The 57,553-nt window shown below is 70.2% G+C and carries 41 protein-coding genes and 5 pseudogenes (2 of these 46 cut by a window edge); 17 read left to right on the top strand and 29 right to left on the bottom strand.

The features are described from left to right. The 3 genes from gltB to D5S19_RS07550 all read left to right on the top strand — a co-directional run. On the top strand, positions 1-1,527 hold the 3' portion of the coding sequence (gene gltB / locus D5S19_RS07540; RefSeq protein ID WP_120022595.1) for a glutamate synthase large subunit. The gene continues 3,009 nt to the left of window position 1, outside the view; the window shows 1,527 of its 4,536 coding nt (coding positions 3,010-4,536); the start codon falls outside the window, past its left edge; it ends in the stop codon at positions 1,525-1,527. Positions 1,528-1,625: 98 nt separating this feature from the next. Next, positions 1,626-3,134, top strand: coding sequence for a glutamate synthase subunit beta (locus D5S19_RS07545; RefSeq protein ID WP_120022596.1), 1,509 nt, complete (start codon positions 1,626-1,628; stop codon positions 3,132-3,134). Positions 3,135-3,724: 590 nt separating this feature from the next. Further along, positions 3,725-5,512 carry a hypothetical protein gene (locus D5S19_RS07550; protein ID WP_199730389.1) on the top strand — a complete coding sequence of 596 codons (1,788 nt, stop codon included), beginning with the start codon at positions 3,725-3,727 and terminating at the stop codon, positions 5,510-5,512. Here the strand turns inward: D5S19_RS07550 and D5S19_RS07555 are convergent. From D5S19_RS07555 to D5S19_RS31610, 3 genes are all read right to left on the bottom strand, one after another. After that, positions 5,486-6,484 (bottom strand): MerR family transcriptional regulator, encoded by a 999-nt coding sequence (locus D5S19_RS07555; protein WP_120022597.1) that lies wholly within the window; start codon positions 6,482-6,484, stop codon positions 5,486-5,488. The two genes, D5S19_RS07550 and D5S19_RS07555, sit on opposite strands and share 27 nt — an antisense overlap. Next, positions 6,478-7,143 (bottom strand): HEAT repeat domain-containing protein, encoded by a 666-nt coding sequence (locus D5S19_RS07560; RefSeq protein WP_120022724.1) that lies wholly within the window; start codon positions 7,141-7,143, stop codon positions 6,478-6,480. Before D5S19_RS07560 ends, D5S19_RS07555 begins: the two co-directional genes overlap by 7 nt. Positions 7,144-7,213: 70 nt before the next feature. Continuing rightward, the gene (locus tag D5S19_RS31610; RefSeq protein WP_147397350.1) at positions 7,214-8,290 is read right to left on the bottom strand and encodes a right-handed parallel beta-helix repeat-containing protein; all 1,077 of its coding nucleotides are present in this window, start codon (positions 8,288-8,290) and stop codon (positions 7,214-7,216) included. Positions 8,291-8,565: 275 nt separating this feature from the next. Here D5S19_RS31610 and D5S19_RS07580 point away from each other — a divergent pair, with 275 nt between their 5' ends. Then, positions 8,566-8,829 (top strand): PLDc N-terminal domain-containing protein, encoded by a 264-nt coding sequence (locus D5S19_RS07580; RefSeq protein WP_158605505.1) that lies wholly within the window; start codon positions 8,566-8,568, stop codon positions 8,827-8,829. 40 nt (positions 8,830-8,869) lie between these two features. Here the strand turns inward: D5S19_RS07580 and D5S19_RS07585 are convergent, their stop codons facing one another. From D5S19_RS07585 to D5S19_RS07595, 3 genes and pseudogenes are all read right to left on the bottom strand, one after another. Then, positions 8,870-9,388 carry a lytic polysaccharide monooxygenase auxiliary activity family 9 protein gene (locus tag D5S19_RS07585; RefSeq protein WP_120022601.1) on the bottom strand — a complete coding sequence of 173 codons (519 nt, stop codon included), beginning with the start codon at positions 9,386-9,388 and terminating at the stop codon, positions 8,870-8,872. A 203-nt stretch (positions 9,389-9,591) separates the two neighbouring features. Continuing rightward, positions 9,592-9,729 (bottom strand): annotated as a pseudogene (locus D5S19_RS33530) (TetR/AcrR family transcriptional regulator); the annotation flags it as partial. Positions 9,730-9,750: 21 nt separating this feature from the next. Beyond that, positions 9,751-10,137: a Fur family transcriptional regulator gene (locus D5S19_RS07595; protein ID WP_120022602.1), complete on the bottom strand. Its 387-nt coding sequence runs from the start codon at positions 10,135-10,137 to the stop codon at positions 9,751-9,753. Positions 10,138-10,255: 118 nt separating this feature from the next. Here D5S19_RS07595 and D5S19_RS07600 point away from each other — a divergent pair, with 118 nt between their 5' ends. Next, positions 10,256-10,681, top strand: a complete 426-nt coding sequence (locus tag D5S19_RS07600) for a Fur family transcriptional regulator (protein WP_120022603.1) — start codon at positions 10,256-10,258, stop codon at positions 10,679-10,681. A gap of 112 nt (positions 10,682-10,793) precedes the next feature. Then, entirely contained in the window at positions 10,794-11,009 is a 216-nt protein-coding gene (locus D5S19_RS07605) for a hypothetical protein (RefSeq protein WP_147397351.1), read from the top strand. A 416-nt stretch (positions 11,010-11,425) separates the two neighbouring features. On the opposite strand, the gene argG is transcribed toward D5S19_RS07605, so the two are convergent. From argG to D5S19_RS07620, 3 genes are all read right to left on the bottom strand, one after another. Then, entirely contained in the window at positions 11,426-12,871 is a 1,446-nt protein-coding gene (argG, locus tag D5S19_RS07610; protein WP_120022605.1) for an argininosuccinate synthase, read from the bottom strand. A 360-nt stretch (positions 12,872-13,231) separates the two neighbouring features. Beyond that, positions 13,232-13,579: a hypothetical protein gene (locus tag D5S19_RS07615; protein ID WP_120022606.1), complete on the bottom strand. Its 348-nt coding sequence runs from the start codon at positions 13,577-13,579 to the stop codon at positions 13,232-13,234. Between the two features lie 22 nt (positions 13,580-13,601). Continuing rightward, a complete protein-coding gene (locus D5S19_RS07620; RefSeq protein WP_120022607.1) occupies positions 13,602-14,636 on the bottom strand; it encodes a hypothetical protein in 1,035 nt (344 codons plus the stop codon). Positions 14,637-15,063: 427 nt separating this feature from the next. Here D5S19_RS07620 and D5S19_RS07625 point away from each other — a divergent pair, with 427 nt between their 5' ends. From D5S19_RS07625 to D5S19_RS34065, 3 genes and pseudogenes are all read left to right on the top strand, one after another. After that, positions 15,064-16,998, top strand: coding sequence for a beta-N-acetylhexosaminidase family protein (locus D5S19_RS07625; protein WP_233573762.1), 1,935 nt, complete (start codon positions 15,064-15,066; stop codon positions 16,996-16,998). Beyond that, positions 16,999-18,519: pseudogene (locus D5S19_RS33735) on the top strand (glycoside hydrolase family 35 protein); the annotation flags it as partial. Continuing rightward, positions 18,493-18,846 (top strand): hypothetical protein, encoded by a 354-nt coding sequence (locus D5S19_RS34065; RefSeq protein WP_407641731.1) that lies wholly within the window; start codon positions 18,493-18,495, stop codon positions 18,844-18,846. The pseudogene D5S19_RS33735 and the gene D5S19_RS34065, both read left to right, overlap by 27 nt. An 806-nt stretch (positions 18,847-19,652) precedes the next feature. Here D5S19_RS34065 and D5S19_RS07635 read toward each other — a convergent pair. Beyond that, positions 19,653-22,649: an AfsR/SARP family transcriptional regulator gene (locus D5S19_RS07635; RefSeq protein ID WP_120022609.1), complete on the bottom strand. Its 2,997-nt coding sequence runs from the start codon at positions 22,647-22,649 to the stop codon at positions 19,653-19,655. A 197-nt stretch (positions 22,650-22,846) separates the two neighbouring features. Between D5S19_RS07635 and D5S19_RS07640 the strand changes: the two genes are divergently transcribed. Beyond that, positions 22,847-24,070, top strand: a complete 1,224-nt coding sequence (locus tag D5S19_RS07640; protein WP_120022610.1) for a hypothetical protein — start codon at positions 22,847-22,849, stop codon at positions 24,068-24,070. 230 nt (positions 24,071-24,300) lie between these two features. Here the strand turns inward: D5S19_RS07640 and D5S19_RS07645 are convergent, their stop codons facing one another. Next, positions 24,301-26,253: an NB-ARC domain-containing protein gene (locus D5S19_RS07645; protein WP_120022611.1), complete on the bottom strand. Its 1,953-nt coding sequence runs from the start codon at positions 26,251-26,253 to the stop codon at positions 24,301-24,303. Between the two features lie 74 nt (positions 26,254-26,327). Further along, entirely contained in the window at positions 26,328-26,633 is a 306-nt protein-coding gene (locus tag D5S19_RS07650) for a helix-turn-helix domain-containing protein (protein ID WP_233573763.1), read from the bottom strand. A gap of 317 nt (positions 26,634-26,950) precedes the next feature. Here D5S19_RS07650 and D5S19_RS33745 point away from each other — a divergent pair, with 317 nt between their 5' ends. Further along, entirely contained in the window at positions 26,951-27,850 is a 900-nt protein-coding gene (locus tag D5S19_RS33745) for an LLM class flavin-dependent oxidoreductase (protein ID WP_456061901.1), read from the top strand. Here D5S19_RS33745 and D5S19_RS07660 read toward each other — a convergent pair. From D5S19_RS07660 to D5S19_RS33535, 3 genes and pseudogenes are all read right to left on the bottom strand, one after another. After that, positions 27,793-28,971: pseudogene (locus D5S19_RS07660) on the bottom strand (sensor histidine kinase); the annotation flags it as partial. The gene D5S19_RS33745 and the pseudogene D5S19_RS07660 sit on opposite strands and share 58 nt — an antisense overlap. Before the next feature lie 69 nt (positions 28,972-29,040). Then, on the bottom strand, positions 29,041-29,367 hold the full coding sequence (locus D5S19_RS07665; protein WP_120022614.1) for a putative quinol monooxygenase: 327 nt from the start codon (positions 29,365-29,367) through the stop codon (positions 29,041-29,043). After that, positions 29,364-29,498 carry a hypothetical protein gene (locus tag D5S19_RS33535; protein ID WP_267901084.1) on the bottom strand — a complete coding sequence of 45 codons (135 nt, stop codon included), beginning with the start codon at positions 29,496-29,498 and terminating at the stop codon, positions 29,364-29,366. The genes D5S19_RS07665 and D5S19_RS33535 overlap by 4 nt, the downstream gene beginning before the upstream one ends. Before the next feature lie 165 nt (positions 29,499-29,663). On the opposite strand from D5S19_RS33535, the gene D5S19_RS31615 reads away from it, so the two are divergent. Further along, a complete protein-coding gene (locus tag D5S19_RS31615; RefSeq protein WP_147397352.1) occupies positions 29,664-30,281 on the top strand; it encodes a DNA-binding transcriptional response regulator in 618 nt (205 codons plus the stop codon). On the opposite strand, the gene D5S19_RS07685 is transcribed toward D5S19_RS31615, so the two are convergent. From D5S19_RS07685 to D5S19_RS07705, 5 genes are all read right to left on the bottom strand, one after another. After that, a complete protein-coding gene (locus D5S19_RS07685) occupies positions 30,215-31,351 on the bottom strand; it encodes a hypothetical protein (protein WP_120022726.1) in 1,137 nt (378 codons plus the stop codon). The genes D5S19_RS31615 and D5S19_RS07685 overlap by 67 nt on opposite strands. 23 nt (positions 31,352-31,374) lie before the next feature. Continuing rightward, complete coding sequence (locus D5S19_RS07690; RefSeq protein ID WP_120022618.1) at positions 31,375-32,553, bottom strand: SPFH domain-containing protein; 1,179 nt, start codon at positions 32,551-32,553, stop codon at positions 31,375-31,377. Between the two features lie 74 nt (positions 32,554-32,627). Further along, on the bottom strand, positions 32,628-33,791 hold the full coding sequence (locus D5S19_RS07695; RefSeq protein WP_120022619.1) for a serine hydrolase domain-containing protein: 1,164 nt from the start codon (positions 33,789-33,791) through the stop codon (positions 32,628-32,630). A 58-nt stretch (positions 33,792-33,849) separates the two neighbouring features. Further along, the gene (locus tag D5S19_RS07700) at positions 33,850-35,460 is read right to left on the bottom strand and encodes an ABC-F family ATP-binding cassette domain-containing protein (protein ID WP_120022620.1); all 1,611 of its coding nucleotides are present in this window, start codon (positions 35,458-35,460) and stop codon (positions 33,850-33,852) included. A gap of 457 nt (positions 35,461-35,917) precedes the next feature. Continuing rightward, entirely contained in the window at positions 35,918-39,118 is a 3,201-nt protein-coding gene (locus tag D5S19_RS07705; RefSeq protein WP_120022621.1) for a TIM-barrel domain-containing protein, read from the bottom strand. A gap of 824 nt (positions 39,119-39,942) precedes the next feature. On the opposite strand from D5S19_RS07705, the gene D5S19_RS34070 reads away from it, so the two are divergent. Continuing rightward, on the top strand, positions 39,943-40,125 hold the full coding sequence (locus tag D5S19_RS34070; RefSeq protein ID WP_120022622.1) for a beta/gamma crystallin domain-containing protein: 183 nt from the start codon (positions 39,943-39,945) through the stop codon (positions 40,123-40,125). 234 nt (positions 40,126-40,359) lie between these two features. Here the strand turns inward: D5S19_RS34070 and D5S19_RS07715 are convergent, their stop codons facing one another. The 3 genes from D5S19_RS07715 to D5S19_RS07725 all read right to left on the bottom strand — a co-directional run bounded on the left by D5S19_RS07715 (position 40,360) and on the right by D5S19_RS07725 (position 43,247). Further along, a complete protein-coding gene (locus D5S19_RS07715; protein WP_120022623.1) occupies positions 40,360-41,604 on the bottom strand; it encodes a cytochrome P450 in 1,245 nt (414 codons plus the stop codon). A gap of 27 nt (positions 41,605-41,631) precedes the next feature. Further along, the gene (locus tag D5S19_RS07720; protein ID WP_233573765.1) at positions 41,632-42,618 is read right to left on the bottom strand and encodes a PDR/VanB family oxidoreductase; all 987 of its coding nucleotides are present in this window, start codon (positions 42,616-42,618) and stop codon (positions 41,632-41,634) included. 170 nt (positions 42,619-42,788) lie between these two features. Beyond that, positions 42,789-43,247 (bottom strand): Lrp/AsnC family transcriptional regulator, encoded by a 459-nt coding sequence (locus tag D5S19_RS07725; RefSeq protein WP_120022624.1) that lies wholly within the window; start codon positions 43,245-43,247, stop codon positions 42,789-42,791. 174 nt (positions 43,248-43,421) lie between these two features. Between D5S19_RS07725 and D5S19_RS07730 the strand changes: the two genes are divergently transcribed. Together D5S19_RS07730 and D5S19_RS07735 are read left to right on the top strand one after the other, a co-directional pair. Next, positions 43,422-46,880, top strand: coding sequence for an indolepyruvate ferredoxin oxidoreductase family protein (locus D5S19_RS07730; protein ID WP_120022625.1), 3,459 nt, complete (start codon positions 43,422-43,424; stop codon positions 46,878-46,880). Positions 46,881-47,209: 329 nt separating this feature from the next. Next, positions 47,210-48,565: an IniB N-terminal domain-containing protein gene (locus tag D5S19_RS07735; protein WP_120022626.1), complete on the top strand. Its 1,356-nt coding sequence runs from the start codon at positions 47,210-47,212 to the stop codon at positions 48,563-48,565. A gap of 339 nt (positions 48,566-48,904) precedes the next feature. On the opposite strand, the gene D5S19_RS07740 is transcribed toward D5S19_RS07735, so the two are convergent. Both D5S19_RS07740 and D5S19_RS07745 read right to left on the bottom strand, forming a co-directional pair. Continuing rightward, positions 48,905-49,690: a sigma-70 family RNA polymerase sigma factor gene (locus tag D5S19_RS07740; protein ID WP_233573766.1), complete on the bottom strand. Its 786-nt coding sequence runs from the start codon at positions 49,688-49,690 to the stop codon at positions 48,905-48,907. A 138-nt stretch (positions 49,691-49,828) separates the two neighbouring features. Beyond that, entirely contained in the window at positions 49,829-50,191 is a 363-nt protein-coding gene (locus D5S19_RS07745) for a DUF5313 family protein (protein ID WP_120022627.1), read from the bottom strand. A 372-nt stretch (positions 50,192-50,563) separates the two neighbouring features. Between D5S19_RS07745 and D5S19_RS07750 the strand changes: the two genes are divergently transcribed. Next, positions 50,564-51,955, top strand: coding sequence for a class II 3-deoxy-7-phosphoheptulonate synthase (locus tag D5S19_RS07750; protein ID WP_199730390.1), 1,392 nt, complete (start codon positions 50,564-50,566; stop codon positions 51,953-51,955). Positions 51,956-51,959: 4 nt separating this feature from the next. On the opposite strand, the pseudogene D5S19_RS34075 reads toward D5S19_RS07750, so the two are convergent. The 4 genes and pseudogenes from D5S19_RS34075 to pknB all read right to left on the bottom strand — a co-directional run. Continuing rightward, positions 51,960-52,745, bottom strand: a pseudogene (locus D5S19_RS34075) (WS/DGAT domain-containing protein); the annotation flags it as partial. Between the two features lie 840 nt (positions 52,746-53,585). Next, a pseudogene (locus D5S19_RS07760) lies at positions 53,586-54,218 on the bottom strand (wax ester/triacylglycerol synthase domain-containing protein); the annotation flags it as partial. A gap of 27 nt (positions 54,219-54,245) precedes the next feature. Continuing rightward, positions 54,246-54,893 (bottom strand): hypothetical protein, encoded by a 648-nt coding sequence (locus D5S19_RS07765; RefSeq protein ID WP_407641728.1) that lies wholly within the window; start codon positions 54,891-54,893, stop codon positions 54,246-54,248. 467 nt (positions 54,894-55,360) lie between these two features. Further along, a complete protein-coding gene (gene pknB, locus D5S19_RS07770) occupies positions 55,361-57,370 on the bottom strand; it encodes a Stk1 family PASTA domain-containing Ser/Thr kinase (RefSeq protein WP_120022629.1) in 2,010 nt (669 codons plus the stop codon). A gap of 91 nt (positions 57,371-57,461) precedes the next feature. On the opposite strand from pknB, the gene D5S19_RS07775 reads away from it, so the two are divergent. After that, positions 57,462-57,553 carry the 5' portion of an Rv2175c family DNA-binding protein gene (locus tag D5S19_RS07775; RefSeq protein ID WP_120022630.1) on the top strand. Its footprint extends 277 nt past the window's final position, so 92 of the gene's 369 nt are visible here — the first part of the coding sequence; its start codon is at positions 57,462-57,464; the stop codon falls past the right edge of the window.

Consider the following 57,553-nt stretch of genomic DNA (forward strand, 5'->3'; position numbering starts at 1 on the left):
GCCCAGCTGATCCACGATCTCAAGAACGCCAACGAGCGTGCCCGCGTGCACGTGAAGCTGGTGTCCTCGCTCGGCGTGGGCACGGTCGCGGCCGGGGTGTCCAAGGCGCACGCGGACGTGGTGCTCATCTCCGGCTACGACGGCGGCACCGGTGCGTCGCCGATGAACTCGCTCAAGCACGCGGGCACGCCCTGGGAGATCGGCCTCGCCGAGACCCAGCAGACGTTGCTGCTCAACGGTTTGCGCGACCGGATCACGGTGCAGGTGGACGGTGCCCTCAAGACCGGCCGCGACGTGGTGATCGCCGCGCTGCTCGGTGCCGAGGAGTACGGCTTCGCGACGGCCCCCCTCGTCGTCGCGGGCTGCGTGATGATGCGGGTGTGCCATCTGGACACCTGCCCGGTCGGCGTCGCGACGCAGAACCCCGAGCTGCGCAGCCGCTACACCGGACAGGCCGATCATGTCGTGCGGTACTTCGAGTTCATCGCCCAGGAAGTCCGGGAAACCTTGGCACAGCTGGGTTTCCGCACGCTCGACGAGGCCATCGGGCATGCGGAGGTGCTCGACACCGACGAGGCGGTCACGCACTGGAAGGCCGCGGGGCTGGACCTCGCGCCGATCTTCGACATGCCCGCCGAGACCCCGTACGGCGGGACGAAGCGGCGGGTGCGCGCGCAGGACCACGGGCTGGAGCACGCGCTGGACCGCACGCTGATCCAGCTCGCCGAAGCCGCGCTGGAGGACGCGCACCCGGTCCGGCTGGAGCTGCCGGTGCGCAACGTCAACCGCACCGTCGGCACGTTGCTCGGCTCGGAGATCACCCGCCGTTACGGTGGGGCGGGCCTGCCGGACGACACGATCCACGTGCGGCTCACCGGGTCCGCCGGGCAGTCGCTCGGGGCCTTCCTGCCGAGCGGGATCACCCTCGATCTGGCCGGCGACGCCAACGACTACGTGGGCAAGGGCCTGTCCGGCGGCCGGATCGTGGTCCGCCCCGATCCGGCGGCGGGCTTCGTCGCGGAACGCCAGACGATCGCGGGCAACACGCTCGCCTACGGCGCGACCAGTGGCGAGATGTTCCTGCGGGGTCAAGTGGGGGAGCGGTTCTGCGTCCGCAACTCCGGCGCGACCGTGGTCGCCGAGGGCGTCGGCGACCACGCTTTCGAGTACATGACCGGCGGCCGTGCCGTGGTGCTCGGGCCGACCGGGCGCAACGTGGCCGCGGGCATGTCCGGCGGCGCCGCGTACGTGCTGGATCTCGACCAGGACAAGGTGAACGGCGAGATGGTGGACCTGCTGCCGCCGGACGTCGAGGATCTGGCCTGGCTCAAGGAGATCGTCCGCAAGCACCACGACCACACCCGCTCGGCCGTCGCCGCCTCCCTGCTCGGCGACTGGACGCGGCGCGCGGCGGCGTTCACCAAGGTGATGCCACGCGACTACCGGCGGGTCCTCGACGCGGCGAAGGCGGCACGGGCCGCCGGCCGCGATGTCGACGAAGCGATCATGGAGGCCGCTCGTGGCTGACAAGCACGGCTCGCATGCCGTGAAGGGCACCTTCACGGACTCAGGGGCTGTGAAGGGTCCCTTCACAGCCTTCGGCGCGCGGGAAACGGAGGCCGCTCGTGGCTGACCCGAACGGTTTTCTCAAGCACCGGCGCGAAGAGCCGAAGAAAAGGTCCACAGAGGACCGTCTCGCCTCCTGGGGTGAGGTGTACGCGGAGGCCGACGCCGGCGAGCGCGCCGAAGCGGTGCGCACGCAGGCCTCCCGCTGTATGGACTGCGGGATCCCGTTCTGTCATTCCAGTGCTTCCGGTTGCCCGCTGGGGAATCTGATCCCGGAGTGGAACGACCTGGTCCGCGTCGGTGACTGGGCGGCGGCCTCGGATCGGTTGCACGCGACCAACAACTTCCCCGAGTTCACCGGGAAGCTGTGCCCGGCGCCGTGTGAGTCCGGGTGCGTGCTGGCGATCTCGCCGCAGGCCGGCGGGGCGGTGGCGATCAAACGCGTCGAGGAGACGATCGCGGCGCGGTCGTGGGCCTCCGGTTCGGTGCAGCCGCAGGTGGCCGAGGTGTCCTCGGGGCAGCGGGTGGCCGTGGTCGGGTCCGGCCCGGCCGGGCTGGCCGCCGCGCAGCAGCTGACCCGGGCCGGTCACGAGGTCACCGTGTTCGAACGGGACGACCGGCTCGGCGGGTTGCTGCGGTACGGCATTCCCGAGTTCAAGATGGAGAAGAAGGTCCTCGACCGCCGTCTCGCGCAGCTGCGCAAGGAGGGCACGAAGTTCGTCACCGGCTGCGAGGTCGGCGTCGACCTCACCGTGGCGGACCTGCGTGAGCAGTACGACGCGGTGGTGCTCGCGGTGGGCGCGCTGCACGGCCGCGACGACCGCACGACGCCGGGGCGCGAGCTGTCCGGCATCCATCTGGCCATGGAGCACCTGGTGCCGGCCAACCGGGCGGTGGAGGGCGACGGCCCCTCGCCGATCGACGCGAAGGGCCGGCACGTCGTCATCATCGGCGGCGGGGACACCGGCGCGGACTCCTACGGCACCGCCACCCGCCAGGGCGCGCTTTCGGTCACACAGCTCGACCAGTACCCGATTCCGCCCGCAAACCGTGACGACGAACGTTCGCCGTGGCCGACTTGGCCCTACATCCTGCGCACCTACCCGGCGCACGAAGAGGCGGGCGAGCGGCGGTTCGGGGTGGCCGTGCGCCGGTTCGTGGACGACGGTGAGGGCAACGTCACCGCGATCGAGCTGCAGCAGGTGCGCGTGCACAAGGACCCGGAGACCGGCCGGCGCGAGGTACGGCCGGTCAACGACGAGGTGGAGACCCTGCCCGCGGATCTAGTGCTGCTGGCGATCGGGTTCGAGGGCGTGGAGGAGATGCCGCTGCTGGCGGGCCTCGGTTTGTCCCTGACCCGCCGCGGCACGCTGTCCTGCGGCGCGGACTGGCAGACCGAAACCCCGGGCGTCTTCGTCTGCGGCGATGCCCACCGTGGCGCGTCCCTGGTGGTGTGGGCGATCGCGGAAGGCCGCTCGGTGGCCCATGCCGTGGACAGCTATCTCACCGGTGCCTCGGACCTGCCCGCCCCGGTGCACCCGACGGCGTTGCCGCTGGCGGTGCTCTGAAGCGGGAGCTATAACCCGAACGGCGGTACCTATCGTTCGGTGATATATATGGCTGGTGGCGGCGAGCGGCAGGTCCGAACAGGCGTTCCTGGTGCTGGTCGCACGTGCGGGCCAGTCCCGGGCACGGTACGGCGTGGTCCGGCAGCTGTCACACGTTCGGGTGAAGTTGCTTGCTGGACCGGGGGGTCTCCTGCGGCTGTGCGCTCCCGGCGGGGAGCGGCCGTGACCCGCCGCATCCGGAGGAGTGACCTGCCCCGCACCGGCAGCTGGACAACAGGCTCGGCCTGTCCTGGTGGCGATCCCGCAACATGGCCGTGGTTTCTGTTGCAGCGGCAGGGTCTCGCCGGGCGGCCGACCGGCCGCGGGGACCCGTTCTCCGCGGCTGCCGCACGAAGAACGGAGGGGTTTGTCCACCGCCCCCGCCGAGCTTCCGCCGATGGTCGTGCGCATCCGGGTGGTGCCCGGCCAGCGACTTCCGGCCGTATCGAGGCCGAGCCGCCCGATCCGGTACAGCAGTCCCGTTCCGGCACCGTGGCCGGCTGATCGGGCCCAGCGCGTTTTCTTTTTCAGATCCGAGGTCTTGTACTGCCGTGAAAACCATTCCTGATGCATTGCCGCGCATCGCCCTGCCCCCACTCAATGTCCCGCAGGTACGGGCGTTGCGGTGGTGGAACAGCGCGCTTCCGGTGGTTTCCGCGCTGGTCATCGCGGTGCTCGGCTATCTGGCCCGGTGGATCTGCGACGACGCGCTCATCTACACCCGGGCGGTCGAGCAGATCCTGTCGGGGAATGGACCGGTCTATTCGGCCGGGGAACGCGTGGAAACGTCCACCGGTGTGTTGTGGCAATGGCTGCTCGCGGGCGCCGGATTCGTTTCCGGGGAAACCGACACCGCCACGATTTCCTGGATGCTCGGGCTGGCGCTGACCACGGCCGGATTCGCGCTCGCGGTGGCCGCGACCCAGCGGCTGCACCCGCGAGCCGCGGCCTGGCTGCTGCCGGCCGGGGCGGTGGTCCTGCTGGCGCTGCCCCCGGTGTGGGAGTACGCGACTTCTGGACTGGAGACCGGGCTCACCACCTGCTGGATGGCGGGCTGCTGGTGGCTGCTCGTCCGGCTGCGGGAAAGCACCTCGGGTCCGGCGATCGCCGGTGCGGCCTTCGTGTTCGGCCTCGGCCCGCTCGTACGGCCGGAGCTGACCGTGGTCGCCCTGGTGTTCCTGGCCGGGCTGTGGCTGCTGGCCCGGCCGGGGTGGCGGGTGGTCCTCGCGGCGGCTGGTGCCGCTGCCGCGCTGCCGTTCGGCTACGAGATCTTCCGCATGGGGTACTACGGCATCGTGGTGCCGCTGCCGGCACTCACCAAGAACGCCGATGCCTCCCTGTGGGGCCGTGGTTTCCACTACCTGACCGACTTCGCCGACCCGTACTTCCTGTGGCTCCCGCTCGTGCTGCTCACGGTGGGGCTGGCCGCGCTCGTACGTCGCGTACGCGCTTACCGGGCCGACCTGATCGTGACGCTGACGCCGGTAGTGGCTGGCCTACTGCTGCTGGTCTACGTGCTGAAGGTGGGCGGCGACTACATGCACGCCCGCATGCTGCTGCCGGTGCTGTTCCTCCTGTTGCTGCCCGTCCTCGTGCTCAGGTGGTCGCGTACGGGAGCCGCGCTCGCACTGGTGATCGTCGCGTGGGTGCCGCTGTACGCCGGTTCGGGCCGCTACCACGAAGCTCCCGGCCCGGTGCGCGCGATCGACGACGAGCGTGCCTACTACGTGTCCTGGACCCACACCGACAACCCCACCCAAACTGAGGACTACACCCGGCAGCAGCGGGACCTCGCGGCCGCGGTGGAGGCAGCGCGCAAGTCCGGCCGCCGGACGCTGATCTACCAGGGCGTGCACAACGAGATCCTCACCGCCCCGCTGCGCGAGGATCTGCCGGCCAGGGCGGCGGTGGTCGGCGTGTACCTCGGCACGGCCGGCATGCTGGCGCCGCCCGACGTGGCGATCGTCGACTTCTGGGGCCTGGCCAATCCGGTCGGCGCGAGGTTCGCCTTCCCGCCCGGCAAACCGGGCCATTCCAAGCCGCTCAGCAACATCTGGCTGCTGGCCGACTACGCGGATCCGGCGGCGCCGGTCGCGCGCACCGGCAACTTCGTGTTCCAGCGGGACTTCGACCCGGCGGAACTGGCCGCCGCCCGGCACGCGCTGTCCTGCGGTGATCTCGCGGAGATCCGGGAGTCCACCCGGGAACCGATGTCGCTGGACCGGTTCTGGCGGAACCTGACCGGTGCGTGGGACCGCACCTGGGTGCGCGTTCCGCCGGAGCCCCTCGCGGCCGAGCGGGCCTTCTGCGGGTCAGGCGGGCCGCCCCAACAGGGCTGAGGCGAGCAGGGCGACGGACCTTTCGGCGTCCTGCGTCAGCGGTCGCAGCAGGTCGCGTGCGAGTGCCTCGGGCAGCTCGGCGAGTGCCTGGGTCAGCCGGATGCGGACCGCGGAACCCGCCGCGGGCGTGGCGAGTTCCGCGCTCAGCGCTTCCGTGATCCGCTCCGCGTACTCCGGGTTCAGCGCCAGGGTGCCCAGGACCTCGGCGGCTTCGACGTCGCTGGTGCCCTCGACGACCATCCCGACGAGGACCGGCACGGCCGCGGTCACGCCACGCGTCCCTGCGGCTAGCGCGGCATGCCTGCGTACAGCCGGTTCCGGGTCTTCGAGCGCACCTGCGAGCACTTCGGTCGCTTCGGCGCCGGGCAGCTCGGCAATCGCGCGTACGGCGCGTTCCCGGACAGCGGAGTCCGGCGAGCGTACGCCGGATGAAACGCTCGCCACCCCGTCGCCGCCCGCGCGGGCAAGGGCCCACCGCAGGGCGCCGGCGACGTTCGGATCGGACTCCGCGAGAATCGCCTCGGCCAGCAGCTCGGCGGGCACCGGTGTCTCCTCGTCGGGGGCCAGCACGGCCTGCTGCCGCTGTGCGGCGCTCGGCGAACCGAGCCCGCGCAGCAACGCCACGATGCGCAGCACCTCCTGCCAGCCCGCCGGCGCCGAGGCGTCCACCGTACGCAGCCGGTCGAGCAGCTCCTGCTCCTGCCGCAGCCGGTCTTCGGTCCGCCGGATGAGATCGCCGACCAGCGCGGCGGGCGTGAACGCCGGATCGGCCAGCGCCCGGCCGATCTGCCGCAGCGAAAGCCCGAGCGAACGCAGGCTCTCCACATGGAAGATCCGGCGGATATCCTCGGCGGAGTATTCGCGGTAGCCACCGACCGTCCGCCCGGTCGGGCGCACCAGCCCGAGGGAATCGTAGTGCCGGAGCATCCGGGTACTCACCCCCGAGCGGCGCGCCACCTCGCCGATCAGCATGTCGCCGCCCGCTGCGGGCCGAGCGCGACGATCCGCTTCGCCTCGTCGAGCGCCTGATCGAACCCGGCGTCCGGGTCACGCAGGAGCAGCTCCGTGACCCGGACGTGGGCGGCCACCCCGGGGTCGGCATCGGCCGGCGCGGTCCGCAGGGCCGGTTCGGCCACCTCGCCGAGCGCGACGAGCGCCCGGCTGAGGCTCAGCTGCACGACATGGTCGCCGCGGCCGAGCTGTGCGGCCAATTCCGTTGCCAGCGCTGCCTTTTCCTCCTCCGGTACGAGCACGACCGCGGCCCGCCACGCGCTTCGCGCGACCTCGTCGTCGGCGTCGCGCAGCAGCGCCCGGGTGATCGACGGCCATACGCTCCGGTCCCCGATCTTGGACAGCGTGTGCAACGCCTGGCTTCGCGCTTGCGCACGTCCGGACCCCAGCTCCGCGAGCAGCCTCGGCACAGTGCTCCCGGCCGGTTGCCTGGTGAGCGCCCAGGTGAGCATGTCGCGAACGTAGAAGTCCGGCTCGACCGCGCAGCGGGTCACCAGCGTCTCCAGCAGCTCGGCGTCGGGCCGCGTGCCCGCGGCCAGTGCCGCCTTGAGCCGGGTCGACGGGTTCTCCGCCGCGAGCGCGGTACGCCGCGAACGACGGTCGGGCTGGGTCTGGTTCATGTCGAGCACCTCCGGGACCCAGTGAAGACCTTCGCACGGTGTCAAGGTCAAGCGTTCGCCGGATCGAGGGTCAGCTGCCCCCTGCCGGTGTCGAGTGCGCTCGCGCGGCCAGGGCAGGTCCACGGTGACCTCGGCGCACGGCCTGCCCGGTCCGGAGCCGAGCACCAGCACCCGGTCGGGGAGCTGCACTGTGTGTGACCGGACAGATTCCCTTGGCGGGGAACCGTTTCCCGGTCCGCAGCCGCATCAGCCCGCCACGCAGGTTCCCGGCGGTGTCCGCAGCGCCTGACCTGGCGGGACGATCACGGTTCGCACTTCGGCTCCGGCCCCTGGTAACGCTTGCGTGAGGACTTGTCGATACCGACCTCGCACTTGATGGGCGGATCGAGCTTGTTGTCCTTGACGTGCGCGCCGGTGGACTTGTTCTGCAGGCCGATCGCGTGGTCCGGCCCTGCCGCCCAGGTGTTGGCCCCCAGGGTGAGGGGTTCTGCACGTCGTCGACCATCACGGTCTGGGAGGCCTGTCTGGTCTCGCAATAGGTGCCTTTGAACGTCCAGTCTTCCGAAACGCCCTTGCCGGTGCCGTCGCCCGCTTCGGAGTTCGGGCCTTCGGCCATCAGGCACATGTTGTCGATCCGCTCGCAGCGGTTGTTCTCGATGTCGACGTTCTTGCTCGCGAAGTCCTCGTCGTCGGTCGCGAAGGTCTGCGTGCAGTCGGCATGCGCGCCCGTGCTGTTGTCGGTGTCGCTGATGGTGTTGTGCAGGATCCTGATGTTGTCGCCGAAGAAGCGGATACCGTCGCCGTCGTCGCCTTTGGGTGCCTTGACCGTGGTGTTCTGCACGGTCACGTTGCTGCCGTGGATCTCGATACCCGGCGCCTTCGGACCGTCCATTGTGTAACCGTCGACGATGACGTTGTCGGTTTCGACGTCGATCCCGCTTACCTGGCGGCCTTGTCCCGCATAGGTCAACGGCCGGTCCGGCGTGCCGCCCTTGGTGATCTTCAACCGGCCGGCCGCGCAGGCCACGCCCTGCGGGTGCGGGCTCTGACTACAGGACGGGCTTGTGGTGAATGGCGCGGTCGTGGCGGACGGCACGGCCAGCGCGGCCGCCAGCATCGCCGCGCCGAGCAGGATCGGAGCCTTCACGATTTCCCCTTTTGTCGCCTGGAACACGGAATGCGGGCGCGGGCCTCCCGGCCGCCGCGATGCGGACGGCGCCGGAGAACGCGCCTGGCACGGACGCTAGCCATCCGGCCCGGGACTGGTCCCGGAGACGCGCATCCGCCGTGCCCGATACGACTTTCGGTTTAGCCGGGAATGGCCGAGCAGGGGATCCGGCGGCGCCGGCCGCCCCGGCATACTCCTCGGCATCGACCGAAGAGTCCGATGTGGACTCCATACCGACCCCTGGAGCGCGCCCGATGACCCTCGCCGCACTGACCTCGTCCGCGAGCGCCGGGCCGGCCCTGGCCTTCGGCCTTTCGGCCGGGCTGTTCACGCTGGTGGCCGCGGTGCTGATCCTGCTGGCGGGGATGTTCATCGGCGCGCTCGTCAGTGTGCTCGGCAGCCCGCTCGGCGGCGGGTTGAAGCTGCTGCTGATCCTCGTGATCTTCTTCGCGCCGTTCCTCGGCCCGCTGGGATGGTTTCTCTTCGGCCGCGGCAGCGCCTGCCGGGGCGCCCGCTGAGCGGCGGCCCGGCGCCCCCGCGGAGCGCCGGGCCGGGACGTCAGCCCACCTGCAGGTCGATGCAGGCGTAGAAGGCGTTGCCGGTGTCCGCGATGTTCCACACCGCGAGCACCTTCTGCCGCCCGGTGTGATTGCCGAGATCCACTTGGTGCGTCACGGTTTCCGGCGGGGCCTGGCCGCCCGCGTCGAAGGCGGCGACGCGCTGGTCGCCGATGAAGTACTCGTAGTCGGTGGTGCGGTGCCGGGCGGTGAATTTCCAGGAGAAGGTCACCGTGCGGCCCACCGAGGTGGCCCGCCAGCCCTTGCCGTCGTCGTTCAGTTCGCCGAACCGGCCGACCCCGCCGTCGCAGGTACGCAGCCCCTTCGGGCCTTCCACGCTCTGCGGTTCGTACTTGATGTCCCCGCAGGATACGATGTTCTGCGCACATTGCGCCTGCCTGCTCGGCGGGGAGTCCACGTAGCCGTGCGCGCTGGCGATCGCGGCCGGACCGGCCAGCACCAGCACCGGAGCCAGTGCGGTACCGGCCAGCGCGGTGAGAAGGGTGCGTTTACGGGACATTTTCGGCTCCTTCGACAGCCGGGCCCGCTTCGACGCCGGTGGGGCGCGGGAGACCGTGCGCAGGGCACGACCGGCCGGCCGCGGCGGGGGGACGCGCGGGCGGAGAGGGGGAGAATGTGGTCTGGACCATACTCGGGTTGGGTTGTTTCCGTCAAGAGGCGGGCACGCAGGGTGACCGTCTGTTCGAAGGGTCGGGACTGTGCTCAGCCGGCCTGGATCAGTGCGCCCAGCCAGTTCGCCAGCACCTGCTGGGTGTCCGCGCGGACCTGGTCCGGATCGGCGGCCTCGGCGATCATCCGGGCGGCCTCCATCACCGCGCTCAGCACGAGCTGAGCCAGCGCCCTCGGAGGTAAAACCCCTGGTCAAGACTCTTTCGCGCAGCGCGTGCAGAGGCCCGTGGCGGGCTCCGCGGCCGGGTCGTCGACCGATCCGGGCAGCGCGTCGAGCCGTCCGCATCGGTGGCACAGCAGGTGCGGATGGGTGAGTGCGGCCGACTCGTAGCGCTGGGCGATGCCGACGTGGTCGAACCGCCGGACGAGCCCGGCGGTGACGCCGGTGGCCAGGACGTCGTGCACCGCGCGGGTCGAGACCATGGGCAGCCGGTGGCGGACTTGGGGAAGTAACTCGGCCACGGTGCAGTGTGGATGCTCGGCGAGGGTCTCCAGTACGGCCTGTCGGACGGTGGTCACGCGCAGGCCGGCACGCCGCAGCTGGGCGCCGGAGTCGAGGGGTGCGGTGGTGGTGGGCACGGTTCCTTTTTAGCGCTTAGATTTGATTCGGTCAATTTTAGGACAAGGTCAAGTCTGGGTTTGTGAACCAGTGCACTTCAGAATGGATCCGGTCAACTCTGGAGGTACGATCCCGGCTATGGACGAGGTGGCGGCCCGGCTGCGGGAGAAGGGACTACGGAACACTCCACAGCGCCGGGCGGTCCTGGCCGCCGTCGCGCACACCCCGCACCTCACGGCCGCGGAGATCGCCACCGCCCTGCAGGCCGAAGACGCCCTCGGCGGGTTGTCCCGGCAAGGCCTCTACAACGTACTCGACGACCTCGTCGGCGCCCGGCTGCTACGCCCGCTGGAGCCCGCCGGCTCGCCCGCGCGGTTCGAGCTGGAGACCCACGACAACCACCACCACCTCGTCTGCCGCGGCTGCGGCCGGATCCGCGACGTGCCGTGCGCGGTCGGCAGCAGCCCCTGTCTCCGTCCCGGCGAGGTCCCCGGTTTCCGGGTCGATCAGGCCGAGGTGACCTGGTGGGGCTTGTGCGAGGACTGCGAACAGGCCGGTTCCTGACGGCGTTTCCGCGGGTCGGTCGTGCCCTTGACTGTCCACTGAGTACTTGTGTGGAAGATCCGATCACCTCGGCGACCCTGGCTGGAATGCCGGGCGTCGCATGGATCTCGCCATGCACGTCGTTGCCGTCTTCACGCTGCCGCAGGTCGTCCCGCCCGATCCGACCACCTCGATCGAGGCACCCGGCGCACTCACCTACGAGGTGCGGATCTCGGGCCCGGCAACGGAAATCGACGCAGGCGCGTTCACCCCGCGCCCGCCGTGCGGGCCGGCGGAACTCGTTGCCGCGGACACCGTGATCGTGCCCGGCCGGTCGGTAGCGCGTTGAACTGACGCTATGGCTGGGTGAACCTGGCGTCGTAGGGCGGTGAGCTGTTTGTGGCGAACCGGGCTGGAACCCGGCGAACCGGCGCTGCAGCCGGGTCCGTTGGGGCTGCAACCGTGTCTGCTGGCGGCTGCAACGAGGTGCGCTGCGCCCGTCGCGGGCGAGCTGGCGACTAGTGCGCCGAATCGTGGCCGCAGTGCCCGTCACCTGTGCCGTAGTGAGCTGTTCCGTGGTCACCTGCGAGGTGGTGATCTGTCCCGAGATGAGCCGGGCCGTGGTGATGCCGTGCCGGCGTGGTGCTGCCGTGCTGGCGCGGTGAGGGAACTCTGCGGGATGTTCCCCTTACCACGGCCGTGCCGTCCGTGCTGTCGTGGTGCCGTGCCGTGCCGTGCCGTGCCGCGCCGTGCCGTATGGTGAGGTCAGTCGGTGCCCGATTCGATCGCCGCGCCGTCCAGCAGTTCGTCGTCACCGGCCTGGCCGCGGGAGGCGATGGCCTCGGCGCCGCCCTCGGGCATCGCTCCGATCAGCCCCGTGGCGGCGGCCTGCGCGGCGCCGATCAAGACCGGGTGGGAGCTGCCGACCATGCCGAGCCCGGCGTACTGCTCGAGCTTCGCGCGGGAGTCGGCGATGTCGAGGTTGCGCATGGTCAGCTGGCCGATCCGGTCGGTCGGGCCGAACGCGGAGTCCTCGGTGCGCTCCATGGACAGCTTGTCCGGGTGGTAGCTGAATGCCGGCCCGGACGTGTCGAGGATCGAGTAGTCCTCGCCGCGGCGCAGGCGCAGGGTGACCTCGCCGGTGATCGCGGTGCCGACCCAGCGCTGCAGCGATTCGCGCAGCATCATCGCCTGCGGGTCCAGCCAGCGGCCCTCATACATCAGCCGTCCGAGGCGGCGGCCTTCGTTGTGGTAGCTGGCCAGGGTGTCCTCGTTGTGGATGGCGTTGACCAGGCGTTCGTAGGCCGCGTGCAGCAGCGCCATGCCCGGCGCCTCGTAGATCCCGCGGCTCTTCGCCTCGATGATCCGGTTCTCGATCTGGTCGGACATGCCCAGACCGTGCCGCCCGCCGATGGCGTTCGCCTCCAGCACCAGCTCGACCGAGGTGGGGAACTCCTTGCCGTTGATGCTCACCGGGCGCCCCTGCGCGAAGCCGATGGTCACGTCCTCGGCCGGGATCTCCACGTTCGGGTCCCAGAATCGCACGCCCATGATCGGCTCGACGATCTCGATGCCGGTGTCGAGGTGCTCCAGGGACTTCGCCTCGTGCGTGGCGCCCCAGATGTTGGCGTCGGTGGAGTAGGCCTTCTCGGTGCTGTCGCGGTAGGGCAGGTCGTGCGCCTGCAGCCACTCGGACATTTCCTTGCGGCCGCCCAGCTCGCTCACGAACGCGGCGTCGAGCCACGGCTTGTAGACGCGCAGCGACGGGTTGGCCAGCAGCCCGTAGCGGTAGAACCGCTCGATGTCGTTGCCCTTGTAGGTGGAGCCGTCGCCCCAGATCTGCACGTCGTCTTCGAGCATGGCACGGACCAGGAGGGTCCCGGTGACCGCACGGCCGAGCGGGGTGGTGTTGAAGTACCCGCGTCCGCCACTGCGGATGTGGAACGCCCCGCAGGTCAGCGCCGCGAGCCCCTCCTCGACGAGCGCCTCCTTGCAGTCCACCAGCCGGGCCAGCTCGGCCCCATAGCTGCCGGCCCGCCCGGGTACGGACGCGATGTCGGGTTCGTCGTACTGGCCGATGTCGGCGGTGTAAGTGCAGGGGATCGCACCCTTGTCCCGCATCCACGCCACCGCGACGGACGTGTCGAGACCACCGGAGAACGCGATACCGACCCGCTCGCCGACGGGAAGAGAAGTGAGCACCTTGGACATGGGAATGATTATGCATGACTATGTATGAACGTGCATCCTCGGGGTGGGAGGTGAGTGGTTTTCGCAGGTGGACGGGGTGGGTTGCCGGGTGGTGTCGGGCTCGGCCGGGGTGGCGACCTGCGGCCGCAGCGACCGGCCACGGCTACCGGGGGCCGGGTCCCGTCACGGCTGCGGACAGGTCAAGGTCGGCACAGTGCCAGTGCCAGTGCCAGTGCCGGGGTCGCGTCCCGCGGCACTGTGGTCGCGGTCTGCCCGGGGCGCCCCGGATCGCCCCGGATCGCCCTGGGTGCGCGTCTCGGCGGCCCGGCGCGGTTCGAGGATCTCCCTCCTGTCCGGTGATCGCCCGTCCGGACGATCGAGTCACTTCTGGATGACCGGGGCAAAGGCTGCCGGCACGTCGTCGTCGGTGGGCGTCACTGGGGTGTCCGGGGGCGGGCCCAGGTCCGCGAGATGGCTGTAGCTGCGGTAGCGCAGGACTTTCGGGCAGCTCGCCCCGCCGATCTCCACCTTCGTGTCCACGACGGGTTTGCCGGTACGCAGCTCGTAGGCCTTCAGTGCGACAGCGATCTTGTGGAACGTGACGTTGCTCGGGAAGTTCGGCATCATCTTGTTTTCGTATGGGCAGGTGTGCAAGGCGGTGCCGTCTGCGGGCTCGCCGAGGCAGACCACGAGCACGGCCTGTGCGGCGTCGGGCGCGCGCCATTCCACAGGGAACTTGCTGCTGTGGCCTTCATCGCCGTAGAACAGTGCGCGGTTCGTGCCCGGGGCCGTATGGTGCGTTGGCGCTGTATGGGCCGGGAGTCTTGCAGCGGGACGGTTGGGTACTGCCGGAGCTGTCCAGCAGGCTTTGCACCTTCGCCGGCTCCAGCGCCCGGGTCGCCTTGGTGGCGCCCGCTTTCGCCTTCGCCGCACGAGGATCGGCGGGGTACCGGTCGACGATCCGCTGATACCAGGTGCGTGCGGTGGTCCAGTCCTTCGAAGTCATCAGTTTGTCGCAGCAGGAGCGGTAGGCTGCGGACGCGAAGCGCGCGACGGCGGAGGCCGACCGTTCGGGGGCCGGGCCGCCGGCCGCGTGCGCGGACAGCCACTCGTCGATCTCGGCGGTGGTACACGGCTCCGGAGTGGGTATCCGGTGGAGGAAACCGTCGAGCACCACGGTGGCCATCGTCTCGTGGCCGGGCAGGTCACGGCGGACCGAGGCGAACCGTTCGAATGCGGCGGCGGTCGCCTTCGGCTCGCCGGACAGCGAGCTTGCCAGGTTCTCGTTCGCCGTCCGCAACCGGTGGCAGGCCTCCCGGGTGGATTCCTCCCTGGTCATCAGCGGGGCGTCCGCGACGTAATGTCCGAACCACCGGCTGTCCATCGCTTCGGTGGCTTCGGCGCAGCTGCCTTGCGCCCGGGCGCCGACAATGCGTTCATCGATTCGGGAGGCGTCGAATCGGAGCAGCCCGACGGCGCCGAATACGATTACCGCGGCGGAGAACGCAATCACCTGATGTTTTCGTACCTTCGCGGGTTTGTGGCGGGCGAGCTGCCATCCGTGCGCGATCACCAGCGCCCACCAGGCGAGCACGAGCACTTCGAACCACCGGAACGGCGCCACCGTGGTCAGCAGTATTACGAGCACCGCTGTGCCCGCGACGTTCAGTGCGGCGAGCAGCCGCCGCCCGAGCAGCAGATAACCGACGCCGAGCAGGGAAGCGTTCCCCATCGCGGCGGCCAGCGGGTCGCGCGGCCGCTCGGCGGGTTCAGGCGGCGAGTACATGGAATCCCTTTCGGTGCACCGGAGAAGCCCAGTGTCGGGCCTCCGGGGCGGGACCGGTCCCGCGGTGGCAGCTTCCGGTCTTCGGTGGCCGGTGAACGGTGGCGAAATGTGCATGCCGAGATGCTCTCAGCCACCACCGACAAAAACCGGGCTCGCGGCCGAATGGCCGGGTGCGCCTGCGGAGCATGGTCATGCCAGTGCCGCTCCGAAAACACCGGAAAGCCATGCGACCGGAAGCGTCGGACCAATTCCGGACACAATCCGTGAGCGCTCTGGACGAGTACACCGTTCGGGCCAGCAATGGCGCGATTATCGGTGATTGATTTTTACTCAGCGTCCCTCATCCGGTTAGCGCATAGACGTCCGATGGATTCGCGACCTAGGCTGCTGACCCGGCCTCCGGCAGGCCGCGTTGAGAGGGGAACAAATGACTCCGCCCGGAAGAGTCCGGCTGGCCCTGACGGCCATGGCCGGTGCGCTGGCCGCGATGCTCGCGCTCAGCCAGCCCGCCGTGGCCGCCCCGGGCGAGGTACCGGTGGTTTCCCCTACGCCGCAACAGATCAGCCGTCAGCCGGGGGAGGTGCCGATCCCGGCCACCGCGGTGCTGGTCGTGGACCAGACCACCGATGCCGCGGCGAAGGACCTGCTCGCCGCCCAGCTCAAACAGCACGGCGTGCGGCGGATCAGCATCATCGATCCGTCGGCGGCCGGGCAGCAGCACGGGGTGCTCCTGGTCCGCCTCGGCGGCCCGTCGTTCAGCGGCGAAGTGCCTTCGCAGGCCGAGGGGTACGCGCTCACCGTTTCCCGGCTCTCCGGCATCCTGATCGGTGGCCGGGACGGCTCCGGCCAGTACTACGGCGTACAGACGCTTCGGCAGCTGTTCGTGCGGTCGGGCGGCGGCTGGGCGGTGCGCGGTGTCCAGGTGCGCGACTGGCCGAACATGGCGCTGCGCGGGTCGATCGAAGGCTTCTACGGTCCGCCGTGGCCCACCGAGGCGCGGTTGCACCAGATCGAATTCCTCGGCGAGACCAAGGCGAACACCTACATCTACAGCCCGAAGGACGATGCCTACCTGCGTGCCCGGTGGCGCGACCCGTACCCGCAGAAGGAACTCACGACGCTCCGGCAGCTGGTCACTTCGGCCACCGCGCACCACGTCAAGTTCACGTACGCGCTGTCGCCGGGTGTCTCGATCTGCTTCTCGTCCGCGGCGGATGTGGCCGCGGTGAAGGCGAAGTTCCAGTCTGTCTACGACCTGGGCGTGCGGTCGTTCTCCATGCCGTTCGACGACATCTCGTACACGAGGTGGAACTGCGACGGCGATCGAGCCGCCTACGGCGCGCCGGGCCAGGCTGCCGCGGGCAAGGCGCAGGTGACCCTGCTCAACCGGATCACCAGCGATTTCGTGAAGACCCACGACGGCGCCCGCCCGCTGCAGACGGTGCCGACCGAGTACGGCGACCTGAAGGCCTCGCCGTACAAGACCGAGCTGCGCGAGCACCTCGACCCGTCGGTGGTGATCCAGTGGACCGGGACCGCGGTGGTCCCGCCCAGCGTGACGAACGACCAGGCGCGTCAGGTGTCCACATTGTACGGACGCAAGGTGTTCCTGTGGGACAACTACCCGGTGAACGACTACGGCGAGGCCGCCGGGCGAATCATGCTGGCGCCTTACGATCACCGCGACGCCGGGCTCTCGCAGTACTTGGACGGCATCGTCTCGAACCCGATGAACCAGGAGGCAGCCAGCCAGATCGCCGAGTTCGGGGTCGCGGACTTCTCGTGGAACGACGCCGCCTACTCCGCCGAACAGTCCTGGCCGCGGGCCCTCGCCCGGATCGCGGGCGGCGATCCGAACGCCACCGCGGCGCTCACCGTTTTCGCCGATCTCGAACACTACGGCCCGTCGTCCGCGCCGCAGCCGTGGCAGCCGCAGGCGCCCGTGCTGGCCGCCAAGACCGCCGACTTCTGGCAACGCTGGAACGCGGGCGACCGCAACGCGCTCGCCGAACTGCGTCCCTACGCGGAGAAGATCCGCGATGCCCCGCAAACGATCCGTGCGGGACCGGTGGATCGCGCGTTCGTGGCGGACACGGGGCCGTGGCTGGACGCCAGTGCGTTGTGGGGCAAGGCGATGGTGACCCGGCTCGACGCGCTTGCCGCAGCTGCCGCGGGCGACGCGGAGAAGGCCCGGCAGCTGACCGCGACCGGCGACACGCAGGTCGGTCAGGCGCAAGCGGTGAAGACGGGCAACACCAATGCCTGGGGTGTGCGCCCGGCGCTGGTCGGCGACGGCGTCCTGGACACGTTCCTCGTCAAGGCAAGGGATGCCGCAGCCGGGACGGCGAAGAGCGAGGCGTAGATGAGCCCAGTCAGCAGGCGGAGCTTCCTCGGCGGGGCCCCGGCGGCCGTGCTCGCCGCGGCGAGCACGGTATTCGCCGGGCCGGCCGAGGCGGCGGCCGGACGCGGGCTGAGCGTGGACGGTGAGCGGTTTCTGCTGGACGGCAAGCCGTCCCAGATCGTCTCCGGCGCGATCCACTACTTCCGGATCCACCCGGACCAGTGGCCGGACCGGCTGGCCCGGATGCGTGCGCTCGGCCTGAACACGGTCGAAACGTACGTGGCGTGGAACTTTCACCAGCCGGTGCCCGGCCACGCGGACTTCCGCGGCGGCCGGGACCTGCCCGCGTTCCTGCGCCTCGCGGGCGAGCGGGGGCTGAAGGTGATCGTCCGGCCGAGCCCGTACATCTGCGCGGAATGGGAGTTCGGCGGGTTCCCGGCCTGGCTGCTGGCCGACCGGAACCTGGAGCTGCGCTGCGCCGATCCGGCCTATCTCGCCGCCGTGGACGCGTGGTACGACGAGCTGGTCCCGCGGCTCACCCCGCTGGAGGCGCGGTACGGCGGTCCGGTCGTGGCCATGCAGATCGAGAACGAATACGGCAACTACGGCAACGACACCGGCTACCTCGCGCACCTGCGCGACAGCCTGCGAGCGCGGGGCGTGACCAGCCTGCTCTTCGCCGCCGATGGTGCTTCCGAGTACTCGATGCGGTTCGGGGCGCTGCCCGGCACGCTGGAGGCCGGCACCGGCGACGGCGATCCGCTGGTGAAGCTGTCCGCGATCAAGCAGTTCCAGCCCGGCAAACCGGCGATGATGGCCGAATACTGGGACGGCTGGTACGACCGCTGGGGCGAACCGCACAACACCCGCGACCCGAAGCAGATGGCGGCCGACGTCGACACCCTGCTGGCCACCGGTGCCTAGGTGAACCTGTACGTGGCCTGCGGCGGCACCAACTTCGGGTTCACCAGCGGTGCCAACACCTCCGGTGCCCGGTACCTGCCGATCACCACCAGCTACGACTACGATTCGCCGATCGGTGAAGCCGGCGACACCGGGGCGAAGTACACCGCACTGCGGTCGGTGATCACCAAGTACACCAAGGTGCCGGTCGGTCCCCTGCCCGGCCGGTCCGCGCGGCTGCCCGCGCAGCAGGTGCACCCGGACGGCGCCGTCGCACTGCTCGATGCGCTGCCGGTCCTGGCGAAACCGGTGCGGTCCGCGCAGCCGCTGCCGATGGAGCGGGTCGGGCAGGCCACCGGCCTGATCCACTACCGCACCATGGTGCGAGGCCCGCATTCCGGTCCGCTCGGCATCCACGGCCTCGCCGACCGCGCACAGGTGTTCGTCGAAGGGCGGCTCGCGGGCACCCTGAACCGGAACGATCCGGCGGCCACGGTGCAGCTGACCCTGCCGTTGCCCCGGAACCGGGTGGACATTCTGGTGGACGCCATGGGCCGGGTGAACTTCGGCCCGTTCCTCGCCGACCGCAAGGGAATCGACGGCTGGGTCGCGATGAGCACCGAGCAGAAGCTGTTCGGCTGGGAGATCCGTCTGCTGCCGCTGGACGACCTGTCCGGCCTGCGCTTCGCTGCCGCCGAGCCCGGCCCTGGCCTCGGCCCGGTGTTCCACCACGCCACCGCGACCGTGACCACCCCCGAGGACGGGTTCCTCGCCCTGCCCGGCTGGGAGAAGGGCGTGGTCTGGCTCAACGGGTTCAACCTGGGCCGATACTGGCAGATCGGCCCGCAGCAGACGCTCTACGCACCAAAGCCTCTGTGGCGAAAGGGAAAGAACGAGATCGTGGTCCTGGAGCTGCACCGCCCGGGGACGGCGATCGAGATCCGCCCGGAGGCCGACCTGGGCTGAACACGGTCAGGTAGCGATGCCGGGATCTGCGCCGAGGTCGTTGAACGGGGCGACCCGGGCGATACCGCCTCGGCGACCGGCAGTACCTCAATGTTGTAGGCGTTCGCCTTGATGCGCAAGGAAAGCAGGCCGTTTGGTGGGTGGATGGGGGAGGCTGCCGCGGAGTGTTACCCAGCACGTGCGGGGACCGGAACTCCGGTCACAGCACGGTGTCCGGTGAACGCACCGACAATTACTCGGCCGAATTCGCCGGGTGATCCCGGTCGCCGCACTGGCGGGCAGCTGGTCGGGTCTCGCGGTCCCCTCTCCCGGCAGGCTCAGGTGAAAGCCGGTCGAGAAAGGGGATCCGCCGAAGTTGAGCGGAGTGATCTGGTCACCGGCCTCTGGGGGTCAGAGGAAGCAGCACCACCAGGGTTCGGCCAGGTTCGAATCGTCGTCGATCGACGCGGCGGCCGTGGGTGCAACAGAAAACATTAGAGGCTTTGCTCCTGGTCTGATCTCGTCGTAAGCCTCACGTAACATGGATCTCGATGGCAGTCAAGGTGTGACTCGCTGCGAAATCCATTCTGCGAGAGGGTTGATAGCCAGATGTTAGAGCCTAGTGGAGACGAGGAGAACTCGGGGGTGTCCTTAGGTCCCAACGTTGCGTAGCAAACCGAAGGCAGACACTGGAGAGGGTCACTCGAGAGGAATGAGTGCGTCGCTCATTCCGGTGTAATCCTTTGAGCTGATCTTTTTCTGGGTAGCTCTCTTGGTGGTCCGGATTTCGTGTGCCAAGGCTGTTCCGGTGCGGTCGTGCCGCGATCTCAGGTGGCCTGTTCGCTGCTGGTAAAGGAACGTCGTGGGGACGGCATCGCCACGGTCGACTCGCCGTCGCGAGCTTCCGGTATCTCGTGCGGAGGACCGATCTCGGCGAGGTGAGCTTCGAGTCGCTCTGCCTTCCCGTGCTGCCCGCGGCCACGATAGAAGGCGGCGGCACGGGTCCAGGCGTCGATGGCGTCGGGGCTGTTTCCCAGAGCGTGAAGAATCTCCGCGAAGGCTTCCAGTGCGTGTGCCTGACCGGTGGCGGTGTGTGCACGCTCGGCGAGTTCGACCGCTTCCTGGGACAGCCGCAGCGCTGCCCGATCGTTGTGCTCGGCCTTGGCCAGTCGGGCCTGCACGGTGCGCAGCCGCATGCCGGCGGTCAGCTCGGCGGTGCCGTCGAGCAGGGTCCGCGCTTGCGCGCAGTGCCGGGCCGTGGCCGGCAGATCTTCCTGCGCATAGTGGAGTTCCGCCAGCGCGATGTGTGTCTCGATCCGCGCGGGCGTGTCCCCGAGCAGGGTGCGCAAGTGCAGCGCCCGGTGGAAGTGGGGCAAGGCCCGTTCGGGCTGGTCGAGGTCGGCCAGGAGATCGCCGAGATACTGTTCGGACTTGGCCTCGCGGACCGGGTCACGAGCGCCCTGCGCATCGACGACACACTTGCGGAACAACGTGATCGCCTCGGTGTGCCGCCCGGCCAGCCGATGCTGCCGGGCGAGGTTGATGTTCACGGTGAGTATCGCGATCGGGTGGTTCACGGCGGTCGCCAGTTCCAGCGCACGCGCGAGCATCGGAGCGGCGGCCTGTTCATCGCACAGGGTCAGGTGGAGGTAGCCGAGGTCGTTGAACGTGGAGCCCTCGGCGAAGAGGTCACCTTTTGCCTGTGCGGCCCGTGCCGCGGCGGTCAGTCCGGCGATCCGCTCGGCGTAGTAGCCGAACCGGCTCAAGGTTTCGCCGACAAGGTGCGCCAGGAGGCACACATAGTCGAAGAGCCGGGCCTGCTCGGCCTTCGCCGCGAGTGCGGCGATGTTCGTGCGTTCCTGCAGGAACCAGCGGGTCGCAGCCTCCGGAGTCTCGAATCGGGTGGGATTCGTGCCCGGCTCCGCTTCCGGGATCGGTGGCCGGTCACCGTGTGGATGGGCGATCCGGTGCGCGTTCTCGGCCGTGCGCGTGTAGTGCGAGAGCAGGCGGCGCAACGGTACCTGGTCTTGGTCGTGCTCACTGAGGGTCTGGGCGTACCGGTGGAAGATCGAGGGAATGCGGAAACGATCGGTGTCGCCGGGCTGATCGATCAGGTGGAGCGCGACCAGGGTCTCGAGCGCGCGCCGGGTGTCGGTGGTGGCGAGCCCGGCCGCGGAGAGCACGGTGTCGGCCTGCATCTCCGCTCCGGGGTGATGCCCGAAGAGCCGGAAAACCGCCTGCCCGGCCGGGTCGAGGGTGTGGTACGAGGACGAGAACGTGGTGCGGAGGCTTTCGTCGTCTCCGTTGTCCCCGATGCTCAGCAGCATTTCCGGATCCCGCAGCTGGCAGAGCAACATCGACAGGCTCAGGCCCGGCCGTTCGGCAGCACGTTCGGCGACGAGGGAGAGCGCCAGCGGCAGCCCGTCACACAGGTGCGCGATCCGCCGCGCGGCATCCGGTTCCCGCTCGGCCCGTTCGTGAATGCGGCGGGTGAGCAGTGCGAGCGAGTCGTGGTCGTCGAGATACCCGAGGCTCAGCGTCGGCAGTTCGTACTTCCGGGCCAGCGCTTTGAGCCGGCGCCGGGACGTGATGAGCAGAGTGCTGTCCGCCAGCAGGTCGAGCAGCCGGTCGACGTGGTCGGAGTTCTCCGCGTTGTCGAGGATCACCAGCACTTGGCGCTCGGCCAGGTGCCGGCGGAGCACCGCGGCGCGGTCCGATTCGCGGACCACGTGGTCGACCGGGAATCCGAACTCCTCCAGCAGCAGATCCACCACGTCGTTGTGTTCCAGCCGCGGTGCGGGACCGAACCCCTGGAGATCGACGTACACCCTGCCACGGGGAAAGGCAGTGGCGACCCCGTGCGCCCAGTGCAACGCCGCGCTGGTCTTCCCCATCCCCGGCGGGCCGGTGAGTACGACCGCCGGTGCCGAACGGCCGGAATTGTCCTGCAGCAGCAGGTTGTTCAGTGCCCCGAGCACGTCGGCACGCCCGGTGAACCCGCGAAGATCCCGGGGCAGCGGCCGGACCTGCGGCGCACTCGTCACCGGCCGGAGGTTGCCGGGTGCCGGTGTGCTCCGGTGGGTTTCCCGGAGCCGGTCGTGGAACGCGCGGAGTTCGTCGGCGGCCGGTTCGTCCCCCGCGTCACGGAATTCGCGGTAGGCGCCGAGGAAGTACTCCTGGCCCTGGGTGAACTGCTGCAGCGCATAGAAGACGCGGGTGCGCAGCTTCACAAAGGTCAGCTCCCCGGCGTGTTCCGGCAGGAGCCTGTCCAGTTCCCGGGCGGCTGTCTCCGGGCGGCGCAGGGTCAGCAATTCGTGCACGAGGAAGCTGCAGGCGGGAATCCACTGCGTCAGGATCGTGTTCCGGCGCCAGTTTTGCACCGGCCCGGTCTGCAGGCCGGCCAGCGGTTCTCCGCGCCAGAGGGAAAGCGCTGCATGTGCCGATTCGTATGCTGATTCATGGTTGCCGGCGTCCGCGGCAGCCCGTGCCTCGCGCATTCCCTCGTGAAAGACGGCGAGATCCACGTAATTCGGGTCGAGGGCGATCCGGTAGCCGCCGTCGACCGTCTCGACCGGGGCGGCGAGATCGGCGTCCGCCAACGCCCGGCGGAGCCGGTTCACCGCTTTGTACAGCGCGTCTTTCGGGTTGGCCGGAAGCTCGTCATCCCAGGCCCAGGTCATGATCCGGGTTGCGGGAACACGTTCTCCGGGGCGTACCAGCAGGATTCCCAGCACATTCTGAACCTGGCCGGTCGCCCAGTTCTCGTTCATCTTCCCGTGCATCCGCACGGCAGTCTGCCCGAGAATTCCGTAGGCGGTCTCCATTCGACGTCCCCTCCGCTCGCCGAGCGATCATTTTCGCATCAAAACGATCAATCGGCGATTTCGCGGCGGTAACGATCGACTTTGGCCGAATGCCGGGCAGGTGCCGGTCCGCTTCCCGGCAGGACACCGGCAGAGCCGCGGCAGATCCGGCTCTCATTCTCAGGGGGAAGCGGTTTTCCGGAAGAGAGGGGAGCTCGATGGAATCCGAAACGTGGGTGCGGGGGCCGATCGGTCTCGACGCCGGCTCGCGGGTGACCCGGCCGCGTTGCCGGGCGGTGCTGGTGGTGGTGCCGACTGTGACCGCCGGGACGCGGCTGCTGGACCTGGTCCGGCTGCTCGAACGGGACCTGAGGGTTCAGGTGCTGTTCACGGTGCCGCACGGCACCGACCGCTGGCACGGCGTGGACGAGTACGTGCGGGCGCAGCACGGCCTGGTACTGCCCTGGGCACAGGCCTTGGCACACCGGTTCGATCTGGTGCTGGCCGCCAGCCACCGGCACCTGGAAGCGGTGCACGGACCGGTGCTGCTGATCGGGCACGGTGCGGGACGGCTGCGACCCAGCCGCTACAGCCGCAAGGCCGGCGGGGCGACCGTCGGGACCACCGCGGTGGATCGGGAGCTGCTGACTTTTCGCGGGCGGGTGCTGCCCGCCGTGCTCGGGCTTGGGACGGACGACGAGTTCGAGCTGCTGCGGGAGCGCTGCCCGGAGGCCCTGTCGGCGGCTGTGGTCGCCGGGGATGTCTGCCTCGACGGGATGCGTGCCGCGACCGGCCTGCGGGAGCGATACCGCCGCGCGCTGGAGGTGACCCCGCAGCGGCGGCTGGTGGTGATCAGTTCCACCTGGTACACCGATTCGACCTTCGGCCGGATTCCCCAGCTGTACCAGGCGGTGCTCGAGGCGCTGCCGACGGCGGACTACGCGGTCGCGGCGGTGCTGCATCCGAACGCGTGGGCTGTGCATGGCCGGCGGCAGGTGACGGCTTGGCTTTCCGGGAGCGTCGAGGCGGGGCTGAAGGTGATTCCGCCGGAGCGGGGCTGGCAGGCCACCATGATCGCGGCCGATTGGGTGATCGGTGATCACGGATCGACCACCGGGTACGCCGCGGCGCTCGGCCGTCCGGTCACCCTCGCCTCCTCGCCGGGCAAGGGGCTGCAGCCGGGCAGTATCGCCGATGTCGTGCGGTGCCATGCCGGGGAGCTGTGCTGGAACCGGCCGCTCGCGGCGCAGGCCGAGGCGGCGGGGAAAACGGCCGCCCGGCTCGCCGCCGACGTCACCCGGGCGATCAGCACGAGACCGGATCGCGCGGCGGCCATCCTCCGGTCGGCGATGTACCGGTTGCTGGAGCTTTCGGAACCGGCGGAGCCGGCCACCCCGCCGTTGCCGGCGATGCCGGTCCCGTTACCGGGCTGGGAACGATGATCCGGTTCCCGGCGCCGGGCGTCGGGGTCGTGCGGATCTTCGTGCGGGGAAACGCCGTGGCGTTGCACGTCGTCGATCTCGGGCTCGCGGATCCGGGCTGGTTTCCCCGCGCCGACGTACTCGTGCTGGCGGCCACCGGACGACCGGTGGCCGGTCCGGCCGAAGCAGCGCTTGCGGCCTGGCCGGGCGCGGTCGCGGCAGTGGCCCGGTTTCCCGATGGGCTGCGGTGGTCAGTCCGGTGGCTCGCCGGCTTCGCGGCGGAGCCGGCGAGCTTCCTCGCGATAGTGCGAAGCGGCCTCGCCGGCACCGTGGCCGGCTTCGAGATCGGCGAGAGCGGTGAGGATCTCGGCGCGATAATGCGGTGATTGCCGCCGGTCCACCTGTTCGAGCACGGACCGGAGCTTGCGGCACGCGAGTTCGTGGTCGCCGCGGCGGTCGTGCACCCGGGCGAGGGAGATGACGGCGCGGGCGTGCTGGCTCGTGTCGCCCGCCTGAGCCATGATCGCCGCGGCCTCGGACAGGTCGCCGAGTGCTTCGTCGTCCCTGCCGAGCAGAAGCAGCACCTCGCCGCACCGGCGGAGGGCGAGGCCGACTCCGCGTGGCTGGTCGATCCGGGCGTGTGCCGCCGCGCTCTGCCGGTACAGCTCCAGCGCCGTCTCCAGCTCGCCCCGGCTGCGCGCGGCACGGGCAAGGCGGGACAGCGCGGTCGCCTGGGTCGGCCCGTGGCCCTCCCGCTCACCGATCTCCAGCGCGACGGCGTGCTGGGCGGCCGCGTCCTCGTCTCGGCCGAGCTTGTCGTAGACGAAGCCTAGCTGGCTGCGCAAGCGCGCTTCGGCCAGTGGCGCGCCGCACCGGCGCGCGGCTTCGGCGCCGGCCGAGCTCAGCGCGATGAGCGGCGCGGGATCACGGTGGTGCAGATAGAAACCCCAGAACAGCTCGCCGAACTGCCAGGTCTCGGTGTCCCAGCCGCGCCGGGCCGCCTCGGCGGCGACCGCGCGGATGACCGGGAGGTTCCGCCGCCACCAGCGCAGCGCCTGCGCACGGTCGGGAAAGGCGGACCCGGCCGCGGCGGTGGTTTTGGTGAACACCGGCTGGAACGGGTGGATCAGCGCGTTCGCGGCGAACATCCGGTCGCGGTACCAGCGGGTGACGCGGAGCAGGGCATCGGCGTTGTCCTCCGGGGTGCGCTCGCGCTCCGCGCGGGTTCGCGCGTCCTGGCGGACGACGTCGTGCTGGGCCACGGTCTCGTCGTCCACCTCGGTGAGGAGATTCGCCTCGATCAGTTCGTCGACGTCGTCGTAGAGCTGATCGGGCGTGCTCAGCAGGGCGCCGGGGAGGGAGTCGAGGGCGTGGTGCGGGCCGGGAAGCAGGCCGCAGAGCCGGTAAAGGGCCGCCGCGCTGGTGCTGAGCGCGGTGTAGGACGCGTCGAAGACGGTCGCGAGCCGGTCGGCCGCCAGCGGGCTCCGGCGCGCTTCGCGGCGTGTGCTACGGGCCGGGTGGGTACGCAGCCTGGCACCGGTGATGGCGAGGGCGAGGGGGAGGCCCGCGCAGGCGGTGATGAGTTCGCCGGCGGCTTCGTCGTCGAGCTGCCCGCGCCCCGCCCGGTGCGTGAGCACCTCCTTGGCCTCGGGAACGGGCAACGGATCCAGCGGGATGATCTCGGCCCCGTCCAGCGTCAGGCTGGTCAGCCGGGACCGGCTGGTGACCAGCACGATCGAGCTGCTGCTGGCCGGCAGCATCGCGCGGACTTCGGCGCCGTGCGCGGCGTCGTCGAGCAGGACGCCGAACGCGCGGTCCGCCGTCGCCGCCCGGAACGCGGCCGCGCGCTGGGCGAACGAAGCGGGAATCTCGTCGGCCGGAACGCCCAGTGCGGCCAGGAAACCGTGCAGTGCACCGCTGGCGGGCGCGGCCGTCTCGCCGTCCTCCGGTGCGAGGCTGGCGAACAGGATCCCGTCCGGGAATTCGTCCCGTCGCCGATGCAGCCACTGCAGCGCGAGCGCGGTCTTGCCGATGCCGCCGACGCCGGTGACCACGGCGACGGATGGTGTGTCGTGCTCGGCCCGCCAGAGTTCGTCGAGGCGAGCCAGTTCGGCTTCCCGTCCGATCAGCCCCGGCGGGGCCGGCGGAAGTTGCACCGGCCGGACGGCGTCCTCCGCCGCGTCCGGCTGCCGTGCCCGGATCATCGCCCTCCCCTCGGCCGCTCGATCGTGTCTACCCTGCCGATCGCGCCGGACGGGGCGATCGTGAGCGGTCGCACTCACCGGAAACGGCGAACGGCGGAATTGTTGCCGCCATGCGGCCTAAGGGGGACATTCTCGCGGCGGAGCAAACGACGGATCGTTCCGTAAGAGGTGGCGTGCTCGTCGGCGAGCCGGCGAATGCTGGCGCCGCCGCGGTATTCCCGGATGATCCGCGGGGTGTCGAGCACCCGGCGCACGCCCTGCCGGATTTCCGGCAGGACCACACCTTCCTGCCGGAGCAGCCGACCGGTCCAGCTCAGGGAAAGCCCGTGCGCTCGGGCGATTTCACTGAGCGAGGCACCCTGATTCCAGTCGTTGAGCATCTGCCGGTTCCGTTGTGCACGGTCTGGCTTCGGTCTGTCCGGCGTGTCCACTGCGATTGCCCCCCGGCTGTCGCTGGTCGTGGTCGGTCTTTCCGGGCGCTTGGTCGGCCCTTGATGACTTAACACCCTCACTGTTCTCACTGAAGAATGGAATAGGCACTTCGGGGGACCCTCACGCAGGGCAAATTCCGTGCCGATGCGGAGTTTTTGTCAGCAGAGTGGCGGTACCGAATCCCGGACTTGCCCTGGAGCGCACACCAGGCTCCAGCCTCCGTGGTGCCCGGAGTATCGCACAGATTCGACAGGATCCTTCCGCCATGCAGCTGGGAATTCACGTGCCGGTGTTCGACATCGACGGCGGGGCCACGGCGATGGCCGGGGAACTGGCGCGGGTCGGGGCGGCGGCGGAGGAGGCCGGGATGTCCTGGCTGTCGTTCATGGATCACTACTTCCAGATCGAGGCGACCGGGTTGCCCGCCGAGTCGCCGATGCTCGACGGGTACACCACGCTCGGCTTCCTCGCGGCGCACACGTCGGCGATCGAACTCGGGTTGCTGGTCACGGGCGTCACCTACCGGCATCCGGGGCTGCTCGCCAAGATCGTGACCACGCTCGACGTGCTCTCGGGCGGGCGGGCGGCGCTCGGCGTCGGGGCGGCCTGGTTCGAGCGCGAGCATCATGCGCTGGGCGTGCCGTTCCCGCCGGTCGCGGAGCGGTTCGAGCGGCTTGAGGAGACGTTGCGGGTCTGCGCGCAGATGTGGACGCAAGTTGCGCACAAGCTCGACGTGCTGGGCAAGCACTGCGACGACCTCGGCCGGGACTACGACGCGATCCGCAAGACGATCACCGCGGGCAGGCCCGACCGGAGGCCTGCGACGAGTTCGTGCGGAGCATGGCGGACTACGCGAAGCTCGGCGTGCACACCGCCCTCATCATGCCTCCCGGCGGGGCACCGGCCGCGTGGATCGACGGGATGGCGCCGGCTGTGGCGCGGTTGGCGGAGCTGGGCTGATCACCAGACAGCCACGATCGCACCACCCGGCTCGACCGGACGACACCCGCCACACCGCAGGCGCGCCGAGACCGTTCGGTCTCAATGCGGGACCCACAGCGTCACGCGGGTTCCGCGGCCGGGTGCCGATTCGACGCGGCCGGTGCCGCCGACCTCGGTCAGCCGGGCCTCGATCGACTGGCTGATTCCGAAGCCCGGCGCCTGACCCTCCGGGTCGAAGCCGCGGCCCTGATCCCTGGCCACCACGGTGATCCCGCCGTCGCGTTCTTCCACGCGGAGGACGACCTGGCCGGTGCCGGAGTGTTTCGCGGTGTTGCGCAACGCTTCCCGCACCGCCTCGCGGAGGGCGGTGCGCCGTTCGGCGGAGAGCCGGTCGTCGGCGAAGTCGGCGGTGACGAGCTGGGTGCGCAGCCCTTCCCTGGCCATTTCCGCGGCCACGTCGGCCAATTCGACGACGAAGCCGCGGGTCGGGCCGGCCTGTACCGGCTCGGTGATGGTCCGGCGGAGGCCGGCGGCCTCGGCGCGGGCGGCGCGGCGCAGCTCGCCGAGGCGGGTGGCGGCGTGCTCCTCGTCGTCCGGCGCTGGTAGGCCGAACGCCTCAAGGCTCTGGAGCACGCTGTCGTGCAGAAGCCGTTGTGTACGGCGCCGTTCGGCTTCCTGACCGCTGCGCAGGCCGAAGTCGAAGGCGACCCGGGAACCCGTGCCGAGCAGGATCAGCACGACGAAGGTGATCACGATCGCCACCGCGAGCCCGATCAGGTCGCCGACCGAACGGCTGAGCGCGAGCGGTTCGTCGAACGCGCGTCCGCCGACCAGGCTCAGTACGGCGCGGAACGGCACGGCCGCGGCGAGGAGCAGCAACGCCGTGGGCAGGCCTCGGGTACCCGCCCACATCGCGACCGTGCCGATCATCCACGTCCAGGCCAGGTCGATCGCGAACGGCTGGACCGCGGCCGGTGCGAGGACCGCGACCACGACGTTGAGCAGCACCCCGGCGGCGAGGTCGGGGGAGAGCACCCGCGTGGTCCGGTGCGCGGGCAACCCGCGCGAGCGCAGGAACCACCACAGCTGCCCGGCGTTCGCCACCAGCGCGACGACGGTCGTGGCCAGCACCACGGCCAGTCCGGCGCTGCCGTTGGACGCGACGAACCCGATGAAAGCCTTGGCGAACTGGGCGATCCGGTATCCGGTCGGTACGACGACCCAGTACCGAGCGGCCCGGGCGAGGGTCGCGGTGGCGTCCTCGTGGTCGCTCGGCTCGCGTGGCGTGCCGTGGTGCAGCAGTTTTCGTACGAATTCCCGTCCTGGACCGGCGGAATCCGGCATCGTCCCTCCCCCGGGAGTGTCCCGGACGAGGATAGGGGAGGGGCCGCCGATCCCGGCGGCCCCTCGCGGTCAGTCCCGGACGGCCAGCTCGCCCAGCTCGGACCAGTCGTTCTGATCCACCTTGGCGTTCACGATGCGCGGGGTCTGCGCCAGGTACGGCGGCAGTTCCTGTTGCGCGGCCTTGAAATGCGCCGAGCCGACGTGCGCGGCGCCCGCGTCGTCGTCGCGGAACGCTTCGACGAGCACGTATTCGTTCGGGTCGGCCAGGCTGCGGGACCAGTCGTACCAGAGACAGCCGGGCTCGGCGCGGGTCGCTTCGGTGAACGCGCGCGAGATCTCCGGCCAGTTGTCCGCATGTTCGGGCTTGATCAGGAACTTCGCGGTGATGAAGATCATGTGCTCTCCTTCGTCCTGGGCACGTGCGGTACCGGTTCGGGCAGCTTCGCCGCGGCACGGATCCGCCGCGCCAGCCGTCCGACGGAGACCAGCGCGGCGAGCACGTCCTCACCGCGCACCTCGAACGGCATGGCGTGGATGGTCTCCCCGGGCGCCGTCGCCGCGTTTGCGACCACTCGCAGCGTATCGGTGTCGTCGGCGCGCAGCCCGGTTTCGGTGAGCGTGGTGGACAGGCCCAGCCGGGTGGTGAATTCTCGCGGACGGCCGAGGCCGGCACCCCTTCAAGCACCAGTTGGGTGAGCGGGCCGAGATTGACCTTCTGCCCGTGCGCGAGCCCGTGGGGTGGCCGCGACCGCGGTCAGCCCGTTGTGCACGGCGGTGAGCCCACCGGACTTGAAGCCGAGTCCGGACAGCAGCATGTTCGCCTCGATCACCCGTTCTACCGCGGGGGTCACCTGGACGCCGTGATCGAGGTGCCCGCGCTGCGCTTCGACCCGGACGACGTGGGCCTGCTGGCCCGCCACTTCGCGCATCGGGTGCGTGGCCGCGAGGTCGGCTTCACCCCGGCCGCCGCGCGGGCGCTGACCGCCTCGACTGGCCGGAGAACGTGCCGGGTCGTGCGCGAGGCCGCGGCCAGGTCCGAGGTGATCGACGTGCCGCACCTGCCCGCCGAGGTGTTCACCAACGCCGGGCACGGCTCAGCCGCTGCAGGCGACGGAACGCGACGAGATCGTGCGCTGCCTCGCCCAGCCCGCCACCGCGGCCGAGCTGGGCATGGCGCGCGCGACGATCTACCGCAAGATGACGCAGTACGGCATCAAGACGCGGCAGCTGCGTTTCTGACGGGTCAGTGGTGCGTGCCGCTGTGGTGCCCGCCGGACGTGCTGCTGTGCCCGCTCGTGACCGCGAAGTAGACGATCGCGGCCACCACGATCAGCGCGATCACCACGGCGACGGCGATCTTCACCTTGCTCCACGGCCGTTCGCCGTGGATTTCGCCGGTGCGGCCGTTGACCAGGATCTGCCAGGTCTTGCCCTGGTAGACGTAACTGGCGACCCACACCGGCAGCAGCATCAGCTTGAACGACACATCGTGATGCCGGGTGTCCACCGAATGCACCTTCTGCGTGTCCCCGCCGATGTCGCGCTCGCAGTCGTTCTCGATGACCGGGGCCATCCGCCGCTTGGCCTCCTCGAACCCGGTCTCCGGTTCGAGGTCGTAGCGCAGCGCGAAGTGCCCGGCGAGGAACTCCGGCTGGTACGGCTGGGCGTCCGGCAGCGGCCACGGCGCCAGCTTGTCCACCTCGGCCGGCGCGATCTGGGTGCTCGCCGGGACCAGCACGTCGTCGAACGACCTGGCCACCTGGCCCTGCGCCGGGTACCACCGGGTCCGCCGGACGCGGCGGGTCTTGCGCTGCCCGTTCTCGTAGTAGGTCTCGTTGACGTAGTAGTACTCGCCGCGCTGTCCGGTGTAGAACGATTCGGTCTGCGAGTCGTAGGTCCAGTGCGGCAGATAGGTGCTCTTGGTGCTCTCCGCGGTGGTGACCTTCTTCAGTGCGTTGGGCGCGAAGCGGCGCGACGCGGTCCACTTCTTCAGGTGCGTGCTCACCGCGGCCCGATCGAACTGGAACGGCAGCACCCCTTCGGGGACCAGCTGACCGGACGCCGCCGGGTCGATCACCAGCGGCGCACCGCAGAACTGGCAGAGGCTCGCCGTCTCGTTGGTCTCGGTGCGCGCCGCGCAGCGCTGGCAGGCGAACACGTACTTGCCGATGCTGCCCACCGGTTTGCGGGCCAGCCCGGCCAGCTCGCCGAACGGGATCTCGCGGATCTGCCGGTCCCCGGCGGTGATCTCCTGCCGGTACCCGCAGTACGGGCATTGCATGCCGGTGCTGCCGGGCGCGAACTCCAGGCGCGCGCCGCAGCCGCCACACGGGTAGGTCGTGGCCGCGACACCGGCCTGCTGGAAACGTGGGTCGGTCATCAGGTCCCCCGGGGAGTGGATGGTCAGGCCTGCGGCGGCAGCGGCGGCGGGGTCGCGCCGAGCAGCGCGGCGACCTCCGGCACCTGCGCGGCCGGGGTCCATGCGGCCATCCCGTTCTTCCAGACCAGGGTCTCGCGGGTCAGCGTGCCCGCCCCGACCTGCCCGCCCAGCTGTGCGCGGTCGAACGGGCCGAGCTGCTGACCGCCCGCGCCGAGGAACCACTGCTCGGCCTGTGGCAGCGGCGGCGGCCCCGGCGGTGCCTGCTGGTACTGCGGTGCCTGATATTGCTGCTGGTACTGAGGTCCGGTCGGCGGCTGCTGGTACTGGGGTTGCTGGTATTGCTGCTGCGGCTGGCCCTGCGGCCCGGCGGCGCGCTGGCCGAGCGCCATGCCCAGCCCGATGCCCAGGCCCTCGCCCGCGCCGCCCTGGTTCTGCGCGGCGGCCTCGATCGCGTTCGCGGACTGGAACTGGGTGTACTGGTCCAGGTTGCCGACCACGCCCATCTGGGTCCGCTTGTCCATCGCGGCCTCGACCTCGGGCGGGACCGAGATGTTCTCGATGATGAACTTCGAGATCTCGATCCCGTTGGCCCGCAGCTCCAGGTTGAGCGCGTTGGCGATCGCGCCGCCGAGCTGGTCCTGCTGGGTGACCAGGTCGAGCATGGGCACTCCGGCGCCGGCGATCGCCGGGCCGAGCTTGCCGATGATCAGCTGCCGGAGGTACTCGGAGACCTCCTCGGTGCGGAACTGCGGGTCGGTGCCCGCCAGCTCCTTGAGCAGCGCGACCGGCTCGACCACGCGCACCGCGTAACCGCCGAAGGCGCGCAGCCGGACCATGCCGAACTCCGGGTCCCGCAGGATGATCGGGTTCTGCGTGCCCCATTTGAGATCGGTGAACTGGCGGGTGTTGACGAAGTAGACCTCGGCCTTGAACGGCGAGTCGAATCCGTACTTCCAGCCCTTGAGGGTGGACATCACCGGCATGTTCTGCGTCTGCAGGGTGTACATGCCGGGTGGGTAGGCGTCGGCGACCTGTCCCTCGTTGACGAAGACCGCCGCCTGCGACTCCCGGACGGTGAGCTTGGCGCCCATCTTGATCTCGTTCTCGTAGCGCGGGAAGCGCCACACGATGGTATCCCGGCTGTCGTCGGTCCATTCGATGATGTCGATGAACTCGCCGCGGATCTTGTCGAAAATCCCCACGTCTACCCCTCTGCCAAGCCTGGCTCACTGCGGACCCGCGGGCGACTGTACCGCCTCCGCCTGTGTGGGTCCCCTCAGCCGGTGAATCCGGCCGGGCCGCCGGCGACGCACCGCCAGAAGTCCCTGAGTATCGGTGTCGGCGTCGGATCGGCCATCCCGCGCTGGGTCAGCAGGATGGCGACTTCGCCGGTGGCCGGGATCAGGTGCGCGCTGGTGCCGGAACCACCGACCCAGCCGTAACGGCCGGGTATTTGCCACGGTTCGGTGTGTGTCAGGTCGACACCCCCGCCGTAGCCCCAGCCCTGGCCGTCCAGGAACAAGGAGCCCGTGGCCCGCTGGGACGCGGTCAGGTGGTTGGTGGTCATCTGCCGTACGGATTCCGCCGAGAGCAGCCGGCCGCCTTCACCGACACCGCCGGCCAGCAGCATCCGGGCGAACCGGAGCCAGTCGCCCGCCGTCCCGGCCAGCCCGCCCGCGCCGGACGGGAAGGCCTGCGGCCTGCTCCACTGGCCGTCCGGGGTGTCGGCCAGTTCCAGCCCGCCGTCCGGGGCCGGGCGGTAGTAGCTGGTGAATCGGCTCCGATCGGCCTCGGGTACGACGAATCCGGTGTCGGTCATGCCCAGGGGATCGAGCAGCCGTTGCGCGAGGAACTCCGGCAGGGACCGGCCGCTCGCCCGCGCGATCAGGATGCCCTGCAGGTCGGAGCTGGTGTTGTAGAGGAACGCTTCGCCCGGATGGTGCAGCAGCGGGAGCCGGGCCAGCGCGGCGAGCCACTCGTCCGGTGCCGGGCGCTGCTGGACCTCACGGCCGTCAGTGTCCACAGTGAGCAGTCGCTGCACCTGGGGGAGCGAGAAGTCCGACGCGAAGCCGTAGCCGCTGCAGCTGGTGAGCAGGTCGGCCACGGTGATCGGACGGCGGGCCGGGACCACGTCGCCGACCGGGCTTTCCGGGGTGCGCACCACGACCCGGTCGGCGAGTTCCGGCAGCCACCGCTGCACCGGCTCGTCGAGACCGAGAACGCCCTCCTCGATCAGCATCAGCACCGCGGCGGCGGTGATCGGCTTGGTGATCGAGGCGAACCGGAAGATCGAATCCGCGGTCATCGGCGCGGCGCCCTCGGCATCGAGGGTCCCGGCGGTCTCGGCGCGGACGTCGTCGCCGCGGGCGACCAGCGCCACCGCGCCCGGGAGGTACCCGGTCTCCACGTAGTGATTCAGCAGCTCGGACAGATCCGTCATGACGCTTCCCTTCTCTCACTGTCCAGTCGGTGCCGGATTCGTGGTCCGGACACCGGGTTCAGCCGATCTCCTCCAGTACTCCGCCGGCCAGCCGTAGCCGCCGGTCGATCCCGATCTCGGTGAGGAACCGTTCGTCGTGGCTGACCACGACGAACGCGCCCCGATAGGCATTGAGCGCGCTTTCCAGCTGCGCGGTGCTGACCAGGTCGAGATTGTTCGTCGGCTCGTCGAGCAGCAGCAGTTGCGGGGCGGGCTCGGCGAACAGGACGCAGGCCAGTGTGGCGCGCAACCGTTCGCCGCCGGAGAGCACGTCGACCGGCAGGTGCGCGCGGTCGCCGCGGAACAGGAACCGGGCCAGCAGGTTCATCCGGTCCGCGGGCGGCATCTCCGGTGCCGCGGCGGCGAGGTTCTCCGCGACCGTACGGCCGGGGTCGAGCAGATCCAGCCGCTGCGACAGGTAGGCGACCCGGCCCTCGGCCCGGCTCATCGCGCCGGAATCGGGGTCGAGGTCGCCGTGCACGAGGCGCAGCAGGGTCGACTTGCCGGAGCCGTTCGGGCCGGTCAGCGCGATCCGCTCGGGGCCGCGCACGGACAGCTCCACGCCCTCTCCGGGGAACAGATCCCGGACGCGCAAATGCTTGCCGGTGAAGAGCGTGCGCCCGGTGGGTACCGCGGTTTCCGGCAGTTCCAGGCTGATCTTCTGCTCCTCACGCAGGGCGCGTTCCGCCTGGTCGAGCTTGGCCTTGGCCGCGCCGACCCGCGCGGAGTGCGTGCCGTCGGCCTTCCCCGCGGACTCCTGGGCGTTGCGTTTCATGGTGCCGGCGACGATCTTCGGCAGCCCCGCGTCGGCGACGGTGCGCGCGGCGTTGCTCGCCCGGCGCGCGGCGCGTTCGCGTGCCTGTTGCCTCTCGCGCTTCTCGCGTTTGACCTCTTGCTCGGCGTTGCGGATGTTCTTCTCCGCCACCTCGCGCTCGGCCTGTACCGCGGCCTCGTACTCGGTGAAAGTGCCGCCGTGGAAACGGATACCGCCGGGTTCGAGTTCGGCGATCCGGTCCATCCGGTCGAGCAGCGCGCGGTCGTGGCTGACCACGACGAGACAGCCGGACCAGCTCTCCAGCACCGCGGACAACTGGTCGCGGGCGTGCCGGTCGAGGTTGTTGGTGGGTTCGTCGAGCAGCAGCACATCGGGTTCGCGCATCAGTTGCGCGGCCAAGCCGAGCGACACGATCTGGCCGCCGCTGAGCGTGTCCAGCCGCCGGTCCAGGCCCACGTCGTCGAGCCCGAGCCGGTCGAGCTGGGCGCGGGTGCGGTCTTCGATGTCCCAGTCGGCGCCGATGGTGGTGAAGTGTGCTTCGTCCGCGTCGCCCCCTTCGATCGCCGCGATGGCGCGGAGGATCGCGCCGGCACCGAGCACTTCGGCGACGGTGCGGCCGGTGGTGAGCGGGAGATCCTGCGGCAGGTAGCCGAGCAGGCCGTCGGCGGTGACACTGCCCGCGGCCGGTGCGAGCTGCCCGGCGATGAGCTTGAGCAGCGTGGACTTCCCCGCGCCGTTCGGGGCGACCAGTCCGGTGCGGCCGGTGGGGAAGGTGGCGGAAAGCCGGTCGAACACCGGCGTGCCGTCCGCCCAGGAGAAGGAGATCCCGGACAGGACGATACGAAGATCGGACATGGGAAGGCCTCGCGGTGAATCGGCGGAGCACCCGACGGCCCCGCACAGGAACGGTTTCGGACGACGAAGGCGGCCACGCGCGCCTGGACCGCATCGGTCCCTCCCCGAGCTGCGCTGGGGGAGATCCCTGACGCACACGCGCATGACGGCGTGTGCGTGCTGCTGTCCGGTACGAAGGGGCCGGAGCCGATGCGGGATTGGCCCGCCGATGGCTCACGCCCCGGGCTCACCCGGAGATGTCGTCTTCACCTGCCACGGCTGGGGTTCCTTCCGAAAGGGACGTTCCGCCGGCCACGATACCGCGTCCGTGCGCGCTCGGCCGGTCCCGCGGGCTGTGAAGGGACCCTTCACAGCCTCAGCGTCCGTGAAGGGTCCCTTCACAGCCCGTATGCTCGCGAAACCGGAGCAGCACTCGGGCGAAACGGGGGAAGCCGGCGCACCGGCTTCCCCCGCGGAATCACCAGGCGCTGACGGTCAGCGCCTGCCCGATCGGCTGCTTCGGCGCCTGCACGGTGAGGACGTGCTTGACGCTGTCCCACGACCCTGCCACGGCCTTGCCGTTCACCGTGACGTTCGCCGGTGCGGAGGCGAGTCCGGTCAACGCGACGGTCCAGGTGCGCTGTGCGGGTTGCCCGGGGTACTTACCGGCCGGCGGGGCGACGGTCAGCGTGTGCCGGCCGTTCCGCTCCGCGTAGCCGATTTTCGTGGTCGCGCTCCGGTTTGCATGCTCGCCGTCGTCCTCATACAGCGAGAAGCTGCCCGACCCGCCCACCGCCGCGGTCACGGTGAGCTGATCCGCTGCCGCGTCGTGCTGGATGTCCGCGGTGTGCGTGGTGAGGATGCCGCCCGAACGGAGGAAGACCGGCATGGTGCCCAGGTCCGTGGACACGGTCTGGGTGGTGCCGCCCTGATAGGTGCGGCCGGTGAAGTAGTCGGTCCACTGACCCGGTGGGAACCACACGCTGGTCTCCGCCTTCGACCCCGGCGTGGTTACCGGCGCGACGAGCACGTCCGGGCCGTAGAAGTACTCCTTCGACGCGGCCGGGTACGCGGCGGCTTCGTTCGGGTACTGCAGGTACGTCGGGCGTACCACCGGCACCCCGGTCGTGGCCGCCTGCTGTGCGAGGGAATAGGTGTAGGGCACCAGATTCTCGCGCAGGTTCAGGAACTTCTTGGCGGAGGCGCCGGCTTCCGGCCCGTACTGCCAGGGCAACCGGTCGCTGTGGTTGCTGTGCAACCGGTCGATCGGCTGGAAGGTACCCAGCTGAACCCACCGCGCGTACAGGTCGTCGGGCAGCTTCGTGGTGCGCTTCTGCTGTCCCTTTTCCACATAGGTCTCTCCGCCGGGGATGCCGGCGGTGTCGACATGCCCGCCGATGTCGTGGCTGATCGCGGACATCCCGGTGGCCGCGGATTCGTTCGGCGCGGCACTGATTTCCATCGCCAGGGTGCCCCAGGTGGACAGCGTGTCCCCGGTGAAGTGCAGGGTGCTGCGCTTGTCCGCCCACGGCCCGGTCGGCACCGCGGTCGGGTTCCCGTACCCGCCGGACTGCAACGACCCGTAGGCGCGGGAGAACGCGAACCCGCGGCCGGGCATGTTCGCCGCGTACTGCTGGTTGATCCACGCGTCCGGCGTGACTCCGGGCAGGGAGGACCGCGCGGCGTCGCAGCACCAGTCGAGCCACCAGAAGTCGTTGCCCGCCTGGTTCATGTCGTTGTGCAGGCTCATGTAAGCCTTCAGCTGGTCGGGGTCACCCCAGTCGAAGACTCGGCAGCCGTCGCCGCAGCCGGGTGCCAGCTTGCCCTTCGCGATCGACTGCGCCTTCGCGTACTGCGGGTCGGATTCCTGAATGCTCGGGTGGATGTTCAGCGTGGTGCGCAGGCCCTCGCCGTGTGCCCAGGAGAAGAATCCCTTCGGGTCCGGGAACTTCTTCCGGTCCATCTCCCAGCCGTTCCAGGTGTCCGGCGCCTTGAAGTCGGTGTCGATCACGAGCACGTCGAGCGGAACGCCCTCAGAGCGGAACTTGGGCAGGATGGTGTTGCGGTAGTCGGCTTCGGTGCGGTCGATGTACTCCGAGTACCACACGCCGTACGCCCAGCGTGGCAGCAGCTTGGGCGGGCCGGTCAGCTGCGACAGCGTCGTCAGGCCGCCCTGGTAGTCCCGGCCGAAACCGAAGAAATACCCGTCCTGGTAAGGCTTTCCGCCGTGCGACGGGCGTTGGGTCACCTTGCCGCTGCGCTGGTCGTAGAAGGCCGAAGCGGTGTCGTCCAGCAGGTACCAGCCGTCCTGGTGCAGCAGCCCTTCGACGGTCGGCGGCGCGCCCTTCTCGCCGTTCACGCCGTCAAGCCCGCGGCGGTACCGCCCGAGCGCGAAGTGCGGCTGCGGGGCGGGCGCGTCGAGCGGGGTGACAGAGAGTGTGTCGGCGTTGATGTGGCAGCTGTTCGCGTCCGGGCAGCCGAGTGCGACTTCGCCCTTGCCCGCCTTGAGATCCACCGGGATCGACGCGGTGTTCCAGGTGTCCCAATCGGCGGTCGCCGGGAGCTGCAGCCGGCGGGTCGTACCGTTCGCGGTGACGTTGACAGTGCGGGTCTCGTGCTTGCCGTCGCTGCCGGTTCCGTTGGCGTAGCGGACGTGCAAGGCGTACTTGCCGTCGGCGGGTACATTCGCGATCCGCTGCGTGAGGCCACCGCCCTGCTGCATACCGGCGGTGAATCCGGAGCCGGAGTATCCGTTGTGGTCGGTGGCGATCGTCGTGGTCCCGGCCAGCCGGCCGTCCTCGGCTTCGCAGCTCGCGCCGAATCCGCAGCCGGTGATCGCCCGAGCCGATGTCGAGGGGTACTGCGCGCCCTTCTGCAGCACGGCGAGGCTGTCCAGGTTGACGTGCCCCGAGTCGCCCGGTGCCCGGGTCATCGCGACTGTGTGGCGCCCGGCGCTCAGCGGCAGGTCGACCGACGCGACGGACCAGGTGTCCCAGTCGGTGGTGGCGGGCAGGTTCAGCTTGTGCGCGGGACCACCGTCGACGGTCACGCTCAGCGTGCGCGTGACGTGCTGGCTGTCACCGCCCTGGCCGTTGGTGTAGCGGGTCGACAGCGTATAGGTGCCGTCCGCCGGGGCTTCCACGTCGGCGGACACCGTCGCGCCGTCGGTCTCGAAACCGGCCAGGAAGCCGGTTCCCGTGTAGCCCTTGTGGTCGGTAGCGGCGCCGGGGCCGTCGTGCGGCAGGTCTTCTGCCTCGCACAACTCGCCTGCCGCGCAGACGAGGCGCTGCCACGGCGCCGCGGTGACGGGGGTCCCGGCGGTCAGCCGCACGCTGAGGTTGCTCGTGTCGAACGGGCCGGAACCGAGCCGGTAGCTCAGGCTCACCGCGCTGGTCCGGATGGTCAGCACCCCACCGGAAACGGTGGAGGTGAAGGGAGTCCTGGTGAACGAGCCGCGGCCGATGGCGTTGAAGGTGGCCGGATCGGCGAAGTTTCCGTCGCCGGAGTACTCGGTGCGGATCAGGGTGGGGGAGAGGACCTGGAACCGGGCATTCGCCGTGGTCACCGTCTGGGTCTGCACGGAGGCCGTCGCCGGGGGTGCGGACACCCCGGTGATCGTGGTGCAGACCGCGGCGGTGAGGATGCCCAGCCTTCTCAGGATTCCTGCCGTTGCGCGCAAAGCGCTCTCCTTCTCGGAGCCGTTTTACAACGTTGGAAAATGACGGGAAGATCACAGCACACGGCTGGTGGGCCTGTCCAGACCACTCGGGCGAAGCTGCCCGGACAGCCGCTCGGCGTGTACCGGACACCATGATGATCTTGCGGCGGCCGTCTTCCCGATCATGCGGGGTCCCAGCGCTCTGACCAGCCATGATCCACAAAAAGCGGCTGCCCTGCGAGGCAAGCGGCAGTGGCCGAAGGGGCAGTGTCCACACCGGACGGCCGACCCAGGCGTAGTGTCCAGAGTGCAGTACCCGCCAAACAGGCGGTTACCTTCCTCTTCACAAGAGAGGATCGTCCGATGACGGTCGCGGCGCGACTGTCGTCGGAGGGTAGACGCCCGCCGTCCCCCAGCGAGTCCCTTGAATAACGGTATGCGGCCGCCAGGCTGATTCGGCGGATCGATCATCGATCACGAATCCAAAGTTCTCCCAGCGTCTGACGCGGTAGGGGTCGCCGCGAAAAGATCATCATTCTCTGTTTTTGAGTTGTGCGTTCGACCCGACTGGTTGCCGTAGTCGTCAACCGTCGCCGCATGTGGCGATGGGTGCTTGTTTCGCCTCGCGTGGAAACGATGAGAACCACAGGAAAAATCTGAGAGGTCTGTCATGAAAAAAAACACGAGCTGCTGTCGTCGTCGCGGTAGTCGCGACGGCTCTCGGTATCGGAGCCGTTCCTGCTTACGCGACCAATGTGATCAGGAACCCTTTCGAATGTGCCCTTGACACCGCCCCCCAGTACTTTCACCTGGGAATCCGCAACTGGAACGGGACTGGCACCCACATGTGCTTCGCCAACGCAGGTGAGATCGACGCGAATCAAGGTGGTGTTGAACTCTTCCTGAGTGGCAACAATGCCGGGTGGTTTGACTACAACCCCGGTGATGGCTTTCGGCGGCACACGTTCGCCAAAGGTGAGGGCTTCCGAATGAATACTAGTTTTGTGAGTCGCATTCACATCAACTGAGTCTCATTCCCAGGGCAATGCGGACGTCCGTCGCGTCGCGGCGCGAGCCGGACGCGCCGTGGGAATATCATGAAATGTCGATCCGCTGGTGTCATCGCGGGATTGACCGCCTGGATCGGCTCGCTGCACCGTGTGGTGTCGGGGGGGCGCCGACGGAGCACCGAATGGCCCGGCCGCACCGGGGCGGCCGGGCCACGTCCCGCGCACTCGGGAAGAACCTGGTGCGTCGCGGTCTCACCGCAGCAGGACATGGAGTTCGCGTGCGCCGCGGAACAGCCACCCGGCCGGGTTCGGGGGTTGTTCCGGATCCAGCCTGATGCCGGGGAACGCACGGAAGAGCTCCTCGAGGGCGATCCGTGCGACCTGGGGCGCGTAGGCGCTGCCGACGCAGCTGTGTCGGCCGACACCGAACGCCAGATTCGGGTGCCGCTCACGGTCGAGGTCGTAGGTGCGGCCATCGGCGAATTCCGACTCGTCGACGTTCGCCGAGCCGTAGATCAGCCACAGGTGGTCGCCGGCCCGCACGTCCTGTCCGCCGAGCGACAGGTCGCGGGCGGCGGTGCGGGAGGCCCCGCCGTACAGCGGACTCATCCACCGCAGGGCCTCGGCGATCGCCTTGCCGAGCAGCCCGGGATCGTCGATGACGCGCCGCATCTGCTCCGGGCGGGTGGTCAGTCCGAGGAACGTCGTCCCGCACGCGTGCCCCGGCTCCTGCAGGCCGCCCAGGAAGAGGACCAAGGTGGAGGGCAGGAGGTACTCGACGTCCCGCATCTCGCCCTCGGGCAGGCCGGCTCGGAAGAACTGTCCGACGGGGCCGTCGGCCGGGTTTTCCCGTTCCTTGGCGTGCAGTTCGGTGAGGTAGGCACGCACCTCTTCGCGCACGACGTCCGCGTCGTCGAAACCGTGCGGATCGAGGAACTGCCCGTTCTCGTCGGTGGTGTTCGCGGACCCCAGCGCCAGAGTGTGGAACCACCGCTGCAGCGTGTCGGCGGTCAGCTCACGGAAGCCGAGCGCGTCGGCCACGCTCAGCACGCTGACGGGCTCGAAGTAGTCGTGCATGAGTTCGCAGCCGCGCGACGGGTCGAGTTTCGCGCAATGCTCGCGCGCCAAGGGCCTGATCCGCTCCTCCAGCCGCTGCTTGAAAGTCCTCGCGTGGAACTGCCCGCCCACGGCGAGGCGGAGGTCGGCGTGGGTGGCGCCCTCGGCCCCCAGGATGAGCGGAGTGCCGAACAGGCGTGCCTCCATCACGTTGGTCCCGCCGGGAAAGTCCTCGGCGTTCGTCGCGACCTCCCGGCAGAGGTCCCAGCTGCTGACGACCCACGCGCCGAGCGCCGGGACCCACGCGACCGGCAGCTCTTTGCGCAGGCGCGCGAACACCTCATCGGTCTGCTCGTCGAGTTCCTGGACCGTGAGACCGCGCAGCCACTCGCCGTGCGGAGTCCCCTTGAGGCGGTGATCGTCGTTGATCTGCTGGGTCATGGGCCTGCCCTTCTGCGTGTGATCGCCTCAGAGATCGAGGTCGAGCCGTGGGGTCGCCGCCCGGGAGACGCAGGGGAACATGACGCGTCCCTCTTCCCGTTCGGTGTCGGAGAGGATGCTGTCGTGGTGGTCGGGTTTTCCCGCCAGGACGTCCACTTCGCAGGTGCCGCAGACGCCGCTGCGGCAGGAGGAGAGGATGTCGATGCCGTGGTCTTCGAGGACTTCGAGCAGTGATGCGTCCGCCGGAACGTGCAGCGAGCGCCCGCTGCGGGTCAGGGTGACGGTGAACCCGGTCGCCGCGGTGGTCGGACTCGCGCCCACGAACCGCTCCAGGTGCAGGTCGACACCGCCGGCGGTGTCCGCAAGCGACCGGAGCCGGTCCAGCATCGCGGACGGCCCGCAGGCGTAGAGTGCCGTGCCGTCGATGCCGGCCTGTTCGACGATCGCGGGCAGGGGCAGCAGACCCGTTTCGTCCTGCGGGTACAGCGCGACGCGGTCCCCGACGTCGGCCAGCTCGTCGACGAACGGCATCAGCTCCCGCGAGCGCCCGCCGTAGTGGAGGATCCAGTCCGTGTCCCGATGCCGCAGGGCACGGATCATGGACAGGATCGGGGTGATCCCGATACCTCCCGCGAGGAAGACGTAGCGGGCCGCGGACTCCGCCAGGCGGAAGGTGTTGCGGATGCCCACGAGCCGGACCCGGTCACCCTTCATCACGCTGTCGTGCAGGTACTGCGATCCGCCCCGGCCGTCGCGCTCCCGCAGCACCGCGATGCGGTAGGAGTCCCGATCTCCCGGGGTACCGCACAGCGAGTACTGACGCACCATGCCGTTGCCCAGCTCGATGTCGACGTGGCTGCCCGCCATCCAGTCCGGCAGCGCGGCACCGGTCGGCTCGACCAGTTCCAGTTCGATGACGTCGGCGGTCAGCCGGCGGAGCGCCGAGACATCGAGATCGATGGGCTCCACCCGGGGCATGCCGGTGAGCTGCCCTGCCTCGCCGAGTTCAGTCATGGACATCCCAGCTTCGAGAGGGGCGTGAGATCACCGTCGCGCCCTTGCGTGTGTGCGTCAGGGACCGTACACGCAAGCTTTCGCTTGAGTCAAATTTATGACGGCGGCGTCGACAGGCACGGAGTCCGTGAAGGGTCCCTTCACGGACGCAGCGTCCGTGAAGGGACCCTTCACAGCTTTCCGTCCTGCCCGCGGATCCAGGAGTCCAGCACGATGAGTGTGCGGGTGCTGGTGATGTTGTGGCTGCGGCGGAGTTCGTCGATCGTCCGCTGCAGGTGGGCCATGTCGCGCCCGCGCAGCCAGACCACCGCGTCCGGGTCGCCGGCGATGGTGAACACCGCCTGTGCTTCCGGGATCTTCGTGGTGGTCTCGACGATCTCGTCCACTTTGGTGCTGCCGAAGAACCGGAGCTGGCAGAACGCTTCGATGCTCCAGCCGAGCTTGCTGTGGTCGACTTGCACGGTGAAGCCGGTGATCACGCCGTCGCGGCGGAGCCGGTCGACGCGCCGCTTCACGGCCGCGGTGGACAGGGACACCCGCGCGGCGATGTCGGCGAAGGTGCGGCGGGCGTCCGCGCGCAGCAGTGCGATGATCTCGTGATCCGTGGCGTCGAGCAGGTCCTCGCTCATCCCGTCATGCTACGCAAAGGAATATTCGGAAAACGTTCTCCCGGTGTCATCCTTTGCGTCTTGACCGGATCGGCGGGCAGGTACATTGCGCATCGGCGGAGAAGCGGGTGAGGTGGATCACGCCCGGCGGCGGGAGCCCGTCGGCCGACGAACCAAGGCGGAAGGATGGGCCGGATGAGCGCGTTCACTCTGGCGGACCGTTACCAGCGCGAGACGGGCACGGTCTATCTGACCGGGGTGCAGGCGCTGGTCCGGATGGTGCTGGACCGGATGCGCCACGACCGCCGCGGCGGGGGCGAGCCGGCCGCGTTCGTGTCCGGCTATGAGGGTTCCCCGCTCGCCGGGTTCGATCTGGAACTGGCCCGGCACGCCAAGCTGCTCGGCGAACACGCGATCGTGCACCAGCCGGGCGTGAACGAGGAATTGGGCGCGACCGCGGTGATGGGCAGCCAGCTCGCCGCCCGCGCCGGGACGCTGCGCCCGGACGGGGTGACCGGCTTCTGGTACGGCAAGGCACCCGGTCTCGACCGGGCGACCGACGCGCTGCGGCACGCGAACCTGGCGGGCACCGACCCACGGGGCGGCGCGGTCGCGCTGGTCGGCGACGACCCGAACGCGAAGTCCTCGACTGTGCCGTGCGCGTCCGAACACGCGCTCGCCGATCTCGCGATGCCGGTGTTCTTCCCCGCCGATTCACAGGACGTGCTCGACTATGGCAGGCACGCGGTGGAGCTGTCGCGCGCCAGCGGCGTGTGGACCGCGATGAAGATGGTCGCGAACGTCGCCGATGCGGGCGGCACCGCGCTGGTCGATCCCGAGTGGACCGCCCCGGAGCTGCCCGAGGGCGCCTACCGGCACCGGCCGAGCAGCCGGTTGCTCGGCCCTGAGCTGGCCACCCTCGAACACAGCCTGCACCGGGTCCGGCTGCCGCTGGCGCTGGAGTACGTGCGGGCCGGCGGGGTCAACCGGATCGTCGCCTCCGGGCGGGCCGACCGGATCGGCGTGATCGCCTCCGGGAAGTCCTATCTGGACCTGCGACAGGCACTGCGGATGCTTGGCCTCGGCGAGGCCGAGCTGGCCCGCTACGGCATCCGGCTGCTCAAGCTCGGCGTGGTGCACCCGGTGGAACCATCGATCGTGACCGAGTTCGCCCGGGGCCTGGACGAGATCGTGGTGGTGGAGGAGAAACGCGCGGTGGTGGAGCCCGCGGTCAAGGAGATCCTCTACGGCCGTCCGGACGCGCCCCAGGTGCACGGCAAGTCCGGGCCGGACGGGCGGCTGCTGTTCACCGAACTCGGCGAACTCGACCCGGATGGTATCGCGGCCGGCTTGGCCAGGCGGTTCTCCGCGCACGGCGACCTGGAGCCGGTCAGCGCCTGGCGGGCGCGGCGCCGGCGGGAACGCATCTCGGTCCCGCTGCTTTCGCGCACGCCGTACTTCTGCTCCGGCTGCCCGCACAACTCTTCGACGAAGGTGCCCGACGGCACGGTCGTCGGCGCCGGGATCGGCTGCCACACCATGTCCCTGTTCATGGAGCCGGATCAGGTCGGCGACGTCATCGGCCTGACCCAGATGGGCGGCGAGGGCGCGCAGTGGATCGGCATGGCGCCGTTCGTGGAAACCCCGCACCTGACCCAGAACGTCGGGGACGGCACGTTCATGCACTCCGGCAGCCTCGCCGTGCGTGCCGCGGTCGCGGCCGGCGTGGACATCACCTACAAGCTGCTCTACAACTCCGCGGTCGCGATGACCGGCGGGCAGGACGCGGTCGGCGGGCTGCCGGTGGAGCAGGTCGCCGCGCTGCTGCTGGTCGAGGGCGCGGCGAAGGTCGTGATCACTTCGGACGCCCCGCGCCGGCTGCGTCGGCGGGCGCTGCCTCGTGGCGTCGAGGTCCGTGACCGGACGGAATTGCTGCGTACGCAAGAGGAACTGGCCAAGGTCAAGGGCGTCACGGTGCTCATCCACGATCAGGAGTGCGCGGCGGAGAAGCGCCGGAAACGCCGTCGTGGCAAGCAGGAGACCCCGGCGAAGAAGGTGTTCATCAACGAGCGGGTCTGTGAAGGCTGCGGCGACTGCGGGACGAAGTCGAACTGCCTCTCGGTCCAGCCGGTGCAGACCGAATTCGGCCGCAAGACCCAGATCCACCAGGCGTCCTGCAACGTCGACTACTCCTGCCTGCACGGGGACTGCCCGTCGTTCCTCACCGTGGTGCCGACCGGGAGGGTGCGTCGCCGCGACGTCGCGCCGCTGGCCGCCGAGGTCCTGCCGGAGCCGGCCCGCGCGGAGGGCGACGCCGCAGTCCGCATCACCGGGATCGGCGGGACCGGTGTGGTCACCGTGGCGCAGATCCTTGCGGTGGCGGCGGTAGTGGACGGCAAGCGCGTACGCACCCTCGACCAGACCGGACTCGCCCAAAAGGGCGGCGCGGTGGTGTCCGACGTGAAGATCACCGACGGCGAGGTGGAGCAGGCGGCGAAGCTCGCCGCCGGGGAGTGCGACCTCTACCTCGCCTGTGATCCGCTGGTCGGCGCCGATCCGGCCTACCTCGGCGTGGCCGACGCGGACCACACGGTGGCGGTGGTGTCCACTTCGGAGGTGCCGACCGGACGGATGGTCGTCGACACCGCGGTGTCCTTCCCGGAGCAGTCGAGCATCCGGGCCGCCCTCGACGACGCGACCGCCGCCCGGCACTACCTCGACGCGCGCGGGCTGGCCGGGCAGCTGTTCGGCGACGACCAGCCGGCCAACCTGCTGCAGCTGGGCGCGGCCTACCAGACCGGGGCGCTGCCGGTGTCCGCGGAAAGCCTGGAGCAGGCCATCACTCTCAACGGCACCGCGGTCGAGATGAACCTGCAGGCCTTCCGCCGCGGCCGCCAGGCGGTCGCCGATCCAGACCGGCTCGCCGCCGACCTCGCGCCCGAGGTGCCCGCCGTCCCCGGCCCGTCCGGTGACGCGGTCCGCCGGGTGCGGGCGCTCGTGCACTCGGGACCGGACACGGAGCTGGGCCGGGTGCTCGACGTGCGGGTGCCCGACCTGATCGCCTACCAGAACGAGCGCTACGCGCGGGAGTACGCGGACTTCGTCGAGCTGGTGCGCACCCGCGCCGGCGCGGTGGTCGCCGAGGCGGTGGCGCGCAACCTGTACAAGCTGATGGCCTACAAGGACGAGTACGAGGTCGCCCGGTTGTCCCTGGATCCGGCACTGATCGCCGAGATCGAAGCGGAATTCGGTGTCGGGTCGACGTTCTCCTACCAGCTGCACCCGCCGGTGCTGCGTGCGCTCGGGATGGACCGCAAGCTCAGCCTCGGCAGCCGGAGTTTCCGTCCGGTGCTGCGGGTGCTGCGCTCCGGCCGGGCGCTGCGCGGTACGCCGTTCGACCTGTTCGGCCGGGCGAAACTCCGGCGGCTCGAACGCGAGCTGATCGGGGAGTACCGCGAAGTCGTGACGCGGGCGCTGGAACTGGCCCCGGGCGAGGAGGAGCGGCTCGCCGAACTGGCCGGGCTGCCGGATCTCGTGCGTGGGTACGAGGAACTCAAGGTCGAGAACGTGGCCGCCTACCGCGGGCGCCAGGCCGAGCTGCTGACCGGGCTGGCCGGGGGCACCGAACCCGCCGAAGCGGTGCGCAGCGCCTGAACCGGCTCCGCATGGTTCACACCAACGGGTGGTTTCCGGCGTCCCTCTTCGCGGGGGCGCCGGGATCCCCCGATCGGCTGGCCCGGCCAGGCCCGGAGATGGCCCGCCGGATGCGATCCTGTGACCAGGAAATTCGCCGGAAATCCCCTAATCCCCCTAATCGGGGAGAGGGGCGAGTCCCCTAGTGTTGCGGCCTCCCGGCCCGGGCCACCCCCCGATGGCGCGCCCCGATCGCGGGCCTATCTTCGATCGCGAGCCGGCCCGATCGTCGGCTCGTCCGTTTTTCTCGGACTCCCCGATCCAGTGGTCAGTACAGGAGAGAACCAACTATGGGCCCGGTGCAGACGCTGCACGATTTCGCACTGAACCTGCTGAACGACCCGCAGTCGGCGGCGGCCTACCAGGCCGACCCGCAGGGTGTGCTGAACAGCGCCGGTCTGGCCGGGGTGAGCCCCGCGGACGTGCAGGACATCATGCCGCTGGTGACCGACCTGGCGCCCGCCGCCGGCTCGGCGCCGTTCGCCGCCGGTGACGTGTCCGGCGTGCTGGACCAGGTCGGCGACGCCGCCCCGCGGATGCAGGAACTGGCGCAGGAGGCGGGCTCGGCCGCCGGTCCGCTCGACCTGAGCGGCGTGTTCGGCGCGGTCAGCCACCTCACGGAGGAGACCGGCCTCAACACCCTCACCCACGGCGTGCTCGACGAGGTCTCGCACCTGGTCGACGGCGTCGCGGCGGCGACCAGCGGTGTCCCGATCGTCGGCCCGCTGCTCGACGCGGGCGCGGTCGACCTGCAGAACACCGTCAGCGCGGTGGGCGACCACCTCTTCGACGGCAAGCTCGTGGGCTCGGCGGTCGACGCGGTCACCAACCACCTCGGCGACGCCGCCCTGTGGAAGGCCGCCGTGCACGAGTCCGGTCAGCTGCCGCTCGTCGGCGGCCTGGCCGGCCCGCTGGTCGAGGGCGTCCGCGAGACCGGTTCCGGCCTGCTCGGCTCGGTCAACTCGGCGGTCGGCTCCACCCCGGTGGGCGTGCACACCTACGACCCCGCCCGTGCGGACCTCCCGCAGACCGGCGACCTCCCCGGCGGGGTGTCCCAGACCGTTTCGAACGCCGTGGGCAACCTGCCGGACGCCGTCCTCCAGTCGACGGGTGAGCTGCCCGGCACGCTGACCCACGCCGCGGGCGTTGCCCCGGCGGCAGACGGCACCGTCCCGGTGGGCAACCTGGCCGGCACGCTGAGCGGCTCGCTGACCGACGCCACGACCGACACGGCCCCGAGGGGCGACCTGTCCTCGGCCGGTGACCTGACCGGCACGCTGGACCACGCGGTCCCGGCTGCCGACGCCGCCTCGGCGGTTCCGGCGCTGCCCGCGGCCCCGGCCGTCCCGGCGCTGCCCGCCACCTCGTCCCTGCCGGACGCCGGTTCGCTGACTCACACGATCGAGGGCGCCACCGCGCAGGCCCCGGTCGTGTCGCAGGCGACCGAGCACGTGCTGGCGGCCGCGCACGACACCACCGAGACCGTGACGTCGCACTCGTTCGGCGACTACCTCGGCGACGCGCACACCGCGGGCATCCTGCACAGCGACGTCCAGACCGTGGTGACCGACGAAACGGACCTGATCCAGACCCTGGGGACGCACACCGCGGACAGCTCGGTGGATGGTCTTCACCTCGGGCACTGACTTCAGTGCCGGCCTACGGGCCCGGACCGCTTCGCCGGTCCGGGCCCGTGGTGTGTCCGGGGTGGAGGGTGGTGGACCTTCCTGTGCGGTAGGGCTATTGCGTCTGTCGGGAGTGTATTCTCTTACCCTGCAACGAATGTTCCGCTTCGCTGTGCACATTCCCTTACCTGGCAAGCGTTCTTGCGGGGAGGCCAGCTCTGCTGGGCTCGACCGTGGCTTCTTCGGCTGTCGCGTGGGTTCGTGATCATCCAGCACTCCGGGGGGTGCGCAATCGACCCGGACTCGTTCCGCGACAACGGTTTCCCCGGCCGCGCCGGACAAACCCCGAAGTGACCACCCCTATCGCCGGACCGCCGAAACCAGCCCCGGCCCGTACCCCGGCGGCAGGTCCCGGTTGACCTCCGCCAGCCTGCCCGCCACCGTCTGGCACGGCGCACAGCCGGTCACGTGCCGGGTGAGTGTCGCGGCTCGCCGGTCGGGCAGGCCGCCGCGCAGCCAGGCGCCCATCCGGCGGCGGATTTCCTGGCACTGCGGCAATTCCGCTTCCGGGACCTGCACCTGCAGGTACGCCTGCCGCAGGCCTTCGCGGGCGCGGCGGGCCAGCACGGTGACCCCGTTCGGCGAGACGCCCAGCAGTGGCGCCACTTCCGACGGGCTGTCGCCTTCCGCGGTGGTGCGCCACAGGACTGTCCGCCAGCGGCCGGGCAAAGTCTGGTAGGCCGACCACATCAGGTGATCCACCGAACGCGTGACCACGACGTCCTCGATGCCCTGCTCCGCGGTGGCCATCTCCGGCACCGTCGCGTACAGGTCCACCCGGCGGTCGTTCTTCGCCCACCGGGCGAGCAGGTTCCGCATGGTCGCGACGAGGTAGGCGGACGCGTTCGCCTCCGGGCCGCCGCCGGCCGCGACCGTGCTCAGCACCCGGGCGAACGCCTCGGCGACCAGATCCTCCCGCTCGGCGGGCTGGCGCACCCAGCCGCCCGCGATCCCGCGCAGCATCGTCACGTGCCGCCGGAACAGCTCCCCGCCCGCCTGGCGATCGCCCGCCCGCACCGCGCCGAGCAGTTCCGCGTCGGTCCGGGCCGCGTAGCCCTCGGCATCCGTGGCCACGTTTCCGTTCACGGGGTGACCTCCTGCCCGGCCGGCCTACGGTTCGTCACGTGTTCCGCACTGAAAGTAAGCGGTACAGTAGTGTACTCGATATCCGGTGCGGGTTGTGTGAACCAATCGCCGACTGAAGGCGTCGCAGGTGAGCGAGTGTCACGGCCAGGTCGAGTGCCCGCCCCGGCGTTTCCGCACGAGCTTCCCGGTATCCGGAGGGAACCCGTGCTTGGCGAGGCGGACCTCGGCGAACTCGTCGGCGCTGGTCAGCGTGAGGAACATGCTCAGCGCAAGGCACATCAGCAGGGCCGCGACCACCACCTTGGCCGGCAGCGGGGTCAGCAGGGTGAGCACGAAGAACGCCGCGACCAGCCACGGCAGCGCGATCGCGAAGATCTGGAAAGCCGCCCGCAGCAACCAGGTTCCGGTGGTCGTGTCGTGCAGCACCCACTCGCGGTAGTCGTCGGGAAGGCGGCCACCGTAGACGTAGCGCAGCCAGCGCACCGGTCCAGGGCGCTTCATCTTGGGTGAATACCCGGAACGGGCCCGGTCCACCCGTCCGGGCCAGGGAAATTTACAGCCCGGACCCGTCATCCGTTTGGTATACCGATGGCCAGGACTTCTCTGCTCCTCACCGACGTGCGGCCGTGGGCGGCCCCGCGTGGCATCGAGGCCGCGGACTGTCGTCGCCCTCCCGCAGGACGGGGTGATCCGCAGACCCGGCGTGCTCGCCCTGTTCGCGTGCCGCGCCGGGCTTGGTGGTCGCCGGTGGCCGCGCGGTCGTGCGCGACGGAGACTGCTGATCTGAGCGCTGTGACGGAGTGAGGGTGGGGTAGGTCGCCGGTAGCTGCCCACCGGACACGGCGAAGCGCGCGAGACCCTATCCTGACAGCTGTGAACTGGACAGTGGATGTTCCCGTCGACACGCTTCCCGAACTTCCGCCGTTGCCGCCGGAGCTGCGTGCGCGGCTCGACACGGCGTTGGCGCTGCCGGCCGCGCAGCAGCCCGAGTGGCCGGACGCCGAGCTGGCCAAGCGGGTCCGTTCGGTGCTGGAGAGCGTGCCGCCGATCACCGTGCCCGCCGAGATCGACCGGCTGCGGGACCGGCTGGCGATGGTCGCCCGCGGTGAGGCGTTCCTGCTGCAGGGCGGCGACTGCGCGGAGACGTTCGAGTCCAACACCGAACCGCACATCCGGGCGAACCTGCGCACCCTGCTGCAGATGGCGGTGGTGCTGACCTACGGGGCGAGCCTGCCGGTGGTCAAGGTCGGCCGGATCGCCGGGCAGTACGCGAAACCGCGCTCGGCCGCCACCGACGCGCTCGGCCTGCCGGTCTATCGCGGGGACATCATCAACTCGCTGGTGGCCAAGCCGGAGCTGCGGGTGCCGGACCCGGGCCGGATGATCCGCGCGTACGCGAACGCGGGCGCGGCGATGAACCTGGTCCGCGCGCTGACCGGTGCCGGGATGGCCGATCTGCACCAGGTGCACGACTGGAACAAGGACTTCGTGACCTCCTCCCCGGCCGGGGAACGCTACGAGGCGCTGGCCGGCGAGATCGACCGCGGCCTGCGGTTCATGAACGCCTGCGGGGTCACCGACACCTCCCTGCACTCCACGGAGATCTTCGCCAGCCACGAGGCGCTGCTGCTGGACTACGAGCGCGCGATGCTGCGGATGGACAACGCCGACGCGGCGAATCCCAAGCTGTACAACCTTTCCTCGCACTTCCTGTGGATCGGCGAGCGCACCCGCCAGCTGGACGGCGCGCACATCGCGTTCGCCGAGCTGCTGAGCAACCCGATCGGGCTCAAGATCGGCCCCACCACCACGCCCGAGCAGGCGCTGGAGTACGTGGAGCGGCTCGACCCGCGCGGCGAACCGGGCCGGCTGACGCTGATCTCCCGGATGGGCAACGGCAAGGTCCGCGACGTGCTCCCGGCGATCGTGGAGAAGGTCGAGGCTTCCGGGCACAAGGTCATCTGGCAGTGCGACCCGATGCACGGCAACACCCACGAGGCCTCCACCGGCTACAAGACCCGCCACTTCGACCGGATCGTCGACGAGGTGCAGGGCTTTTTCGAGGTGCACCACCAGCTCGGCAGCTATCCGGGCGGGATCCACGTCGAACTCACCGGCGAGGACGTCACCGAATGCCTCGGCGGGGCACAGGAGATCTCCGACGTGGACCTCGCGGGCCGCTACGAGACCGCCTGCGATCCGCGGCTCAACACCCAGCAGTCCCTCGAACTGGCCTTCCTCGTCGCGGAGATGCTGCGCGGCTGAGCGATCACCCGGTGTGCACCAGTTCCGCCGCGGACTTGGCCACCGCGTCCCGCAGCGCGCCGAGGTCGGGGACCGCGTCCGCGTTCGCCTGAAGTCCTATGTGGACGGTGTCGCGATACGGTGCGACCGCGATGCCGACCGCCTGCCGCGGAGCAAGTGGCACGAACGGGTGGACGTGGACCAGAGGGGCGCCATCGAGGGTGAGGCGGGGCGCGGGCACGGGTACGCTCGTGATCACGAGGTCGAAGAGCAGGGGCGCGGCCATTCCGGCGGTGCGGGTGCCCAGGCGATGCAGCAGGGTGGGCACCCGCTCGGCCAGGAGCGGGAACGCTCCGGCGCCGCGGTGTGGACCGGCCGCCTTGTTGCGGGCCATCGCCGTGCGGATCCGGTGCAGCCGGCGTACCGGATCGTCCAGGCCCACCGGAAGTTCGCACAGGTACCCGGACAGCTTGTTGCCCCCCGTCTGCTCCGCGGCGCGCCCGCGCACGCTGACCGGGACCAGCGCCCGCAGGGTCCGGTCGTCGGCGCGGACGCCGCGGTTGAGCAGCCAGGTGCGTAGTGCTCCGGAGAGGATGGCGAGCACCACGTCGTGGGTGGTGCCGCCGTGCGCACGGCGAATGCGGCGCAGGTCGGTGAGGGGCAGCTGGGCGAACCCGAGCCTGCGCCCCGCGGTGGCAGGTGCGATCACCGGCGACTGCGGAGGCCGCGCGGCCCGGACCACCGATGAGGCGATGGTGGCCGTTTCCAGCGTCTGGCGGAGGGTGTCGAGCGGAGAGCGGGGGCGGGGCGGGCGAGGGATGGGCTGGGTGGGTTTCGGGGTGTCGCGGCGGTGGTCGTGTGATGGGGATTGGTGCGGGGCGGGGTGGTTGGTGGCGTGCGGTGGGTGCGGGGTGGGGTGGTTGCTGACGGGTTCTCGGGTGTGGTGGTGGGTGTCCTGTGATGGGTGCGAGCGCGGTGTGGGGCGGTGGCTGGTGGCGGGCTCCGAGGTGGCGTGACCTGCGTCGTGCGGTGGGTGCGGGGTGAGGTGGTTGCTGGTGGGTTCTGGGGTGGTGTGATGTGCGTCGTGTGGTGGGCGCGGTCGCGGTGTGGCGGGGCTGGCGGTGGGTTCCGGGATGTCGTGACGTGCGTCGTGTGGTGGATGCGGGTGTGCGGCCGCGCTCTCGGTGGGTTCCGGGGTGCCGTGGTGTGCGTCGAGTGGTGGGCGCGGTCGCGGCGTGGAGCGGCCAGTGTCGGGTTCCGGGGTGCTGCTGAGCGCGCCGTGCGGCGGATGGGGCGTGGGGAGGTGGTTCTTGCGAGGTTCTGGGATGTCGAGTGGTGTGCCTGGGGCGGGGTGGTCGGTATCAGGTTCGGCGGTGTCGAGTGGTCGATTCGGGTGCGGGACGGGGGGATTGCCGCTGGGTTCAGGGGCGGTGCGGAGAGCATTGAGTGGCGGGCGCTGCTGTGCGGCCGGGTGGTCGTCGCCGGGTTCAGAGGCGTCGCGGAGTGCGCCGGGCGGTGGGCTCGGGATGTGGTGGCTCACGTTGGGCTCGGAAGCACCGCGGACCACGCCGAGCGTCAGGCTCGGATGCGAGGCGGCGTGGTCGTCGCCGGATCCGGAAGTCTCGTGAAGCACGTCGAACGAAGGACTCGGGCGCGAAATGGGGTGATTCCTGCCGGATTCCGCACCCTCGTGGCGGTCGCCCTGCGGGGAACGCGGTGTGCGGCGGTGTGCGGCGGAGTGGTTCTCGTCGAGCAGCCCGACGCCGATCGCGTAGGCGCCCGCGCCGTCGGTGAGGGCGTGGTGCAGTTTGAGCAGCACGGCGAAACCGTTGCCCGGCAGCCCGGTCGCCACCGTCAGGCTCCACAGTGGACGGTCCGGGTCGAGGGGTTCGGCAATCCACCAGGAGGCGAACTCCGGCAGCGGGTCGGGTTCGTACAGCGTGCTGAGCCGGTGGTGGTGGACGTGGTGCGCGGCCGAGAAATCCGGGTCGTCCACCCAGGCGGCGGCGCCCGGCGGGAACAGTGTGCTCCGGGTTTTCCTTCGCAGCTCGGGGATTCTCGCCGCGCGCCGGGTGAGCAGGGCGACCAGCCGGTCCGGATCGGCGGGCTCGGCGGGGGCGAACGTGAGCACGGCGCCCAGGTGCATGGGCGCGGTTTCGCTGCCCAGGCACAGGAACGCGACGTCGAGCGAGCTGAGCGGCGTGGGCGTCATGAGTCCTCCTGCGGCGGGAAACGGCAGAAGGCCCACGACACCACCCGGACATGACGGGACGATGGTCGGCATGTTTCGCGGGTGCTAACTGCCACGGGTTCACTCATCCGGGGCAGCAGCCCGCGGAGTGCGCTGCGGCAGTTGCCGCAGTGCCGGTCCGAAACCCCCTGCCGAGCCCGCGATCTGGCGCATCGCGACCCCGTTTCCCGGTCGCCGCGGCAGCCCCGGCCACAGCTCGCCGGCCTCGTTCGCGGCGGCACGGATGCGGGCGCCGTCGAACCCGTTGTGCGTCTCCGGGATCCCACGTTCGAGCCACTGCACGATGATCTCCATCTGCCCGTCGGACGGCAGCGGCCACACGAAAATCCGGTGCTCCTGGTGGAACTGGGTGCCGCCACCGCTCTGCACCCGCAGCACCGGCTCGTCCGGCTGCCCCGCGGTGGGCACCGAGATGCTCTCCGAACTGGCCCGGCTGCCATCCGGGAACGACACCCCGACCAGCAGCGAACGGTAATCCGGCACCCGCCGGTGCGCGATCGGCGGCCCGCCCTCCATGGCGTCGCGCGAGTACACGCCGAGCACCAGCGTCATCGCCTCCGGCCACACCTCCACCGCCCGCAACGCCACGATGGCGCGTTCGGCCCGCCCCAGCGGCACCGCCCACGGCAGCAACGCCGGCACGATGTGGTCACTCGGCGGCCCGATCCACGGCCGCTCCTCGTACCCGAACAACTCCTGCTCCCGCACCGGAAACAGCGGACGCTCGCGAGAACCGTCACCGAAGAAGCTCATCGGCGGCCGCGCCGGACCCCGCGGGCTGTGAAGGGAACCTTCACGGCCTCTGAGTCCGTGAAGGCTCCCTTCACGGACTTCGCCAGGGCATGCCGAGAGGGAGGTTCATCCGGCACAAGAGGCCCGTTCGTCACCAGCGGCTCCTTCGCCGCACCATCGCCGGTCGCCGGCATACCAAGGGTCGCAAACTCATCACTCACCGTAGCGGTTGTTGTGGTCCCTGTCGCGGCAGCCCCGGCCGGCGCGGGAGCCGCCGGAGCCCCGCCCGTCCCAGGGTGCCGGGGCGGCGCCTGGGCAGGCAGGTACAGGCCCTTCGGGGTCACCATGCGGCTACGGTACCCAGACACCCCCGTGGTCGCGATGCTTTCCCGGGGCTCGACCGGGTGCCATCACGCCGAGCCACCGCGGCGGGGAGGAACGGCTCAGTCACCCCAGCCGCGGATGTGCACCTTCGTGCCCTTCGCGACGAGCGTGCCGGGTTGCGGATCCTGCTGCAGGACGAAGCCGAAGCCACCATGGCCGCCGTTTCCATTGCCGTTGCCGCCGCCCTTGCGATCGACGTCGAGGCCCGCGTCCTTGAGGATCTGCGCCGCCTCGTCGAACGGCTTGAACCGCACGTCGGGCACCTGCACGGAATTGGACACCCAGACCTTCACCTGCTTGGTGCCCGGTGAGTTCGCCGCCGGGTCGGTGCGGGTGACACTGCCCAGGGGGACCGTCTGCGAGACCTCTTCGCCGCCGTCCACCGGAGTGAAGCCGTACTGGCGCAGCAGGGTGAACGCCTCGTCCTTCGGGCGTCCGGTGACGTCCGGCACCGGTGGCAACGGCTCCGGCCCCTTGGACAGCACGAGCGTCACCGCGCTGCCGATGTCGACTGCTGTACCGGCTGTGGGGTTCACGCTCAGCACACTGCCTTCTGGCGCTGTGTCGCTGTACTCCGGCGTACCCTGCGTGACGGTCAGCTGCTGGCCTTGGATCGCCTTCGTCGCTTCGCCGAGCGAAGCGCCGACGCGGACGTCGGGCACCTTCGGCCGGCCCTTCGACACCACCACGGACACCGTGGCGTTCTGGTCGAGTTTCGTGCCCTCCGCAGGGCTCGTCTTGATCACCGTGTTGGCCGGCACGGTGTTGCTGAACTCCTGGCTGTAGCGCGGGTTGAGTTGCGCCGCGCGCAGTGCGTCGCCCGCGGCGGCCTGGGTGAGCCCGACAAGCCGCGGCACGTTCGACGTGGTCGACCCGGAATCGGTGAGCATGAACGCGAACCCGCCGATCAGCCCGCCCAGCACGAGCACCCCGGCGACCACCAGAGCGATCAGCTTCCCGCGGCTGCGCCGCTTCGGCTCCTCCGGCGGCTCTTTCCTCGGCGCCGGAGGCACGGGCGGCGGTGGCACTGGCGGCGCTCCCGCAGGAACCGCCCTGGTCAGCGCACGGGTGCCGCGCGGACCGGACACCGGCATCGTCTCCGCGACGGACGGGATGCGCGGCAGCGTCTGCTCGGTGTCGGAGACGTGGCCGGCGTCCGGCGGCGGTGGCACGGGCACCGTGGCCGGTTCGATGCCCAACTGGGCGCGGACGGCCTGCAGCTCGGTGAGGAATTCCCCGGCGTCGGCCGGGCGCAGCTCCGGATCACGCCGGGTGGCGCGCACGATCAGTTCGTCGAGCGCGGCCGGCAGATCGGGCCGCAGCTCGCCCGGACGCGGCACGTCGTCGTTCACGTGCCGGTAGGCGACCGAAAGCGCGGTGTCGCCGACATAGGGCACACGGCCGGTCAGCATCTCGTACAGCAGGATGCCGGTGGCGTACACGTCGCCGCGCGCGGTGGTGGCGCCCGTGCCCACCTGTTCCGGCGAGAGATAGGCGACCGTGCCGAGGATGACGCTGGAGCTGGTGGTGCCCGCGCTGGCGACCGCACGCACGAGGCCGAAATCGCCGACCTTCACCACTCCGCCGCCGACCTGACCGCTGCGGCCGATGAGCACGTTCTCCGGCTTCACGTCGCGGTGCACCAGCCCGGCCGCGTGCGCCGCGGCCAGCGCGGACAGCACCGGCTCGGCCACGGCGAACGCGAGCGCCACGTCGAGCCTGCCTTGCTCGGCCAGCAGATCACGCAGGGTGCCGCCCTGGACCAGCTCCATCACCAGGAACGCCAGGCCCGCATCGGGATCGGCCGGGGTGGCGAAGCCCTGATCGTGCACCGATACCACATTCGGGTGATGCAGCTGGGCGGCCGATCGCGCTTCGCGCACGAACCGGTCGACGAACGACCGGTCGTCGGCGAACCGCGGGTCCATGATCTTGATGGCCACCGGCCGGTCGAGCCGGGTGTCCAGCCCCCGGTAGACGGCGGACATCCCACCCTTGGCCAGCAGCCGGTCCACGCGGTAGCGGCCGTCCAGCAGAGTGCCGACGAGAAGCGGATCCGTGCGTGTCACGGTGGGCAATCGTACGGAAAGCCTGCGCCCGTGGGTGGGTCACCCAGGCGTACCAGTGGGGAACCCGGCCGGATGTGGCACAGTGTCACATGTGAGTGGGATACCTGTCGCCGACGACGTCCTCGACCCCGCGGTCGCGGTCCTGCCGCTGCCGGAGGTGGCCGCCGCACTGGGGATCTCCGC

Source organism: Amycolatopsis panacis (genome assembly GCF_003600245.1).
Taxonomy (GTDB): domain Bacteria; phylum Actinomycetota; class Actinomycetes; order Mycobacteriales; family Pseudonocardiaceae; genus Amycolatopsis; species Amycolatopsis sulphurea.

What these genes read in the sequence shown, in the direction of transcription:
- D5S19_RS07555 (WP_120022597.1), bottom strand. Translation starts at nt 6,484, where the DNA reads ATGCTGATCGGCGAGGTGGCGCGCCGCTCGGGGGTGAGTACCCGGATG.
- D5S19_RS07560 (WP_120022724.1), bottom strand. Translation starts at nt 7,143, where the DNA reads ATGAACCAGACCCAGCCCGACCGTCGTTCGCGGCGTACCGCGCTCGCG.
- D5S19_RS07580 (WP_158605505.1), top strand. Translation starts at nt 8,566, where the DNA reads ATGACCCTCGCCGCACTGACCTCGTCCGCGAGCGCCGGGCCGGCCCTG.
- D5S19_RS07585 (WP_120022601.1), bottom strand. Translation starts at nt 9,388, where the DNA reads ATGTCCCGTAAACGCACCCTTCTCACCGCGCTGGCCGGTACCGCACTG.
- D5S19_RS07600 (WP_120022603.1), top strand. Translation starts at nt 10,256, where the DNA reads ATGGACGAGGTGGCGGCCCGGCTGCGGGAGAAGGGACTACGGAACACT.
- D5S19_RS07605 (WP_147397351.1), top strand. Translation starts at nt 10,794, where the DNA reads ATGCACGTCGTTGCCGTCTTCACGCTGCCGCAGGTCGTCCCGCCCGAT.
- argG (WP_120022605.1), bottom strand. Translation starts at nt 12,871, where the DNA reads ATGTCCAAGGTGCTCACTTCTCTTCCCGTCGGCGAGCGGGTCGGTATC.
- D5S19_RS07620 (WP_120022607.1), bottom strand. Translation starts at nt 14,636, where the DNA reads ATGTACTCGCCGCCTGAACCCGCCGAGCGGCCGCGCGACCCGCTGGCC.
- D5S19_RS07625 (WP_233573762.1), top strand. Translation starts at nt 15,064, where the DNA reads ATGACTCCGCCCGGAAGAGTCCGGCTGGCCCTGACGGCCATGGCCGGT.
- D5S19_RS34065 (WP_407641731.1), top strand. Translation starts at nt 18,493, where the DNA reads ATGAGCACCGAGCAGAAGCTGTTCGGCTGGGAGATCCGTCTGCTGCCG.
- D5S19_RS07635 (WP_120022609.1), bottom strand. Translation starts at nt 22,649, where the DNA reads ATGGAGACCGCCTACGGAATTCTCGGGCAGACTGCCGTGCGGATGCAC.
- D5S19_RS07640 (WP_120022610.1), top strand. Translation starts at nt 22,847, where the DNA reads ATGGAATCCGAAACGTGGGTGCGGGGGCCGATCGGTCTCGACGCCGGC.
- D5S19_RS07645 (WP_120022611.1), bottom strand. Translation starts at nt 26,253, where the DNA reads ATGATCCGGGCACGGCAGCCGGACGCGGCGGAGGACGCCGTCCGGCCG.
- D5S19_RS07650 (WP_233573763.1), bottom strand. Translation starts at nt 26,633, where the DNA reads ATGCTCAACGACTGGAATCAGGGTGCCTCGCTCAGTGAAATCGCCCGA.
- D5S19_RS33745 (WP_456061901.1), top strand. Translation starts at nt 26,951, where the DNA reads ATGCAGCTGGGAATTCACGTGCCGGTGTTCGACATCGACGGCGGGGCC.
- D5S19_RS07665 (WP_120022614.1), bottom strand. Translation starts at nt 29,367, where the DNA reads ATGATCTTCATCACCGCGAAGTTCCTGATCAAGCCCGAACATGCGGAC.
- D5S19_RS33535 (WP_267901084.1), bottom strand. Translation starts at nt 29,498, where the DNA reads ATGCCGTTCGAGGTGCGCGGTGAGGACGTGCTCGCCGCGCTGGTCTCC.
- D5S19_RS07685 (WP_120022726.1), bottom strand. Translation starts at nt 31,351, where the DNA reads ATGACCGACCCACGTTTCCAGCAGGCCGGTGTCGCGGCCACGACCTAC.
- D5S19_RS07695 (WP_120022619.1), bottom strand. Translation starts at nt 33,791, where the DNA reads ATGACGGATCTGTCCGAGCTGCTGAATCACTACGTGGAGACCGGGTAC.
- D5S19_RS07700 (WP_120022620.1), bottom strand. Translation starts at nt 35,460, where the DNA reads ATGTCCGATCTTCGTATCGTCCTGTCCGGGATCTCCTTCTCCTGGGCG.
- D5S19_RS34070 (WP_120022622.1), top strand. Translation starts at nt 39,943, where the DNA reads ATGTGCTTCGCCAACGCAGGTGAGATCGACGCGAATCAAGGTGGTGTT.
- D5S19_RS07715 (WP_120022623.1), bottom strand. Translation starts at nt 41,604, where the DNA reads ATGACCCAGCAGATCAACGACGATCACCGCCTCAAGGGGACTCCGCAC.
- D5S19_RS07720 (WP_233573765.1), bottom strand. Translation starts at nt 42,618, where the DNA reads ATGACTGAACTCGGCGAGGCAGGGCAGCTCACCGGCATGCCCCGGGTG.
- D5S19_RS07725 (WP_120022624.1), bottom strand. Translation starts at nt 43,247, where the DNA reads ATGAGCGAGGACCTGCTCGACGCCACGGATCACGAGATCATCGCACTG.
- D5S19_RS07730 (WP_120022625.1), top strand. Translation starts at nt 43,422, where the DNA reads ATGAGCGCGTTCACTCTGGCGGACCGTTACCAGCGCGAGACGGGCACG.
- D5S19_RS07735 (WP_120022626.1), top strand. Translation starts at nt 47,210, where the DNA reads ATGGGCCCGGTGCAGACGCTGCACGATTTCGCACTGAACCTGCTGAAC.
- D5S19_RS07745 (WP_120022627.1), bottom strand. Translation starts at nt 50,191, where the DNA reads ATGAAGCGCCCTGGACCGGTGCGCTGGCTGCGCTACGTCTACGGTGGC.